Source organism: Streptococcus sp. 27098_8_148, from assembly GCF_041432105.1.
Classification (GTDB): Bacteria; Bacillota; Bacilli; order Lactobacillales; family Streptococcaceae; genus Streptococcus; species Streptococcus parasanguinis_AE.
Genome location: NZ_JAPVYY010000005.1, coordinates 115,343 through 173,013, shown reverse-complemented (window position 1 = coordinate 173,013; position 57,671 = coordinate 115,343). Strand labels below are relative to the sequence as shown.

At 43.3% G+C, this 57,671-nt stretch carries 54 protein-coding genes (2 of these 54 running past the window's edge); 4 read left to right on the top strand and 50 right to left on the bottom strand.

Annotated elements, in window-relative coordinates:
- Positions 1-169 carry the 3' portion of a 16S rRNA (guanine(527)-N(7))-methyltransferase RsmG gene (gene rsmG / locus O3646_RS06100; RefSeq protein ID WP_371610677.1) on the top strand. The gene continues 545 nt to the left of window position 1, outside the view, so 169 of the gene's 714 nt are visible here — the last part of the coding sequence; its start codon lies off the left edge, out of view; it ends in the stop codon at positions 167-169.
- A 215-nt stretch (positions 170-384) separates the two neighbouring features.
- Here the strand turns inward: rsmG and O3646_RS06095 are convergent, their stop codons facing one another.
- The 33 genes from O3646_RS06095 to O3646_RS05935 form a co-directional block, all read right to left on the bottom strand.
- Positions 385-1,287: a carbohydrate kinase family protein gene (locus O3646_RS06095; RefSeq protein ID WP_195529420.1), complete on the bottom strand. Its 903-nt coding sequence runs from the start codon at positions 1,285-1,287 to the stop codon at positions 385-387.
- An 83-nt stretch (positions 1,288-1,370) separates the two neighbouring features.
- Positions 1,371-2,123, bottom strand: coding sequence for an SDR family oxidoreductase (locus O3646_RS06090; protein ID WP_070505212.1), 753 nt, complete (start codon positions 2,121-2,123; stop codon positions 1,371-1,373).
- 4 nt (positions 2,124-2,127) lie between these two features.
- Positions 2,128-2,958: an energy-coupling factor transporter transmembrane protein EcfT gene (locus O3646_RS06085; RefSeq protein WP_371610676.1), complete on the bottom strand. Its 831-nt coding sequence runs from the start codon at positions 2,956-2,958 to the stop codon at positions 2,128-2,130.
- Positions 2,930-4,633 (bottom strand): ABC transporter ATP-binding protein, encoded by a 1,704-nt coding sequence (locus tag O3646_RS06080; protein WP_371610675.1) that lies wholly within the window; start codon positions 4,631-4,633, stop codon positions 2,930-2,932. Before O3646_RS06080 ends, O3646_RS06085 begins: the two co-directional genes overlap by 29 nt.
- Complete coding sequence (locus O3646_RS06075; RefSeq protein WP_371610674.1) at positions 4,634-5,407, bottom strand: nucleoside phosphorylase; 774 nt, start codon at positions 5,405-5,407, stop codon at positions 4,634-4,636.
- A 157-nt stretch (positions 5,408-5,564) separates the two neighbouring features.
- Positions 5,565-6,470 (bottom strand): DUF4299 family protein, encoded by a 906-nt coding sequence (locus tag O3646_RS06070; RefSeq protein ID WP_045759783.1) that lies wholly within the window; start codon positions 6,468-6,470, stop codon positions 5,565-5,567.
- 99 nt (positions 6,471-6,569) lie between these two features.
- Positions 6,570-7,553, bottom strand: coding sequence for a rhodanese-related sulfurtransferase (locus O3646_RS06065; RefSeq protein WP_045759784.1), 984 nt, complete (start codon positions 7,551-7,553; stop codon positions 6,570-6,572).
- 150 nt (positions 7,554-7,703) lie between these two features.
- On the bottom strand, positions 7,704-8,195 hold the full coding sequence (locus O3646_RS06060; protein ID WP_371610673.1) for a DUF6773 family protein: 492 nt from the start codon (positions 8,193-8,195) through the stop codon (positions 7,704-7,706).
- A 10-nt stretch (positions 8,196-8,205) separates the two neighbouring features.
- Positions 8,206-8,688: a DUF6773 family protein gene (locus O3646_RS06055; protein WP_049492393.1), complete on the bottom strand. Its 483-nt coding sequence runs from the start codon at positions 8,686-8,688 to the stop codon at positions 8,206-8,208.
- 28 nt (positions 8,689-8,716) lie between these two features.
- Positions 8,717-8,911, bottom strand: a complete 195-nt coding sequence (locus tag O3646_RS06050) for a helix-turn-helix transcriptional regulator (protein WP_003005328.1) — start codon at positions 8,909-8,911, stop codon at positions 8,717-8,719.
- A gap of 294 nt (positions 8,912-9,205) precedes the next feature.
- The gene (locus O3646_RS06045) at positions 9,206-9,757 is read right to left on the bottom strand and encodes an ECF-type riboflavin transporter substrate-binding protein (protein WP_003008479.1); all 552 of its coding nucleotides are present in this window, start codon (positions 9,755-9,757) and stop codon (positions 9,206-9,208) included.
- A gap of 14 nt (positions 9,758-9,771) precedes the next feature.
- Positions 9,772-10,620 (bottom strand): S-adenosyl-l-methionine hydroxide adenosyltransferase family protein, encoded by an 849-nt coding sequence (locus O3646_RS06040; RefSeq protein ID WP_371610672.1) that lies wholly within the window; start codon positions 10,618-10,620, stop codon positions 9,772-9,774.
- Positions 10,610-11,206, bottom strand: a complete 597-nt coding sequence (locus O3646_RS06035) for an MptD family putative ECF transporter S component (RefSeq protein WP_342983251.1) — start codon at positions 11,204-11,206, stop codon at positions 10,610-10,612. Before O3646_RS06035 ends, O3646_RS06040 begins: the two co-directional genes overlap by 11 nt.
- 12 nt (positions 11,207-11,218) lie before the next feature.
- Positions 11,219-11,911 carry a methionine ABC transporter permease gene (locus tag O3646_RS06030; RefSeq protein WP_003008487.1) on the bottom strand — a complete coding sequence of 231 codons (693 nt, stop codon included), beginning with the start codon at positions 11,909-11,911 and terminating at the stop codon, positions 11,219-11,221.
- A complete protein-coding gene (locus tag O3646_RS06025) occupies positions 11,908-12,975 on the bottom strand; it encodes a methionine ABC transporter ATP-binding protein (RefSeq protein ID WP_070662629.1) in 1,068 nt (355 codons plus the stop codon). The genes O3646_RS06030 and O3646_RS06025 overlap by 4 nt, the downstream gene beginning before the upstream one ends.
- The gene (locus O3646_RS06020; protein ID WP_368397790.1) at positions 12,968-14,341 is read right to left on the bottom strand and encodes a M20/M25/M40 family metallo-hydrolase; all 1,374 of its coding nucleotides are present in this window, start codon (positions 14,339-14,341) and stop codon (positions 12,968-12,970) included. The genes O3646_RS06025 and O3646_RS06020 overlap by 8 nt, the downstream gene beginning before the upstream one ends.
- 72 nt (positions 14,342-14,413) lie before the next feature.
- Positions 14,414-15,277, bottom strand: coding sequence for a MetQ/NlpA family ABC transporter substrate-binding protein (locus tag O3646_RS06015; protein ID WP_049492388.1), 864 nt, complete (start codon positions 15,275-15,277; stop codon positions 14,414-14,416).
- 24 nt (positions 15,278-15,301) lie between these two features.
- Positions 15,302-16,129: an amino acid ABC transporter substrate-binding protein gene (locus tag O3646_RS06010; RefSeq protein ID WP_118095487.1), complete on the bottom strand. Its 828-nt coding sequence runs from the start codon at positions 16,127-16,129 to the stop codon at positions 15,302-15,304.
- A gap of 120 nt (positions 16,130-16,249) precedes the next feature.
- Positions 16,250-17,395: an amidohydrolase gene (locus O3646_RS06005; protein ID WP_368397789.1), complete on the bottom strand. Its 1,146-nt coding sequence runs from the start codon at positions 17,393-17,395 to the stop codon at positions 16,250-16,252.
- 145 nt (positions 17,396-17,540) lie between these two features.
- Entirely contained in the window at positions 17,541-18,629 is a 1,089-nt protein-coding gene (locus O3646_RS06000) for a DUF4352 domain-containing protein (RefSeq protein ID WP_368397788.1), read from the bottom strand.
- A 143-nt stretch (positions 18,630-18,772) separates the two neighbouring features.
- Positions 18,773-19,684, bottom strand: a complete 912-nt coding sequence (locus O3646_RS05995; RefSeq protein ID WP_070449882.1) for a DMT family transporter — start codon at positions 19,682-19,684, stop codon at positions 18,773-18,775.
- 94 nt (positions 19,685-19,778) lie between these two features.
- Entirely contained in the window at positions 19,779-20,822 is a 1,044-nt protein-coding gene (locus O3646_RS05990; RefSeq protein WP_070449886.1) for a 2,3-butanediol dehydrogenase, read from the bottom strand.
- A 137-nt stretch (positions 20,823-20,959) separates the two neighbouring features.
- On the bottom strand, positions 20,960-21,343 hold the full coding sequence (locus O3646_RS05985) for a hypothetical protein (protein ID WP_070505222.1): 384 nt from the start codon (positions 21,341-21,343) through the stop codon (positions 20,960-20,962).
- 99 nt (positions 21,344-21,442) lie between these two features.
- On the bottom strand, positions 21,443-22,885 hold the full coding sequence (gene gatB / locus O3646_RS05980) for an Asp-tRNA(Asn)/Glu-tRNA(Gln) amidotransferase subunit GatB (protein WP_003005611.1): 1,443 nt from the start codon (positions 22,883-22,885) through the stop codon (positions 21,443-21,445).
- The gene (gene gatA / locus O3646_RS05975) at positions 22,885-24,351 is read right to left on the bottom strand and encodes an Asp-tRNA(Asn)/Glu-tRNA(Gln) amidotransferase subunit GatA (RefSeq protein ID WP_031572932.1); all 1,467 of its coding nucleotides are present in this window, start codon (positions 24,349-24,351) and stop codon (positions 22,885-22,887) included. Before gatA ends, gatB begins: the two co-directional genes overlap by 1 nt.
- The gene (gatC, locus tag O3646_RS05970) at positions 24,351-24,653 is read right to left on the bottom strand and encodes an Asp-tRNA(Asn)/Glu-tRNA(Gln) amidotransferase subunit GatC (RefSeq protein WP_002884769.1); all 303 of its coding nucleotides are present in this window, start codon (positions 24,651-24,653) and stop codon (positions 24,351-24,353) included. The genes gatA and gatC overlap by 1 nt, the downstream gene beginning before the upstream one ends.
- A gap of 119 nt (positions 24,654-24,772) precedes the next feature.
- Positions 24,773-26,266, bottom strand: coding sequence for a glycosyltransferase (locus tag O3646_RS05965; RefSeq protein ID WP_371610671.1), 1,494 nt, complete (start codon positions 26,264-26,266; stop codon positions 24,773-24,775).
- Positions 26,263-27,546: an accessory Sec system glycosyltransferase GtfB gene (locus O3646_RS05960; protein ID WP_371610670.1), complete on the bottom strand. Its 1,284-nt coding sequence runs from the start codon at positions 27,544-27,546 to the stop codon at positions 26,263-26,265. Before O3646_RS05960 ends, O3646_RS05965 begins: the two co-directional genes overlap by 4 nt.
- Positions 27,547-27,572: 26 nt before the next feature.
- Complete coding sequence (locus O3646_RS05955; RefSeq protein WP_371610669.1) at positions 27,573-28,460, bottom strand: glycosyltransferase family 2 protein; 888 nt, start codon at positions 28,458-28,460, stop codon at positions 27,573-27,575.
- Positions 28,447-29,670 (bottom strand): glycosyltransferase, encoded by a 1,224-nt coding sequence (locus O3646_RS05950; RefSeq protein ID WP_049484005.1) that lies wholly within the window; start codon positions 29,668-29,670, stop codon positions 28,447-28,449. Before O3646_RS05950 ends, O3646_RS05955 begins: the two co-directional genes overlap by 14 nt.
- Before the next feature lie 113 nt (positions 29,671-29,783).
- Complete coding sequence (locus O3646_RS05945) at positions 29,784-30,362, bottom strand: cysteine hydrolase family protein (protein ID WP_049484006.1); 579 nt, start codon at positions 30,360-30,362, stop codon at positions 29,784-29,786.
- Positions 30,362-31,150, bottom strand: a complete 789-nt coding sequence (codY, locus tag O3646_RS05940; RefSeq protein ID WP_024054997.1) for a GTP-sensing pleiotropic transcriptional regulator CodY — start codon at positions 31,148-31,150, stop codon at positions 30,362-30,364. Before codY ends, O3646_RS05945 begins: the two co-directional genes overlap by 1 nt.
- A gap of 188 nt (positions 31,151-31,338) precedes the next feature.
- Positions 31,339-32,553 (bottom strand): pyridoxal phosphate-dependent aminotransferase, encoded by a 1,215-nt coding sequence (locus tag O3646_RS05935; RefSeq protein ID WP_021153766.1) that lies wholly within the window; start codon positions 32,551-32,553, stop codon positions 31,339-31,341.
- Between the two features lie 208 nt (positions 32,554-32,761).
- On the opposite strand from O3646_RS05935, the gene O3646_RS05930 reads away from it, so the two are divergent.
- Positions 32,762-33,214 (top strand): universal stress protein, encoded by a 453-nt coding sequence (locus O3646_RS05930; RefSeq protein WP_003008541.1) that lies wholly within the window; start codon positions 32,762-32,764, stop codon positions 33,212-33,214.
- Between the two features lie 36 nt (positions 33,215-33,250).
- Here the strand turns inward: O3646_RS05930 and O3646_RS05925 are convergent, their stop codons facing one another.
- Positions 33,251-34,651: a Cof-type HAD-IIB family hydrolase gene (locus O3646_RS05925; protein ID WP_049473128.1), complete on the bottom strand. Its 1,401-nt coding sequence runs from the start codon at positions 34,649-34,651 to the stop codon at positions 33,251-33,253.
- Between the two features lie 62 nt (positions 34,652-34,713).
- Here O3646_RS05925 and O3646_RS05920 point away from each other — a divergent pair, with 62 nt between their 5' ends.
- Positions 34,714-35,676, top strand: coding sequence for an asparaginase (locus O3646_RS05920; protein WP_003005093.1), 963 nt, complete (start codon positions 34,714-34,716; stop codon positions 35,674-35,676).
- Positions 35,677-36,179: 503 nt separating this feature from the next.
- Here the strand turns inward: O3646_RS05920 and recG are convergent.
- From recG to manA, 8 genes are all read right to left on the bottom strand, one after another.
- Entirely contained in the window at positions 36,180-38,195 is a 2,016-nt protein-coding gene (gene recG, locus O3646_RS05915; protein WP_371610668.1) for an ATP-dependent DNA helicase RecG, read from the bottom strand.
- A gap of 60 nt (positions 38,196-38,255) precedes the next feature.
- A complete protein-coding gene (gene alr, locus O3646_RS05910; RefSeq protein ID WP_003005005.1) occupies positions 38,256-39,368 on the bottom strand; it encodes an alanine racemase in 1,113 nt (370 codons plus the stop codon).
- Positions 39,355-39,720 (bottom strand): holo-ACP synthase, encoded by a 366-nt coding sequence (gene acpS / locus O3646_RS05905; RefSeq protein WP_003005615.1) that lies wholly within the window; start codon positions 39,718-39,720, stop codon positions 39,355-39,357. The genes alr and acpS overlap by 14 nt, the downstream gene beginning before the upstream one ends.
- An 86-nt stretch (positions 39,721-39,806) precedes the next feature.
- Positions 39,807-40,835, bottom strand: coding sequence for a 3-deoxy-7-phosphoheptulonate synthase (locus tag O3646_RS05900; protein WP_201087512.1), 1,029 nt, complete (start codon positions 40,833-40,835; stop codon positions 39,807-39,809).
- Positions 40,836-40,887: 52 nt separating this feature from the next.
- Positions 40,888-43,407, bottom strand: coding sequence for a preprotein translocase subunit SecA (secA, locus tag O3646_RS05895; protein WP_021153773.1), 2,520 nt, complete (start codon positions 43,405-43,407; stop codon positions 40,888-40,890).
- 174 nt (positions 43,408-43,581) lie between these two features.
- Positions 43,582-45,426 carry an APC family permease gene (locus tag O3646_RS05890; protein ID WP_129823964.1) on the bottom strand — a complete coding sequence of 615 codons (1,845 nt, stop codon included), beginning with the start codon at positions 45,424-45,426 and terminating at the stop codon, positions 43,582-43,584.
- A 375-nt stretch (positions 45,427-45,801) separates the two neighbouring features.
- Entirely contained in the window at positions 45,802-46,542 is a 741-nt protein-coding gene (locus O3646_RS05885) for a MerR family transcriptional regulator (RefSeq protein WP_129823963.1), read from the bottom strand.
- Between the two features lie 123 nt (positions 46,543-46,665).
- Positions 46,666-47,610 carry a mannose-6-phosphate isomerase, class I gene (manA, locus tag O3646_RS05880; RefSeq protein ID WP_003005297.1) on the bottom strand — a complete coding sequence of 315 codons (945 nt, stop codon included), beginning with the start codon at positions 47,608-47,610 and terminating at the stop codon, positions 46,666-46,668.
- A gap of 115 nt (positions 47,611-47,725) precedes the next feature.
- Between manA and queG the strand changes: the two genes are divergently transcribed.
- Entirely contained in the window at positions 47,726-48,865 is a 1,140-nt protein-coding gene (queG, locus tag O3646_RS05875; protein WP_070665525.1) for a tRNA epoxyqueuosine(34) reductase QueG, read from the top strand.
- A 298-nt stretch (positions 48,866-49,163) separates the two neighbouring features.
- Here queG and O3646_RS05870 read toward each other — a convergent pair whose 3' ends face one another.
- The 8 genes from O3646_RS05870 to O3646_RS05835 all read right to left on the bottom strand — a co-directional run.
- Positions 49,164-49,790, bottom strand: coding sequence for a GNAT family N-acetyltransferase (locus O3646_RS05870; protein ID WP_049487923.1), 627 nt, complete (start codon positions 49,788-49,790; stop codon positions 49,164-49,166).
- Positions 49,791-49,873: 83 nt separating this feature from the next.
- On the bottom strand, positions 49,874-50,389 hold the full coding sequence (locus O3646_RS05865) for a phosphatase PAP2 family protein (protein WP_371610667.1): 516 nt from the start codon (positions 50,387-50,389) through the stop codon (positions 49,874-49,876).
- Positions 50,390-50,998: 609 nt separating this feature from the next.
- Positions 50,999-52,759, bottom strand: a complete 1,761-nt coding sequence (locus O3646_RS05860) for an ABC transporter ATP-binding protein (RefSeq protein WP_371610666.1) — start codon at positions 52,757-52,759, stop codon at positions 50,999-51,001.
- Complete coding sequence (locus O3646_RS05855; RefSeq protein ID WP_371610665.1) at positions 52,752-54,554, bottom strand: ABC transporter ATP-binding protein; 1,803 nt, start codon at positions 54,552-54,554, stop codon at positions 52,752-52,754. The genes O3646_RS05860 and O3646_RS05855 overlap by 8 nt, the downstream gene beginning before the upstream one ends.
- Positions 54,551-54,997: a MarR family winged helix-turn-helix transcriptional regulator gene (locus tag O3646_RS05850; protein WP_021153785.1), complete on the bottom strand. Its 447-nt coding sequence runs from the start codon at positions 54,995-54,997 to the stop codon at positions 54,551-54,553. Before O3646_RS05850 ends, O3646_RS05855 begins: the two co-directional genes overlap by 4 nt.
- Before the next feature lie 135 nt (positions 54,998-55,132).
- Positions 55,133-55,543: a peptide deformylase gene (locus O3646_RS05845; RefSeq protein ID WP_049507051.1), complete on the bottom strand. Its 411-nt coding sequence runs from the start codon at positions 55,541-55,543 to the stop codon at positions 55,133-55,135.
- Positions 55,544-55,790: 247 nt separating this feature from the next.
- The gene (gene scrK / locus O3646_RS05840; RefSeq protein WP_003016958.1) at positions 55,791-56,690 is read right to left on the bottom strand and encodes a fructokinase ScrK; all 900 of its coding nucleotides are present in this window, start codon (positions 56,688-56,690) and stop codon (positions 55,791-55,793) included.
- A 159-nt stretch (positions 56,691-56,849) separates the two neighbouring features.
- Positions 56,850-57,671, bottom strand: the 3' end of a protein-coding gene (locus O3646_RS05835) for a sucrose-specific PTS transporter subunit IIBC (RefSeq protein WP_003008594.1). It continues 1,098 nt past the right edge of the window; only the last 822 of its 1,920 coding nucleotides appear in the window; its start codon lies off the right edge, out of view; the stop codon is at positions 56,850-56,852.

Below are 57,671 nucleotides of genomic sequence, written 5' to 3'. Positions count from 1 at the left end.
AGAAGAAGCCAAAAATGCCCTCAACCTGCTATTTAGTAAGGTTGAAGATAATCTACAGTATGAATTGCCAAATGGCGATCCACGCTATATCACTGTTGTCGAAAAGAAAAAAGAAACCCCTAATAAATATCCAAGAAAAGCGGGTATGCCCAATAAGCGTCCATTGTAGTAAGATACAAAGGGCTACGCGGATAAAGTCAAATAAGAGGCTGGGACAAAAGTCCTAGCCTCTCAATTATTTTTGGATTGCCAAGCAAGACGCAGTGGTTGAGTGGGCTCTACTACGCTGATTTCATCAGCTTTTACAGCCCTACTCAACTGTGAGGAGGTGGGACGATGAAATCGAATTCTAACGAATTACCGATTTCTGTCCCACTCTCTTTTTTATTTTTGTTTCAATTCTGTTCGCAGGGCTTCTTGTTGCTCTTTTGTCAGATGAACCCCCTTACTTGCAACAATCTGGCTAGAGACTTTGTTGGCAAATCTTAAGGCTTGCGCGATGTCTAAGCCTTCTAGACGAGCGGATATAAAGGCTCCTACATGGCTATCTCCAGCGCCTACGGTATCGACGACTTCTGTTGGAAAACCATCTGCCTCATACCAGTTGCCATCATAGGCAACCGCTCCTTTTTCACCCAAGGTGACAATGACTAATTGCCCCGTTCTTTGATACAAGTGTTCGATGGCTGGCTGGATCTCTCTACACCCTGAAAAAGCCAGTGCTTCAGCCTCATTAACATGGAGAATCGGATGCAGATCATAAATGGCTTCCAGTCGATCCTTTGGAATCAAGAGTCCGCGTGGCCCAGGTGCGAAAATCACCTGGCCTTCTAGTTGCGAAACAGACTGCACCAATGCAAGACCGGTTGGCTCCTCAACTTCAAGGCCACACAAGTAGATATAATCAAATCGATCTGTCTCGATGTCTTTTAGCCACTCTGCTTGGAAGCTATACTCCACTCCGTGGTCCGATAAGAAGGTCCTTTCACCATCAGACTCTACAAAGCAGTAACAGCAACCATTGGCCCCTTCTAATGAGATGCTAGAGGAAATCCCTAATTGTTTCAGCTCTCTCCGAATAAAATCACCATATATTCCAGAACCGACTGGCGAGACAAACTGATAGGGTTGCGACAAAAAATGAAGGATATTAACGACATTAAAGGCACAACCTCCCACAGACCATTGCTGGTGATCAATATGAGCATCTCCTTCACGACTTGGCAAACGATCCAAGTAAATCATCACATCACAAACTGTAGAACCAATAACTAAGGCAGCTGTCATCTTTTTCTCCTTACTTTGCCTTCTATTATACCAGAGGAAACATAAAAAACAACCAACCCCTTGTGGTTTGGTTGCTTCTCTTTTTAATCACGATAAACGGGTTGAGGGCCAAAGGTTTGGGAAACCGGCATGATTTCAATCCGATTGACATTGACATGCTTGGGCTGTTGGATCAACCAAGCTACTGTGTTGGCAATGTCTTCCGGCTGAATGGCATGGGCATCTCGATAGAGGGCTTCTACCCGTTTTTCGTCTCCTTTAAAGCGAACAGAAGAGAACTCTGTCCCTTCGCAAAGACCAGGTTCAATATTGCTGACACGAATCTTCTTGCCAGCTAGATCCGCCCGAAGATTGAGGGAGAATTGCTTGACAAAAGCCTTGGATGCCCCGTAAACATTGGCCCCTGGATAAGGCACAGTTCCTGCTGTAGAGCCCAAATTGATAATATAGCCATCATTTCGTTCCACCATCTGGGGCAAGATTTTCCTTGTCAGATAGGTCAAACCAACAATATTGGTCTGAATCATGGTCAGCCAGTCTGCGACCTCTGCTTCATAAGCTGGGGCGAGGCCTAGAGCCAAGCCAGCATTATTGACCAAAACATCCACTTTCTCCCAATCTTTTGGCAAACTGGCAAGTGCATGATCTACCTGAGAAAGATCCGTCACATCCATTTGCAGGGGATAAAAGGCTTCTCCCAACTCTTCTTGAAGGGCCTGTAATTTATCGATGCGTCTAGCTGACCCGATCACACGGTATCCATCTGCTACTAAGCGACGGCAGATTGCTTGACCAAAACCAGCTGAAGCTCCTGTTACTAAAATCGTTTCTGACATGTCATTACCTCCATGGATTGTAAAAACGTCCCTGATTGACAAAGATCAGGACAATACTCAAGACCAGAACAGCTAAAGCTGATAGAATCATCCCATAATCTTTCATTTCCATGGCTTGATGAGAATACCAGGTCCGCTTTTTATTTTTACCAAAGCGACGTAATTCCATAGCCGTAGAAATGCTGTCAATCCGCTCAAGTGAGCTAAAGATTAAGGGAGAGATGATTTGCAAATTGCCTTTGATCCGCTTGATCAGCTTGGCCTTTTTGGACAACTCCACCCCTCTGGCTTCCTGAGACAATTTAATCGTTTGATATTCTTCTTGTACGTCAGGAATGTAACGCAGAGTCAAGCTGACAGAATAGGCAATCTTGTAGGATACGCCAATTTGGTTGAGGCTTGAAGCAAACTGACTAGGATGGGTCGTCATCAAAAAAATCAAGGCTAGAGGTATGGTACAGACATACTTAAGAACTAGATTAAAAAGATAAAAGAGTTCCTGCAAGGTGATACTATAGGAGCCCCACCCCTTCATCAGTACTGTCTTTGCCCCGTAAATCTCTACACCATACTGGGGGGCAAAGAGATAGACCATGACAACATTTAACAGTGCAAAAACAAAAGCAAATGCAAGTACAAATGAAATATCTCGAAATCGAATACGAGCTGTAGAGAATAAAAGCAAGGCGCCCACACCAATTCCTAGAAGGAGTCGAGTATCATAACTCAACATGGCCGCAAGAGATACAAAAAGAAGAAAGAGTAACTTACTCGCACCTGAAAGGCGATGAAGAAAACTCGTCCCCTCATGGTAGCCGACTAATCGATGCTTCATGACCTACTCCTTTCTGTTGCATATAAAACTGCGTTAGCGCCAAGGGATCCATTCCTAATCGATTGGCTAAGGCAAAAATCGAAGTCTCTTTGAGATTAGCCTCTTGTAAAATATCCGGATGAGTGAACAGCTCTGCAGGTGAGAGATCTGCTAGAATTTGCCCGTCTGATACTACAAGGGCACGATCAGAATAATCCAACATCAGTTGCATATCATGGGTAATCATGACAATGGTATGGCCTTTTTCTTGCAAGCTATCTAGAAATTCCATGATGTCAGTGTAATTGCGTTGGTCCTGACCTGCTGTCGGCTCGTCCAAGACCAAAATTTCTGGTCCTAAAACTAGTATCGAGGCGATGGTCACTCGTTTCTTTTGCCCATATGAGAGGGCAGAAATCGGCCATTTACGAAACTCATAGAGGCCACAAGTTTTCAGTGCTTGATAGACACGCTCTTTGATGTCTTCTTCAGCGACACCCCGCAAGCGCAAACCTAGAGCAACTTCGTCAAAAATCATATTGGTCGAAATCATTTGATTGGGGTTTTGCAGGACATAGCCGACTCGCTCTGCCCGCTCCTTGACACTCTCCTGCTTGATATCTTCACCTCTAGAGGTGTATTGTCCTTCTGTTGCAATGAAGCCACAGATAGCTTTCGCAAGAGTTGATTTCCCTGCCCCATTCTTCCCGACAATCGCTAAGCGCTGCCCCTTAGGTATACTGAGGGAAATATTTTTTAAGATCGGATGATTTTCTTGATAGGCAAAGGAAATCTGCTCCAACTTCAATAGTTCTTCCGTCTCACCAGTTTTAGTAAAGGTCGCTTCTGGAATGGAACGATTCACACCAGTAAGCTCGATATCTTCTAGACGATCCAGATGCTCCAATTGATTGATATCCTGACCAAGCTGGCGAAGAGTTGTTAAATAGAGGGGTTCTCGAATCCCATTTTCAGCAAGCAGTGTCGTCCTCAACAACTCATCTGGGCTCCCATTAAAGAGAACTTGACCTTGATTGATCAAGATAACCCGATCGACAGGACGGTAGAGTACATCCTCTAAACGGTGTTCGATAATAATGGTGGTCGTCCCCTGTTCTTCATGAATCTGATCGATCAGATCAATAATATCCTGACCCGACTTGGGATCTAGATTAGCCAGTGGTTCATCAAAAAGGAGGATCGGACTTTCGTCAATCAGAACACCTGCTAAGCTCACCCGCTGTTTTTGACCACCTGACAAATCTTGTGGCCGATGATCCAAGAGCTTCATCAAATCTAAGCGTTCTGCCCAACTCTGCACACGCTCTTTCATCGTTCCCAGCTCTACCATGTCATTTTCAAGAGCAAAAGCCAAGTCTTCTGCGACACTCAAACCGATAAACTGGCCATCTGTATCTTGCAAAACCGTACTGACCAAATGAGATTTCTCATAAATACTGAGATCAAAGGCTTCTTTCCCCTGAATGAGGAATTGCCCACTACTGGTTCCCTTATAGATATTGGGGATAATCCCATTTAAGCACTGGCCAATGGTTGACTTTCCAGAACCAGATGGCCCAACAATCAGAACCTTTTCCCCCTTATAAATGGTTAAGTTGAGATTTTTCAAGGTTGGTTCAGACTGTGCCTTGTATTGGAAGGAAAAATCCTTCAGTTCAATCATTGCTTCTTTCATTTAGTTTGCCTTTTCCCAAAAGAGCGCAAATTGGATGGCTAATTCTGCGATTCGATCCTTGCCATCTAAATCCTCATGACTAGATAAGGTTCGGATATCCCATTTTTCTTCCGAGAGGTGGTCTGCTGCATAGAAGAAATGGCAGAGCTCAAAGTCCCTATAAGCTGCTAAGGCTGCCACTGCCGAACACTCCATATCCACACAGATGGCTCCCGCTTCCTTTCGTCTCTTCATCTTATCGATGGTTTCCCTGTACGGTGCATCTGTCGTCCACACTTTTCCTGACTGATAGGAAACCTTGTGGCTGTCCAGAAAGGCTTGGAAGAGAGGAAGGGTTTTCTTGTTTACTTCCACTTCATCACTAGCTGGAAGATAATGGTAACTGGTCCCCTCGTCGCGAAGAGCAGCTGTTGGAATGATGATGGAAGTCGCTTCGATATCACGGTCTAAAACTCCACAGGTCCCAAAAAGAACGAGTTTTTCCATCCCAAATTGAATCAGGTCCTCTATAATCCCCACACAGGAAGCAGCCCCAACTGGTGCATTAAAGGCAGCAATTTGTTGGTCTCCAATAGTGATCCCATAGACCAGGACTTCAAAGTTGGCCATGGAGGTTCTTGCAATGACCTCATGATCGTAATTCTCAAGGAGGCGCGCAAAAGTTACTCTTGAAAAGCAAGAGATGACTACTTTGGGAAATCCTTCAATTGGTTGGTGTAAGTCTTGTGGATTGATAATCGCCTGTCGATTAGCATCAAATTCTTCTAACAGCATTTCGTGCACCTCTTTCATTCTACTTCTAGGCCCCTATTATACCACAATTAGCCTAGTCATTGGTTTTTGATCAAAGGAAGGGCATAAAAAAAGAACTGCTCCCAGACGTTAGATTTTTCGGATCAAACGTCGGAAGGACAGTTCACTGCGATATTTTTTACTTGTTTTCCAATTGCGCTAATTCTAGCAAGCGTTCTTTGGACAATTTTTTGATTTCAATTTGACTAGCATCTAGCAGCTGGTATTCATCTGGCTCTAGCGCTTCTATAAGTTTCTTCAGAGCAAGAGAGCCAATTGGATGGTAATTTTCTGGCTTATCCGGATCTCCATCGATCGCAACCAATAGAACTTGCCAATCACTGATACCCGCTAAGCCCACAATTTCTACATATTCTGCAGGAACATGTGGCACGCTTGGCAAGACCGTATCCGTATCTTCTGTCAAGCTATAGCTGGCTAAGAAGGCTCCTGTCTCCTCCTGTTGATAAAAACGGACTTGACTGAAATATGCTACACTATATTGAATCTTCTTGATAAAGGCAGAGTAAGCTTCTAGTGGATGGACATGGTTCAAGACTTCCTGCACTGTATCCCGATCCAAATAGACTGGATGAGCGAAGCCTTGTACTTCAAACTCTTTTAGATCTTTTTCTTTCGTCAAATTACCCAGCGTTTCTAGGATAACGACTTCATAATCAAAATGGAAAATAGAATCTGGAGTATAGCTCACGCCGTCACTAGCCACAATCTCCGTTCCTAATACTTCTCCTAGGCGACTGATCCATCGAAGGGCCAACTGCCAATCTTCTTCTATCGCAAAAGAGGGCACCTGAATCTGATAAGACTCTTCCTCATCAAAATAGCGTAACTGCAGAGGAAGACCGCTCTTACCAAATACGATACAGTTCAAGCCTTCAAAATCATTTAAGGGACGATGAAGGGTGGCAGGATCATAGTTGTAGGTTGTTAACCCCTCCACTAATTTAAGAACTTCCTGTGCTGCGAGTACTTTCTGATAGCCAAATAAGCTCTTTTTATTTTTGATTGAAAACACGATACTCATTTGTTTTCTCCTTTGTGAAATCGCTTACCTAAAGTATAGCACAATTTTCAACCAATTTCCATATAAAAACAGCCTGAGCTTTCAGACTGTTTGTTTCTATTATGCTGGTGCTCCATCAAGCGTTTCACCGATAAGGGCCAAACGCTCACGAACTTCTGCTTGTGACAAGTTGTGTTCTTCAACATAACGATTGCGAGGGTGAACCCGGCACTCATGCGAACATCCGCGAAGGTACTTATCTTCGTTTTCTTCTGAAGTCAAGATCCGACGGTTACAGAAAGGATTTCCACAGTTGACATAGCGTTCGCATGGTGTTCCATCAAACCAATCTTTTCCAACTACACTTGGATCGACATGGTTGACATCGACTGCAATCCGCTCGTCAAAGACGTACATTTTCCCATCCCACAGTTCGCCTTGAACTTCAGGGTCTTTCCCATAAGTGGCGATTCCACCATGCAATTGACCAACATCTTTGTAGCCTTCACGCACCATCCAACCCGAGAATTTCTCACAACGGACTCCACCAGTACAGTAGACGACAACACGCTTGTCCATGAATTTTTCCTTGTTATCACGGACCCATTGTGGCAATTCACGGAAATTGCGGATGTCAGGACGAATAGCGCCACGGAAGTGTCCAAGGTCGTACTCGTAGTCGTTTCGAGTATCAAGAACAACGGTATCCTCGTCGAGAAGAGCTTCTTTAAACTCTTTTGGAGACAAGTAAGCACCTGTCGTTTCAAGAGGATTGATGTCATTATCGAAATTATCATCCTCTAAACCAAGGTGGACAATCTCTTTCTTATAACGTACAAACATCTTCTTGAAAGCTTGCTCTTCTTCCTCGTCAATTTTGAACCAGAGGTCTTCCATACCTGGAAGGCTGTGAACGTAGTCCATGTATTTTTGTGTTGTTTCGTAGTCACCAGAAACAGTTCCATTGATTCCTTCGTCAGCGACTAGGATACGTCCTTTGAGGCCGATTGATTTACAGAAGGCCAAGTGGTCGGCTGCAAATTGTTCTGCATTTTCAATGGGGGTATAGAGGTAGTAGAGTAAAACACGAATAGGTTTTGCCATAAGATTCTCTTTTCTAAGATTAAATTATCAGAATTTTTCATTCAACTATACCAGTATACTCCCCCAAGAAAGCGAATGCAATTTATTTGACCGAAAAATAAAAGCCTGGGGTTCCAGACTTTTTTACGACAAAAATAAGGTTTCAACTAATTACTCTTCTTTTTCCAACTGATCCAGATAGGCTTCATAGCGTTTTTTCTCAACTTTTGCTAGGAGCATCAAAAGGAAATTCATCCCCCATACAATCGGAAGATTCAGGAGAAATGTGATCGGAAGCACCAGCAAGAATTTTGAATGGAAGGGATTTGAGTGATAGACAGCCTGGTTTAATTGAAAATTTTGAGCCCAGATGAACAAGGAAAGAATAGAGGTTACTGCTACAATTCCCGTCACATTTAGATAGCTATAACTGATAAATTTCACACCCAATCGTTGACAACGAACAGAGTAATACAATCCTGAGACGATGAGTAAGGCTACCACCATGATTGGACTGAGCCCCACCTTAGATGTAAAAATGGATCCCACACTAAAAACAGTTAAGGCAAGGAAAAGAAAACCGGCTGTCTCAGCACCAGCCTTATTAGCTAAGCCTTCTTCTCGTTCATCTATGATTTGTTTGTTCAGCAATTGTAATCTCATTGCTTTCTCCTTATTCTTCATCCTCTAACTCTGCCTCGATCTTCTCTTGTTTTTTCCGATTGATAAGAGCAAGTGGTTTTTCAAGCAGATCTGTCAGGATGGCAAAAACGATGATTTCTAATAAAATTTTGATCAGATACTTGGGACTCAAGATAAAGCTCGTTGCCTCTCGCTTTCCAATCACATCCATGGCTATCATCAGCACAGCAAAGACTAGACCTGACCCAAGGCGACTCAACCAGCTATCTTTTTCTAACACATCTCGGATATCAATCCCTGAACTGATCCTTCTTAGCAGAGCATAAGCCCCCATGGCAATCAGAAGGAACATCTCGGGGAGATAAGCGACTAGGTCTAAGTCCAGGATACTGGACTTCACAAAGGCAGATAGGGCAATAAAGCAGGTCATGCCAAGGACAAGTTCTCCTGCGATTTTTCCATCAAGTAGCATAGTCCGTTCATCTTTTACAATTGGTTCTTTCTTTTGTTTCATATTCTTCCTCTTTCTATTATTAAAACTGTTACTCCCAGAACAGTTGATCCAGCGTCTTATCCAAGGTCTTACAGATGGCAAGGCAGAGACTGAGGGTTGGGTTATACTTTCCCGCCTCAATCAGACCGATGGTCTGGCGCGTCACTCCAATGGCATCTGCAAGATCCCCCTGGGTCATATCATGCTCGACCCGGGCCATTTTTAATTTGAGATTTTTCGCCACAGGCTTTTCCTTTCTTATTTTTATAGCTCTATTATACACTATATTTTCTATTTTGCAATATATATCTTGCATTTTGTAAAAAATATTTTTGATAAAACAAAAAAGAGGCTGAGACAAAAGTCCTAGCCTCTCAATTATTTTTGGATTGTCGAGCAAGACGCAGTGGTTAAGTGGGCTCTACTACGCTGATTTCATCAGCTTTTACAGCCCTACTCAACTGTGCGGAGGTGGGACGACGAAATCGAATTCTAACGAATTACCGATTTCTGTCCCACTCTCTTATCTTCTGTACATTTAATCTTTGGTCAAACTTCCATCTTTTGTTTGAGTCCGTGCATAAGCAATCAAGAGAAGAGAACCTGCAACAGCTACTGTTAAAGCATTAAATGAACCGGCAACAACACCTTGTAGGAAGACTTTATTGGCACTTTCCTTGTAGATCAAGACATCTCCAACCGGAGCAATCAAGCCCCAGATCACAAGGTTGGATACGATTTGAACGACGTTAAAGACAATTAATTCTTTCTTTGTCACTTCCCCTTTGAATTCACCGATTTGTTTGCGGAAGAAACCAACAAAAAGGCCAAACAAACCACTTGAAATGATCCAAGTCCACCAAAGACCACCTGACATAGCATCCTTAATGGCATGACCAATCAAGCCGATTAAGAAGCCGACAATTGGGCCAAAGACTACACTAAAGAGAGCTTGAAGGGCATATTGCAACTGAATGCTCGTATTCGGTGCAGGTGCAGGGATTTGCAACATAGCAATCACGACAAAGAGGGCTGCTCCAACCCCAATAGCTACAACATCTTTAATTGAAAATAATGATTTCTGTTTCATTCTGATATCTCCTGTTAATTTTCCATTTTTCTAATCTCGATATGCCAAGAAGCCCCAACTCCTACATTATAGGCCTTGGCAAAGGATCCCTGGTTGATGGCAAGACCAACACGATAAAGGGAATTGATATAAAGGATTGGCTGTCCAATTCGCACATCGGCGAAAGACTTACCGTAGGTTACTTGGTTTTGGTAAACCAGCATGTCATTGTTATAGATGGTTACTTCAAAACGTTCCCCAAATTCGGGTGCCAAATGATTGAACTCTTCCCGAGTAATGGAAGTCCAAAGAGAACCAAAGCGCACATCTAGGATATCAACTGCACCTTTAACAAGATTATCCTCAAGAACCGTCTCAACCACTGGGATTTCCACAATATGTTCGACACTGAGTTCTGGTCCGACGTCTTCAAAACTAATATGGCCACTGGCCAACTTAGCTCCTGTATAGGCGTAGACATCACGCCCATGGAAGGTATAAGAAAACTCTGTATTGGCCCGGCGGTTCTTCACTTCTGAAATCTCACGGATAGCAACAATCCCTACATGTTTCTTGATAAAAGAGAGAGTTCCATTATCCGGAGTGACAATGTATTGATTTTTCGCCGTTTTAGCTACGACACTCTTTCGTTTGGAACCGACACCAGGATCGACCACCGAAACAAAGGTTGTCCCTTCTGGCCAGTAATCTACTGTCTGAAAGAGACGGTAACTCCCTTCAAAGATATTGTAGGGGGTAATATCATGAGTTAAGTGGTGAATTTTAATGGTTGGTGATTCTTCTAAAGCAACCCCAATCATAGCGGATACTGCTCCATCCACCAAACCAAAGTCTGACTGAAGAACTAGTAAATTATTGTGCATCTTTATCTCCTTTTTTGGCCAATAATGGAAGAAGGATGTTCGATAGCCCCCATCCTAATCCAGCACCCAGTATGACCGTGAGGACAAACCAAGTGATGGTCGCTAGATCTGGTGATACCATCACCCGATTGACATAGTCTATCGATTTACCACGATCCAGTAACGACATGCGGTAACTGGCTGGATAGAACCACATCATAAGAATGGGCCCTGTTGTCGCAAAGGCAAAAATAACAAAAGACAAGGCATTTCGTAAATTCGAGCGAAAACGACCACTTGAGGCGACCATCTCCGCAAAACTTCCGGCGATCAAGGCTGGAATAAAGGCCCCTGCGCCGTGACGTGAAAAGAGGAAGAAGGATCCGATCACGCAGCCAACTATAAAGATAGATCCAACTCCTTTTATTTTTTCTAGATAATAGCGGTAGATCGTCCCGCCAAACAAGGCTGAAAAGGCAGGAGCATAAAACATATTTCCTTGATGATCGACCAGATTTCCAACTAAGACCCCCAGTCCAATCGCAAGAAAATAGAGGAAAGTGAAGGCTCCAACTTGTTTTATTTGATTCACGTTTATTCTATTCATTGGATACTGATCCTAACGGTGGCTAATTTTCTTCGAAAGGAAGTCCCCGATAAATTGGACCAGAACGATCAGAATCAGGATCAATAAGGTCGCCACAAAGATGACATCATTGTTAAACATATTTTTCCCGTAGTTGATGGCCAAGGTTCCTAATCCTCCAGCACCAACGGCACCCGCCATGGCGGTTTCTCCGATCAAGGAAATGATGGTCACTGTTGTCACACGGATCAAATCAGGAAGCCCTTCACGCAGGTAGACTCCGACAATATCCCAGAAGGTTGCCCCACTGGCTTGCGCTGCTTCAATCACGCCTCCATCCAACTCGGACAAGACCACTTGGACTTGGCGGGCAAAGAATGGAAAGACAGCCAAGGATAGCGGAACAAGGGCTGCTGTAGGACCGATGGTATTTTTCAAGAGCAAGTAGGTCAAGGGATTAATAAAGGCCAACAAGATAATGAAAGGAATGGCGCGGAACAAGGAAGTAATCTTATCCAAAATTTGGAAAACGATTCTATTTTCGATGACACCACCTGGACGGGTCAAGACTAACAAAAGTCCTGTCACCAAACCTAAAAATCCACCAATAATGAAGGAAATAACGGTCATGTAAAGAGTCAAGTAAATAGCGGTTCCCCATCCATACTGGCCAGACCACCCTAATTTATAGACATTTGGTAAATATGTTTGAATTAACTGGATCATGCTTTTCTCCCATCTTTCACAATAGTCACGGAAACTCCTGCATTTTCTAACTCAGCTTTGGCCGTTTCCAGATTTTGAGTCTCACCTGATAAGATGACCACCAATTCTCCGACAGGAGTGTGATCAAGGATCTCGATGTTCCCAAATAAAATGTTGGCAGATACTTGGTACTGCTTGTAAATATCATTGATGATGGCTGTATCTGTCACAGAACCTGCATACTTAAGATGCGCTAAAATCGAATCATCAGGCAAGTTCTTCACAATCGCTTGTTGATTGATTTTCACCATGGCTTCATCGATTCCTGTTGCAACCGTGATAAAGTCTTGCGTCAAAGCATTTTTCGGATTCGAGAAGATATCTAACACAGACCCTTCTTCAATCAGTTCGCCATTTTGCATGACAGCTACCCGGTTGGCAATATCTTTGACAATTTGCATCTCATGGGTGATCAAGACAATGGTTAAGCCAAGTTTTTTGTTTAACTCTTGCAACAAAGCTAGAATTTGTTTGGTCGTCTTTGGATCCAAGGCTGAAGTTGACTCATCTGAGATCAAAATTTTTGGATCGTTGGCAAGGGCACGCGCAATCGCTACCCGCTGCTTTTGCCCACCAGACAATTGTGCTGGGTAATTCTCTGCACGGTCAGCTAGACCAACCAATTCCAACAATTTCGCCACTTTCTCATTCTTTTGTTCTTTGTTCAATTTAGAATGTTTAAGAGCAAAGGCTACATTTTCTGCGACAGTCATTTGAGCCATCAAGTTGAAGTGTTGGAAGATCATCCCGATATCCCGACGTTTCTCCCGAAGGGCAGCCGGTTTTAGGGTCACCTGATCTTGATAAATCACATCTCCATCCACAGTGATGGTTCCGGCGCTAGGCACTTGCAAGAGATTGATCACCCGAACCAAGGTCGATTTCCCGGCTCCGGAATACCCTACAATCCCATAGATATCGCCTTCATTAATATGAATGGTCACATCTTTGACGGCTTGGATCTGACGTTTCTTTTGCTGGAAGGTCACATCAATGTGGTCCAGCTGAATCATTGCTTTACTCATAACTTGCTATTAACTCCTTTATCAATTCAATATGGGTGTAATAATCGGCGATTTTCACATTTTCGTCGCCCCCATGATCACGGCTATTGGCATTGCCAATTCCAAAGGCTGCCATCGGCACCTGCAAAGCCTCAAAGACCGTGTGCATTGGCCCTGTTCCCGCTGTTGTTGGAAGAACAGAAACTCCTTCTCTATAGAAATCTTTGGCCAGCCGTATGACATTTAAAATCGATGGGGCACTCATATCACTTCGGTAACTCATTTCACCGAGAGTATAGACCAATTCGACCTGATCATAGCCATTTTTCTTCAATTGCTGCTTGATCTTTTCTAAGACATCCTTGGGATCCAGTCCAGGAACCAAACGCACCTCCATCTTGGCACGTGCCTCTGCCGGAAGAATCGTTTTAACACCTTGTCCTTGGTAACCAGAGCCAAAACCTTCAATATTCAGGGCTGGTTCAAAATAGAAACGGCGTAGGAATTCTTTTCGGTCTTCCTTCAAGATTGGAAGGCTTAGACCATAGGTTTCCGCTACATCTTCTGGTCCTTTGTTGGCATATTGCTCGATCAAAGCTAGCTCGCGTTCATTGGGTTCTTGGATCTGATCGTAAATCCCATCCACCAAGATTCGGCCTTCTTTGTCACGAAGACTGGCGATAGCATTTAACAAATACCAAGAAGCAGAGTCCACCACGCCACCATAGCTGGAATGGATATCCACTTCTGCACTCTTCACCACCATATCAAAAGTGACGATCCCCTTGCTACCACCGGAAATTTCCAACTGACCCTGATTATTTCGTGTGCCTTGTTCCCAGACTAGGAGGTCTGCCCCACGCAAGTGTTTCTTGTGTTTGGCCAAGTATTTATCCAAGTCAGTCGATGCAGACTCCTCTGCCCCTTCGATGATAAAGGTGATATTGACTGGCAAATCGCCACTTTCACGAATGTATTTTCGAAGAGCTGTGAGACGAGCTGTGATATGCCCCTTGTCATCATCAACCCCTCGACCGTACATGGTTCCATAATGAACAGATAAGGTGAAGGGATCTCCCGTCCAAGGTTGATCTCCATCAGCTGGTACCGTATCATAGTGGTTATAAAAAATGATGGTTTTGGCTTCAGGATTTGGCGAGAAAAATTTGGCAATCACAAAAGGTGCTGTATAGCTATCATCCACTTCGACTTTGGCTCCTGCAGCTGTAAAAATTTCTCCCAAATAGTTGGCTACTTCCTTGAGACCAACTTGTTGGGCAAAGATGGATTTTTTTGAAATCAAGGTTCGCAACACTTCAAAATAATGTTGTGCGACCTCATCATTTTCAAATTTACGGATTTGTTCCGCTTCTGTTGCAAAAGGCATGCATTCCTCCTAATACACGATAAGAGGTAGAGAATTGCTTCTCCACCTCCTTCATACACTTGAGATCAAATCTTAGAAGACTGGTTGGTCCATTCCTTCTGAAGATTCTTCGATCACTTTCTTCACATTGTCTTTGTGATAGGCTTTGATGATTTCTTTGATTGCTTTTGCTTTATCAGATTTTTCCCAATCTTTCTTAGCAGCGATCACGTTGTACCATTGTTTTGAGTTGTTGTCTTTCTTTTCAACATAGATAGCTTTTTTGAAATCAACGCCTGCTTCACGAACGAAGGTATTGTTGATGACTGCAGCATCTACTGATGGAAGAGCAGATGGTGTTTGTGAAGCATCCAATTCAGAAATCTTCAAATCTTTTGAATTTTCTTTGATGTTTGACACGTTTGCCAATTGTCCATCCTTAGTATCCAATTTAATCAAACCTGCTGATTGCAAGACATACAAGGCACGGCTTTCATTTGTTGGGTCATTTGGTACAGCGATTGTTCCACCTTTAGGAATTTCTTTAATTGAAGTGTATTTGTTTTTACCGTTTTCTGTACCAGAGTAAAGACGGATTGGAGCGATGTACGTATCTGCTACTGCAACAAGGGCATTGTCGTTTTTAGAGTTCCAGTTATCAAGGAAGTTGTAGTGTTGGAAAGCATTGATATCCACGCTACCATCTTTTACAGCCACGTTTGGTTGTGAGTAGTCTGTAAATTGAGTGAATTCCAATTTGATTCCTGTTTTAGCGTCATCCAAGTTCTTTTGAACTTGATCCCAACGAGCTTTTTCAGTATCGCTCAAAGTCATGACACCTACTTTTACAGTTGTTTCACCATCTTTGCTAGATGATTTTGAAGAACCACATGCTGCAAGAGCAAATGTTGCAATAGCTGCAAGAGCTGTTAAACCAAGAATTTTTTTCAATTTCATTTTGAAGTCTCCTTTAATTATATATTATTCTTTAATATCTTTTGCTTCTGGTAGATAAACTCCACCAAAGTATTTTTTAGACAGTTTTTCAAGGGTTCCATTGTCATAGAGTTCCTTGATACGTTTGTTGACAAATTTTTGAAGGTCTTTATCTTCTTTTGCAATAATTGGATACACATAAGGTTGTTGGTCGCTTGGAAGCTCGATAACCTTCAAGTTGTCATAGCCTTGATCACGAATGATAGTATCTACTGAGATCCGTTCGAAGATCTTGTAATCTGTACGACCATCCGCTAAATTAGCCATGATGGTTTGAATGGTTCCATCTGTGTATTGTAAGTCAGTTGGATTATCTGAATGTTTTTTATTGAAATCTTCTAATTGTTTAGCAGTAGATGTTCCTTGAACAACTTCTGTTTTCTTGCCACCAATGTCATCCAACGATTTAATAGAAGAATCTTTTGGTACGACCAACACTAATGGATTGCGAGCATATGGATTTGGATAGAGGTATTTTTCTTCCCGCTCTTTTGAGTAACTAATGTTGTTGGCACCGATTTGGAAACGGTCACTATCTAAGCCAGCAAAGACGGAAGACCACTCTGTTTTGTTAAAGTTTACTTCATATTTGTCTGAGCCTTTGAAGATTTCACGCAAAACTTCGATTTCATAACCGGTTAGCTTGCCGTCTTTTTCTTCGTAAGAGAATGGTTTGGTTGTTCCAACAGTCCCAACTTCAATGGTTTTCTTACCACTGGCTGATTTACCAGATGAACATGCTACTAAAGCACTGGTTGCAAGGACTGCAACTAATCCTAAAGCAGAATACTTAATCACTTTTTTTAGATTCATAGGATCTCCTTATTCGTTTCAGGCACATAAAACGCCATTTTAAAAGTATTTTTTAATTTTATCAAAAAAGCATTTACTTGCCTAATATATATTTTTTATGGAGGTGATAGTTTTTCTTTATCACACTTCTTTGGCCTTAAAATATCGCAATAAAGCTTGCGCATTTTCAACATAATAGGGAACCGATACCTCAAAGGCTGCATCATCGATGGTCATGTGATCATGATGGAGGTCTGGCGCATCCGGCTCTCCATTTGAACCGATAAAGGCAAAGACTCCAGGAATTCGTTCTTGATAAAAGGCGAAGTCTTCTCCAGCTGTAGATGGATTTGCTGGAAGCACCTCAGCCAAGTCTTGTGAAGCTTCCCAAACGACTTTGGTCAATTCCTCATCATTAAAGGTAACAGGCGGGGTCACTCCCCACTCAAAAGCCACATCCACTTCCAAGCTTTTTGCTATATGGCGAATGATCGAAATGAAATGTTCCTTCAACTCTCTTTGCACACTCGGATTAAAGGAGCGAATCGTTCCTTCAAAATAACCTGATTTAGGGAGTACATTCCAGGTTGAGCCTACATCCAAGTGAGTAATAGACAAAACAGCTGTTTCAAAAGGAGAAACGGTCCGTGAAATTAATAATTGTACATTCTGAACCATGGTTGTGACGGCTGTTACCGTATCAACTCCTAAATCCGGTCTTGCAGCATGGCTACTAACCCCTGTTACAGTGACCTTAAATTTCTCTACCCCTGCCATCATAGCTCCAGCATTCAAAGCAAGTTGTCCTGCTTTTAGCTGAGGCATATTATGAAAACCAATAATTCCTTGAACATCCTCCAACAGTCCTGTTGCTAAAACGTCAGAAGCACCTTCTGAAATTTCTTCTGCCGGTTGAAAGATCAAGCGTATTGTTCCTTCCAGCTGGTCTTCTTTTTCCTTGAGAAGAGCTGCTGCTCCTAGAAGACTGGTTTGATGAAAATCGTGACCACAAGCATGCATGACACCTGGATGTTGACTTTGGTAGGGAAGATTCGTTTGTTCCAAAATTGGAAGGGCATCGATATCTGCACGTAGCGCCACCACTGGTTGGCCGGACCCAATTTCTGCAATCAGACCAGTTTTTAACCCACTCTCTAAAATACGAATCCCCAACTTTTCCAAACGTTCCCTTAGAAAGGCGGTTGTCTGGTATTCTTGACCAGACAATTCAGGGTGTTGGTGGATATAGTGGCGAATCTCTGCTAACTCTTCATAAGAAAAAGACACAAGCCTTCATCTCCTTTCAAACTTAAAATTATTCTATCACTAATAGGTGTTTCCGTCTAATTCCTGTTTCTTGGGTTTTGATATAGTTTTAAACTATAGATAAAAACACTCCTAGATTCACGTTCTAGGAGTGCCAACTTCCGCATTAAGAAAGATTTCCCTCGAATTTTTCCATAAAGCTATCACTATTATAGGCTTTTTCCACTTCCCATTTGCCATCTTTTTTAACAAAGGTCAACTGGTAGTCGTACCGATCCGGCGTCGTCAAGGGACGATCCGCAAGAGAAGCCATCATTTCCTCTCTATAGGCTTTGTTTTGAGCCTGATTGGCCTCAATGATACTCGAATAATCTTTCCGATGTTCTTGATAGAAGGTCTGCATGTGGTTTAAAATCGTCTTTTCCATGCTGACCGTCTCAGGATTTAGACTAATGATCACCTTGTCCGGGAGATATTGTTTAACCTTATAGGTTAATTTCGCACGCTTAGCATTTTCTTTTTCATAAGCATCGATAAACTGGGTCACTTCTTCTTCAGGGAATTGGTAATCATGTAGTTTACGAGTAAAATCAGCCGCAAATTTCGCACGGAAATCACTGCGTTCCTTTTTCAAATCAGTTCCCAAAACAAAAGCGTCATCCTTTTTGACCTTTCGTTGGCCACTGAAGTAAACTTGATTGATGTATTCATCTGCTAGAATAGTGGAAGCTTCCACCTTGTCCTCATACTGAGAAGAATTCACCGCAAATTTTAGAGGTTTGGATTTTTTATCAGAGCTATAGGTTTTTCGTTCATACTGCACTTCGTACTTCTTGCCTTTTTCGACTGGAAAAACGATATAGCCGGTTAATTTTTTATCCTGGGCCAACTGATCACTCTTGAGCAGTTGGAAGGCTTCACTGTGGTCATAAATTCCTGACTGCAATTTGACCTTGTTATTATCCGCATCGTAAATAGTGATATCTGAATCTGACACGTTGATAGATTCTTTGGCAACATTCTTAAATTCCAATTGAAGGGCCAAATAAGTGCCGTCTTCTGAGTCATTGAGGACAGGTGGCTTGATGTATTGCCCTCCTTTTAGACTCACCTCGACTTGACCGTCAGATGCGGAAGTTTTCGCTGCTTTTTCTGTCTTTGCTTGCTGCGAATTGGTCTTTTGAGCACCAGTCCCACAAGCCGCTAAACTAAAGGTCGCCACAGCAAATAGGGTCCATTTAAAAATCTTTTTCATCCTTATCTCCTTAAAAAAGTTTTGTTCTATTTTAACATCTTTTTCTATCTATGTATACGCTATATAGTGATAACTCTTCCCTATCATAAAAAGGCCAAGACCTTCGTCTCAACCTTTTAACTAAAATATGATAGGTCTTGGTTTTACAAGATTCCTTTTTCTTTTTGAATCATGAAATCCTTGAGGGAAATCAAGAGAACTGCAAGGAGGATCATGGCCATCCCAATCACATCAACCATAAAAAAATGCTCCTTCATAATGACAAAGGCAAAGAAAACTGCCGAAACAGGCTCAAAGGACGCCAGCAAGCTTCCTTTAACGGCTCCTACCAAAGAGGTTCCTTTCAGAAAGGCTGTATAGGCAAAAATCGTCCCAATCACCACCAAGCCAAAAAGGGCCATCCAGGTATCGAGTCTGTAGTTTCCAGAAGAAGAGAGAAGACCACTAAAAGGGAGCATTAGGATTCCTGGAATAGTCATCCCAACTCCAATCACCAGCATGCTTCCCCATTTTTGAATTAAGTTCAGAGGTAGAATGATGTAAAGGGCATAGGCAAATGCTGACACCACTCCCCAAGCCAAACCTTTGGGATTGATGGCCAATTGATTGAGTTGACCATGGGTTGCTATTAAGAATGTGCCACCAATCGCTAGAAGCATCGAAAACACTTCTGCTAGTGTAGGGGCCACCTTATCAATGATACAGGTATAGGCTAAAATTCCCACTGGACAGAGATACTGTAACACCGTAGCAGTCCCAGCATTGGTTTCAGCAATCGCCTCTAAATAGGTCAACTGAGTCAATAACAATCCTAAAAAGGCAAAAATAAGAAGGGGAAGGTAGGAAGATTTATCTTTGGCAAAGGCCAAAAACTTCTCCTTATCTGCAACGTAGGAAAGAAGAATAAGGACAATTCCAGAAAAAAGCAAACGGAGATTTGTTAACTCAATAGCCGAAAATCCATGAACCATTAAATATTGCCCGCTAACTCCGGATAGTCCCCAAGCGATCCCGGCGATCAAGGTCATGAGTGTTCCTTTCATCGTCTTTGACATAGTCCCCTCCTAAATCTGTTCCTTACTTTTATTGTATCATAAAAGGCCGAAACGAAACGTTTCAGCCTCATATATTTCATATAAATTTATTCGCTTATTCAGGTTGAACCAAAATCTTGATTTGAGATTTATCTTGTGTTAATTCAATAAATCCTTCTTCAACGATATTTTCCAATTTAATTTTCTTGGTAACCAATTTTTCAGCAGAGAAGTAGCCTTGTTCCATCAATTCCAATACTTTAGGGAAAATATGACGGTAGGCAATAATTCCTTTGAGAGATTTTTCTTGGATAGCGAATTCATTTGGATTGATGCTAGCTTCACGTTCCCAGATAGATACGACCATACATTCCCCAGCTTTATGAACAGCTGCAAGGGCTTGACCTAAAACAACTGGAACTCCAGTCACTTCATAAGAAACATCTGCTCCACCACCTGTCAAGCGATGGATGGCTTCGACGATTGTTTCTCCTTCTTCTGGGCGAACAACGATTGCTCCCAATTCTTCCGCTTTCGCTTGGCGTTCAGGAGATAATTCAACCGCATAGATTTTTGATGCTCCTGCTGCACGAAGGGCTTCAACAATCAAAAGACCGATTGGACCCAAGCCAAAGATAACGGCTGTATCCCCAGTTTTCAATGCAGATTGACGAACGGCATAAACAGCCACAGCTGCAGGTTCTGTAAGCGCAGCTTGTTCATAGCTCAAGCCATCTGGAATCACATGGACAATGTCACCGTCAAGGACACAATATTTGGCAAAACCACCATCTGCAGCAAGGCCGACAAAGTTCAAGTTTGGATCAAGGTTATAGTCACCGATTAGGTTATGTTTTGCCAAAATTGGTTCAATCGTCACGCGATCCCCAACTTTGACACGAGTCACATCACTTCCGACTTCTACAATTTCACCAGAGAATTCATGTCCCAAAGTAACCGGTGCTTTTTGACCAGAATACACATGTTCTTCAGTTGGGATGAAGATCGGTCCATCCAAATATTCATGCAAGTCCGTCCCACAGATCCCTGTGAACTTAACTGCCACTTTTACTTGATGTGGTTGTACTTCAGGTACTTCCACTTCTTCGATACGAACGTCTTTTGCTGCATGCCAGCGAGCTGCTTTCATAGTAGCCATAGGATAATCTCCTTTATATTTCCATGATTTGCATTTTCCTTTTCAGGAAACTCAACAAATCCATTGTAAGCCTTTTCACAAACTTTGTCAAGAAAAAACTGAAGATGAAAAAAGAGCCGCCCTTCGACTGCTCCTTCTTATTTCTTCTTGATCCGAGAAGATTCCAATCTCCACCCAACAATCCAACCAAGGACAAGGAGATAATTTTCAAGCGCACCAATCCCATTGACCGGCAGATGATAGTGAAAATAACTGAAAAGATGATTGGTCCCAATTCCAAACCCACCAATGATCAAGGCCACTAGTACCGTCCGAAGATAAAACCAATCGTATTTGAGATTGACGGCAATCAAGATCACAAGGACTGCCATATTCCAAATCCCAATCTCCCGTTGCCAACCGACAGAAATACCATATCCCGAATGACTTCCCATATAGGATGGAAAGAATAGTTGGAAGATAATCGCTCCAGACATAGCGATAATGACTAGGATAAATAAAACTCTTAAAAATTTGTTCATGTGACTCCTCCTAATGATAGTTGATATGTAATGGTCTTTCCTATTCTAACACAATTTTATGGATAGTAAAAACCAACCTTTCGGCTGGTTCTTTATCTATTACTCTTCTTTCAACTTAGCCAATTCTTGGGCAAGTAACTTGAGGGCTACTTGTGGGTTAGCTTGGCCTTTGGTTGCTTTCATGAGGAAGCCTGTGAAGGCCTTGTCCGCATTCCGTTTCCCTGACTTGAAGTCGGCTACGGCTGCTTCATTGTCTGCGAAGACTTGGTGGATGATTGGAATCAAGACTTCAGGGTCTGAAATCTGTACCAATCCGGCTTTTTCGACGTATTCACGCGCACCGCCACCGTTTTTCGCCAAGTGAACGAAGACTTTCTTGGCAATCTTAGATGAAATCGTTCCATCTTCGATAATGGCAATCATTTCGACCAAATTTTCCGGCGTCAATTGGATTTCTTCAAGGGTCTTGCCTTCTGCATTCAAGAATTGTGCGACTTCACCTTGGAGCCAGTTAGAGACTTGTTTGGCATCACCACCAAGGGCTACCGCTGCTTCAAAGAAATCAGAAGTAACTTTCGTCGCTGTCAATTGGTTGGCATCATAGTCAGACAAACCAAGCTCTGCCACATAGCGAGCACGACGGTCTTTTGGAAACTCTGGCAACTCCGTACGCATTTCCTCGATCCACTCATCTGAGATTTCAAACAAGGGAAGGTCTGGTTCTGGGAAGTAACGGTAATCCGCTGCTCCTTCTTTGACACGCATAAGAATCGTGCTCTTGTTAGCTTCATCATAACGACGTGTTTCTTGGCGAATGACACCACCTGAACGCAAGATTTTCGCTTGACGCTCAACTTCGTATTCAAGACCTTTACGGACGTTTGAGAAAGAGTTCAAGTTTTTCAACTCAGTCTTGGTACCAAATTCCTCTTGACCGTATGGGCGAAGGGAAATGTTGGCATCGACCCGCATCGATCCTTCTTCCATCTTGACATCTGAAATACCTGTGTATTGGATGACTTCTTTCAAAGCTGTCAAATAAGCGTAGGCTTCTTCTGGAGAACGCATATCTGCTTCAGAAACGATTTCGATCAAGGGCACCCCTTGACGGTTAAGGTCTACATAAGAGAAGCCATCTGTTCCGTGGGTGTTCTTACCGGCATCTTCTTCCAAGTGGGCCCGTTCAATTCCGATTTTCTTAGTTGAGCCGTCTTCCAATTGTACTTCAATCCAACCGTTGTAACCGATTGGTTCGTCAAATTGTGAAATTTGGTAGGCCTTTGGATTATCAGGGTAGAAATAGTTCTTACGGTCAAAGTGCATATGCTGATGGATATCCATATTCAAGGCCAAAGCAGCCTTGATCCCAGCATCCACAACACCCTTGTTCAAGACAGGAAGCACCCCTGGGAAAGACCAGTCAATCACATTGGTGTTGGCATTTTGCTCGTTCCCAAAGTGGGCAGAGGTTGGTGAGAAAATTTTTGAGTTTGTATTCAATTCAACGTGGACTTCAAGTCCGATGACTGTTTCAAAATTCATTAATTGTCACCTCCGAAAATAAGGGGTTGTTGCTTGTGGTAATCCGTCGTAGCTTCAAAGGCAGCTGCAGCTTGGTAGATAGTTTCTTCAGAATACTTAGGACCAATCAACTGCAAACCAACTGGAAGACCTTGCGCAAAACCTGCAGGAATCGAAATTCCTGGAAGACCTGCCAAGTTGACTGGAATGGTCAAGAGGTCAGCCAAGTACATGGCAACCGGATCATGGTTGAGCGAATCCAAATCAAAGGCTACACTTGGAGCTGTTGGACCAAGGATAAGGTCGTAATCCGCAAAGACTTTTTCGAAGTCTTGGATAATGAGGGTACGGACTTGGCCAGCTTTCTTGTAGTAAGCATCGTAGTAACCAGATGACAAACTAAAGGTACCAAGCATGATCCGGCGTTTAACCTCATCACCAAAGCCTTGGCTACGAGTGTTCACGTAGATATCATCCAAGTTTTTAGCATCTTCCGCACGGAAACCATAGCGAATCCCATCGAAACGTTGCAAGTTTGAAGAAGCTTCAGATGAAGCGATGATGTAGTATACGGCAACTCCGTATTTAGAATGAGGCAAGCTGACTTCTTCGACAGTTGCTCCCAATTTTTCAAAGTGTTTGGCCGCTTTAAGGATAGTTTCTTTGACTTCTGGGTCAATCCCTTCCCCAAGGTATTCCTTCGGAAGGGCAATCTTCATGCCTTTAATGTCTTGACCAATCTTAGAAGTATAGTCTGCTACGCGCACTGGCGCTGAAGTTGAATCTTTATCATCTTCACTGGCAATAACATTAAGCAAGAGGGCATTTTCCTTAACCGTTGGTGCAAACGGCCCAATTTGGTCGAGTGAGCTACCAAAAGCAATGAGACCAAAACGGGAAACTGTTCCATAAGTTGGTTTGAGACCAACAATCCCATTAAAAGCAGCCGGTTGACGGATAGAACCACCTGTATCTGAACCAAGGGACAAACGGACTTGACCTGAAGCGACAGAAGCTGCTGAACCACTAGAAGATCCACCAGGCACCTTGCTGTGGTCCCATGCATTCTTGGTTGGTCCATAGTAAGAAGTTTCACCAGATCCACCCATGGCAAATTCATCCATGTTGGTCTTTCCGATGACAATCATATCTTTGGCTTTGGCATTGGCAACCGCTGTCGCATCAAAGATTGGCTCGTAGTTATAGAGCATTTTTGAAGCCGCAGTTGTCAAGATACCATCTGTTGAGATATTGTCTTTGACAGCGAGTGGAATCCCTGACAGGAGGTTGTCTGCATCGATTCCTTTTTCATCAATGGCCTTGGCTTGTGCAAGAGCTGCTTCTTCGGCCACCGTTACAAAGGCATTAACCGCTTCTTCACGCGCCTTGATATCATCAAGCGTAGCTTGTGTCAATTCGGTTGCCGAAATTTCCTTAGAAACAAGGAGGTCGTGCAACTCTTCAATGGTTTTATGGTTGAATGACATTAGGCATCTCCTCCATCTTCTAGGATAGCTGGTACCTTGATGTAATAGTTATCTTTTTCAGGTACATTTTTAAACAAGCGGTCACGGTCCGTCCCTTTTTCAGCAACATCCGGACGCAATACGGTCTTACGATCCGCCATAGTCGTTGTTGGGGCAACACCTGTTGTGTCCACTTCTTCCAACAATTCCACCATGTCGACAATTTTAGACAAGGTTGTCGCAAATTCAGCTGTCTCTTCTGGAGAGAATTTCAATTTTGAAAGATTGGCAACGTGGGTTACCTCTTCTTGCGTAATTTTCATCTTGCTTCCTTTCGTGAAATGATGATTTTTCAATACCCTCTATTTTACCATAATTTAGCCCAATTTGCTTGCCTTAGAAAAAATCTGTAGGACTTTTTTGTCACTACAGATTCTTCTTTTTATATTTCTTTTCCGCCGAATTGCCCCATCTCCATTAGAGTCTCTTTCCAGACTTCCTGGACGTTAGAAGCGAGGTAAGAGGAGGCTAAGTCATAAGAAGCCTGATGAAATGGAGCGAGGTCCCTTTCAAAGAGCTGGACCAGCTTGTCTGCCAACTCTTTCACCAACTCTTCTTCTGGCACTGTCTCGCTATAAGGTACCAAAAAGCCATTTTCACCCTCTTTTATAAAAGTTGGATTACCATAACGGGCATCAAAGCCCAGCAAGGCCAAACCTGCTCCAGCCGCCTCCATCAAAGTCAAACCAAAGGTCTCCCACTGAGAAGTGGTGAGGTAGGCTTGGTAGCAAGGATAGATCTGCTGAAGATCCGCATGACCGCGTAGGTGAATATAATCTTGTGCTGCAAGCTCCTGAATCAGGTGGCGCAAGTTGTCCGCTTCTCCACCCTTCCCATAAATATCAAACTGAAGGGCTGGGAGTTTTTCATGAGCTTGGGCCACTACTCGAATAGCCAAATCGATGCGTTTTCTTGGATCCAAACGGGAAGCTGTGAGCACACTAAAGGGAGGTCGATCTCCTTGTGATTCTGTCAATTCTTCTAGATGCCCAACCGGAATGCTATAGATTGGAATTCCTTGGCATCCTTGTTTAGCAAGTGTCTGCTCCAAGACTTCTTTTTGAAGATCCGTTGCCGTGATGAAATAATCGAAGCGTTTAGCATACTTGAACACATAATAATATTCATAATTGAGATGGCCATTTTCAAATTCATGCTCCGAATGAAACACCATGGCGAGCTTTGAAGAAGCAGGTTTCTCCAACAAAGGGCGAGCAAAATCCATGCGCGAAGCCCGGTCAAGCAGAATCAGATCTTCTTCTTTTAGCGACAGCTGCGACAAAAAACGTCTCATCACTTCTGTATGGTTGGTCAAAATCTCAGACCCCAGTTTATAGAGCCAGCTTCCACCGAACCTCGATTCTTCAAAAGCGATAGTCCCATCTTGATGGTGATAGATCCGTCTGACAACACTACCATACTGAAAATACTCTGTGACAAGTTTACAAGCTCCATAATACTCTCGCTTGATCCTATTTCCAGCCAAAAGATAGTCTACATAGCGGACACAGTTTGGATGATAGGGATCCAAATGAAAGCTCAAGGCGTTTCCATCCGCAAATTGGTAGCGAATGACTCTTTCCGTTTTTTCAACAACATCCAGACGAGTCAGTTGAAACTCCATTTGCAAGGCCCCTACCGACTTTTGAGGGACCGTAGTCTGTTGATCCGTAAAAGTTAAATGGGCAAAAAGCAGTTCCTCATCCCGGTGCCCCAATGAGAGGTAATAGGCCAATTTTTCTGGAGTGGGCCAAGTGGTAAAGACAAACTTCGCTGCCACTCCTAGTCTCCGGAGCATCTTTGCCCGAGAGGCTTGTGCAACATCAACCCCATTAGGTTCGAATCCCACTAATAGATTAAAGGTATAAATGGTCATGCGGTTCCTCCCTCTAATCGCTTAAACAGCTCTTCCAAAGCTTCTTTTTCAGGCAATTTCAAGATTCGTGCCTGCTCTCTTACCAATTCTTTGTGGGTCTCTGGATGCTGGAGCAAGGTATCTAGTTGCTGTTTCATTTCTTCGACTGTATCTGTGATTGTGCTCAAGTTTTTATAGGCTTCCTGATGAACCGTGCTCTTCAAACCAAATAAGACTTGCCCATTTTCAAGAGCATGAAGACTACTACTCCACACTTCTTCTCCCTGGTTGCAATCCAGATAAATAGAGCAGCTGGATAACAAGTCCTCATATTTGTCCAGCGAAATCCCTGGATAGAGGCGCACATTGGAGCGAGTCGCTAAGTCTGTTAATTTCGGCCCCATAGCCGTCAAAGCAGCAATGTGAAAGGTGACTTGTGGGAATTGATGGACCAGGCTAGATAGGCCTTCGACCTCTTGAGAAGCCGTCATAACCATGGCTTCTGGTTGAAAACTTTCCTGCTCCACATCTACCAGCCCTGACAAGACTGTGATTCCGTCTATTTTCTCACTCAACAGACCATCTTCTACCAACAAAATCTGACTGACTTGTTCTTTGATCTCGTCTAGATCATGCGCGTCACTGGCACAGTAGGCGAGTCTTTCCTTTGGTTTCTCTTTCACAACATCTAGCAATGCCTTGTCCATCAAAAGAACGGCTTCATCTTCCGGCAAGACTTGTTCTAGGACAGCTCTTTGCAGCTCTTTCTTATTGGCATACAGGCGATCCCGTCCCTTAGGAGTTTGAAGCAAAAAGGTTCCTTGTGAGACAAAGTGAAGCAAGACTTCTTCTTGTTGACGGTTCAAATAGATGTCTAAATAGGATTGGCCAGCTTCCGTCAGGAGACTCTGTTTGCTTCTCCAGCCATAGCGGTTGTAGACATCAATGGATACGATCTCTTCTCCCTGACCAAACCATTCCACTCTGTCAACTGTTCGAGACAAGATATCCTCTCGCAAAACCACGTTGGCACGACGTTCCTCACCATCAAAAAGATAGGTCGTGATCCCTAGTGTCCAACATTCCCATAATTCTGGAACTGCTAGATCATTGAAAAATAAAGTTTTTCCAATTTTTGATACTGGGTCTTTTTGGGTAAAAAAGGTCGCAAGACTCTCTGTCTGTTGGTCCAAATCTGTTTCCAGATTGGTCACAAATACCCGGTAGGGCTGGCCAAGTTTGTCCAAGTATTTTTGCAAACGATCCAGCTCTCTGGTCTGCTCTGATGCAATAATGAACATGCTGATCCTTTCTCATCAATAAGGGGTTAGTCCATCGTTTCAATAAAACGGAGGTTGGTCACCACGCGCTCATAGGTTTCTGTCCCTTGCAAGCCTGCTTCCTCTAATTTTTCAAGGGCCCGTTTCAAGCGCGTTTTGTAGATATAGCGATGCCAAGTCAAATCATAGCCCAACATCCCCAGTAGAGCCAACTTCTCCTGCTTAGCTTCCATCTCATCGACGACTCGCTTTTCTGTCCAAACCTGGGACAGAGTATCTGCACGGCCCACGCGATACCAATAAATACATTTCTCCGTATGAACTACCCGATGGGCTTTTAAGAAGAGCTTGTACATCAGGAAGTTGTCTTCGACATTTTTTCCAACTGGAAAACGAAGTCCTTCAAATAAGTTACGCTTATAGAGCTTCATCATAGCACACGCCCAGGCCATATCTCTGGTCTCCTGAATGGCATCGTGGTCCATAATTGTTCGCCCCTCATAAAGGGTCTCTGAATAATCATCGTCCGTTACTTTGATCAAGTATTTGCTACTACTGTCATCATAGAGGTTATAGTTGGCTACGGAAACATCCGCATTATACTTTTGAAGTTGGCGATAGAGCACTTCTACATAGTCTTCCGTCACCCAGTCATCTGGATCAATAAAGGTAATGTAACCACCAGTCGCTAGCTCAATCCCTGTATTCCGAGCAGCAGATAAGCCCCCATTTTCTTGGCGAACGTAGCGGATGCGCGCATCCTTCCTAAAAAATTCTTTACAGATCTCTTCTGACTGGTCTGGCGAACCATCATTGACCAGGATAATTTCCAAATGAGGGTAGGTCTGATGGATAACCGTTTCCAAACATTGTCTCAAATAAGCCTCTACATTATAGATGGGAATGATGATACTCACTACTTCATTTGTTTCCATGCTTCTTCTCGTTTCTCTTTAAATAATCGCGAATGGCTGCCACCATCTCCTGCACCTGATCATCCCTAAACACCCGATTCTCACCATTCTGCACATGATTGGTTCCCTCAAAAGAAAAAATAGGGACGCCTTGTTGGCTGAGTGTTTGCGTGATTTGATCGACCTCATCATAGGGATTGATATCCAGATACAAATCCAATTTTTCTATAACCTTCCGACTAGTCAAAGGATCAAAGGAAGGGTATAAAAAGAGGTTGGGGTAGCGTTCCAATTGCACCAAGTTAAAACCAAAATGACTATGGGCAAGAACATGAATCGCGACATCTGGCAACTCTTTTAACAACGTCTCCAACTCGTGGATATCTGCTGTATGAGTATAAATAGCCGCATGATAAGGAAAAGTTCCCACTAGATCTTGATAAGTTTGCTTCAAAATCGGTTTTCGAAGCAAAATTTCCTCCCAAGATAGGGCATAATAAAACCACCATAATTCACGAAAACGATTGAAGCGTTTGGAGGTCCATGGTTTATTATGAGAGGTGTAATGAATGACCGCAGGAATCCCTTGGAAGGCCTCATACCAATCCAAGTCCCCATAGAGGTACTGATCCTTATCAGACCCCACTTGTAAATTATAGGTCCAAGGTAATGGAAACCACGCATTTTTGAAATACAGATTCAAAATTCCCTGATCTCCATAGACCTGTTGATGATACTTACGAGTAAGATCAAAAAGTGCCTCTGTCACTTGGTGCTCTTGCCACCAAGTCTTATCAATCACCAAAAGTCCCGCATTAAAGCCATCTGTCGTCGTTGGCTTATCGACCACTGCACCCAGTCCATAATCTTTTAGATCAACCTCAAACAAAGGCGATAAATCCTGTGTAAAGATCATGTCACAATCCAGATAGAGGATCCGCTCTTCCTCCACCATCTCTGGAATAGCGTAACGGAAATAGGTCGCATAGTGAATATGGTCACTTGGAAGCGAGAAGGATTGGAATTGCTCGGGAGACATCCGACAATTAATCACTTCTGAATCCAACTGGCGCAAGCGCTGATTCATGATAGCAAACCACTCCGTTGGTAGATCTTCATTTAAGACATAAATTTTCAACTGGTCTTGATGGGCACACAGTGACTTCATAGCGGTTTCCAATTTTTCCATATAAGATAGATTGGCTGAAAACACGACAGCTTTTTTACTCATAACTCCCCCTTATTTTCTTCCATTAGAATACCATTTTCAAGAGAGGAAGACAATTTCTAGGCCCCAAAAAAGAGGCCTAAACAAATGTCTATGACCTCTTTTACAATGTTTTCTTATTTAGTTTCTAATACAGCTAGTGCGTCGTCTACCAAGCTTGCCCCTAAGACATGCTTAAAATGATTCAAGGCAAACTGGTGATTTTCAGGAGTGAGCGACGCCACTGCAGGTTCTACGACTTCGATCTGGTAGCCGAGATTGTAGGCATCAACCGCTGTATGAAGGACACAGATATCAGTCAAGACACCTGTCAAAATAACGGTATCTACATGGCGTTCCCGCAGGCGGATATCTAGGTCCGTTCCTGAAAAAGCAGAATAATGACGTTTATCCATCCAAAAGACGCGTGGATCCGCTTTATGCTCCTGATAAAAATCTGCCAAAGGGCCGTACAAATCACGTCCACTGGTCCCAATGATATTATGAGGTGGGAAGAGCTTGCTTTCAGGATGAAATGGATCCTCTACGTCATGCGCATCAATGGCAAAAAAGACATAGGCTCCTTGGTCAAAGGCCAATTGGGTCACCTGAGCAATGGTCTCAGAAATGGCTTGTGCAGGAGCACCTGCCGTAAGCTTACCATCATCTGCTACGAAATCGACAGTGTAGTCAATTGAAATCAAGGCTTTAGTCATTAGTAATCTCTTTTCTTAATTTCCTCAAAGATATCTGGAATCAACACCTTGAGATAGGTTCCCTTCATTCCAAGAGAACGGCTTTCAATAATACCAGCTGACTCCAATTTCCGGAGTGCATTGACAATCACAGAGCGAGTAATGCCAATCCGATCCGCGATGATAGAAGCAGTCAACTGTCCCTCATTTCCTTTCAATTCACTAAGGATGGCAGAAACAGCCCGCAACTCCGAGTAAGACAAGGTATTGACAGCCATATTCACCGCTGTCCGACGACGAATATTCTTCTCGTCTTCCTCGCGTTGGTAGTTCAACATTTGAATTCCTACCACGGTACTCGCAATCTCAACCAAGATCAAATCATCATCCGCAAACTGTTTATCATTGCGCCAAATGATCAAGGAACCCAACCGAATCCCAGAAACATGAATAGGCGCAATGGTGGTCAAGCCATCAGGAAATTCAGACTTGGTTTCGACCGGAAAGATACTCAAATCATGGTCCACATCTAAATTAGCTTCTGTATCGTAGACTAAACTAGCTGCCTTGGCATAATCTTCTGGTAATTTTTTATTTTGAAAGAAAGCTTCTACCCGGTCATTGTTGGTCTTGTAACGCATGAAATAACCAAGAAGGGTTCCCTTGCTATTAATGATACAGGCATTACAGTGGATAATATCCGCTAATTGCTGGGCAATATCATTATAAGGCATCTCGAACTGCAACTGTTCATCAGTCCGTTTCAAGATGGATGTAATTTTACGTGTCTTTTCTAATAAGTTTGCCATAATAAACCTCGCATATAGTCAGCTCAAGTATATCATATAAGTGTGGGAATTTCAAACAAATTATCTGAAAATTATTTATTTTTTCTACAATTATGCGCAATTCAGAAAAATGTCGTTTCGATGACATGGATTTTATAAAATGAATCAAAAAAAAGATTGAAGACTTTCCTCTTCAATCCTTTATCTAATTAACGTTTGTATTGCTTCAAGAAACGAGTCATTTTTTCTTGAATTTGAGCTAACTCATCGACACGTGGAAGGTAAACGATCCGGAAGTGATCTGGATCTTTCCAGTTAAAGCCACGGCCATGAACCAAGAGAATTTTTTCTTGCTTCAAGAACTCTAAAACAAATTGCTCGTCATCATCCACGCGGTACATGTCCCGATCAATCTTAGGGAAGATATAGAGACCAGCCTTTGGCTTAACAGCTGAGAGGCCTGGAATATCATTGATGGCTTTGTAGATAAAGTTCCGTTGTTCATAAATTCGACCACCTGGAAGTAAAAGTTCATCCACGGATTGGTAGCCTCCAAGAGAGGTTTGCACAACATGTTGAGACAAGACATTTGAACAAAGACGCATATTGGACAACATGTTCAAGCCTTCGATATAGCCCTTCACGTGATGCTTTGGTCCGGACAGAACCATCCAACCAACACGGAAACCGGCAATCCGGTGAGATTTTGACAAGCCATTCATACTCACACAGAAGAGATCAGGCGCTAAACTTGCGATAGCCGTGTGTTTTTCACCATCCATGACCAAGCGATCGTAAATTTCATCCGCAAAGATGATCAAGTTATTTTGACGAGCGATCTCTACAATCTCAAGCAGGATCTCATCTGGATAGAGGGCACCTGTTGGGTTATTCGGGTTGATGACAACGATAGCCTTAGTGTTTGAGGTGATTTTCGACTTGATATCTTCAATATCTGGATACCAGTTTGCTTCTTCATCACAAAGATAGTGAACCGCATTCCCACCAGCTAGGCTGACGGCTGCTGTCCAAAGAGGATAGTCCGGCATGGGAACCAAGACCTCATCCCCGTTGTCGAGCAGTCCTTGCATGGACATGACGATCAGCTCACTCACTCCATTTCCAAGGTAAATATCATCAATATCCACATTTGGAATTTTTTTCAACTGGCAGTACTGCATGATGGCTTTGCGGGCTGAAAAGATCCCTTTTGAGTCTGAATAGCCTTCACTATCACGCGCATTCATGATCAAATCATGGATAACTTCATCTGGAGCTGTAAAGCCAAATTCAGCAGGATTCCCTGTATTCAAACGTAGAATTTTTTCTCCATTTGCTCGCATGCGCATCGCTTCTTCCAAGACTGGACCACGAATATCGTAAGCGACATGTTCGAGTTTGCTTGATTTATTATATTCCTTCATATTCTGCCTCGATTCACGAAATTATCTCTATTATACCACTAGTTCAAATAGAGTACAAACCGAGGACTTTAAAAATTCTGCAAAAATATAGCAGAAAAGCGAGACTTTACCTTTACATTCTAGCTCAAAAGAGATAAAATATAAGTGTATAAAGAATAGGATTCCCTTCTATTCTATCCATGTTTTCAAGCTATAAGGAGGTAGGATTATGTCTCAAAAATACGAAAACATTATGGTCGCTGTCGACGGTTCTCATGAAGCAGAATTAGCCTTTGAAAAAGGGGTTAACGTTTCTCTTCGCAACGGCTCTAAATTGACTATTGCCCACGTCATCGATACTCGTGCCCTTCAAAGCGTCTCAACTTTTGATGCTGAGGTCTACGAAGAATTGCAAGAAGAAGCTAACGAATTGCTCAAGGGCTACAAGGAACGTGCTGAAAAAGTCGGCGTTCAAAATGTTGTGACTGTTGTAGAAATGGGAAATCCAAAAGTCCTCTTAGCCAATGATATCCCAAGTAAGGAAGGGGTTGACCTTATTATGGTCGGGGCTACCGGACTCAATGCCTTCGAACGGTTAATGGTCGGATCCTCCTCAGAATATATCCTTCGCCACGCCAAAGTAGACTTACTAGTGGTACGTGATAAGGATAAAACCATGTAAGAAAGAAAAAGTTTGGAACAAAGGTTCCAAACTTTTTTAGTTGTCTTTTTTTGCTTCTTTTTGTTTTGCATGTTTTTCGTAGGCCTTGAGCTGGCGATCGAGTTCTTTTTTGATAGCTGGTTCCGGGGCGTATTTTTCTTCCCAATCATCTGGCTTCAGAATTTTGTGGGTTACTGGATCAAAGTGCGCCTTTCCATCTGGGAAAATCTTGCCCATATTGGCCCGGTGAACAATCTCAAAGACCTCTTCAGGATCAACTCCCATTAGTACAAAGCTACCATAAGTCAGATAGAGGGTATCAATTAAGGCATCAACCTGCCCTACCATGGAGATCTCAGCTGGATGCTTGCTCCGAACCTTATCTGCAGCCTTATCCAAGGCTTCGTGAAGAGCTGCTACCGAGCGGTCAAATTCTTCCTCACTTGTGCTAGCTGCTCGGACAAATTCAACCAACTCCTCTTGCTTGAACATGGTTCGATAAAGGGCGTCTTGAGGCTGCCAAACAACTGGTTTCTCCTGGGTTTCCCCATCCATCACACCATGGAAGGTTTTGACCTTATTGAAGTGATCATCCTTAGAAAGAAAGAGTTCTTTCTCTGAGAGAATACCAAAGTGTTGCAGGGCCTTTTGGATGCCATCCTTGCCATTACTAGTCGTGGTATGCTTGGCAATTGCCTTGACACTGGTCGTCCCATTTCCCATCGCAATAGACAAGCCAACACCTGACAGCATCTCTAAGTCATTATCAGAATCTCCAAAAGCCATCACTTCATCGATGTCAAAGCCAAATTCCTGACCAACGATGCGGATCCCTTCTAACTTGGAAATCCCTGGGTTGAGGACATCTGCTGCAAAAGGACTAGACCGTGTGAATTTCAGATCCGGAAACTCTTTTTCAATTTTTGCAGTCTCCTCTGGACTCGATAAGATCAACACTTGGTAGATTGGTTCTTGCGCTAGTGCATAGAGGGTATCCTGATCTTGTGGGACGACCTTGCTGACCACTTTGTTAAATCCACGACTGACTGTACGGGCCATTTTGCGGGGCACAAAGCGACTGGACCAGGTTGAAATAGGACTCATCCCAAAACTCATGATCCGAGAACCGAATACCCCATCCTTGGTACCGAGAGCAATTTCCTTGCGGTGTTCTCGAGCATAGTCAATTAGTTGGTGCAGACTCTTTTTATCGATTGGACTGGTAAATAGCACGCGGTCCTTGGTCAAAATATACTGACCATTATAGGTCACGGCAAAATCAAAGCCATAGCGTTCCATAAACGGTTTGACAAAGGCCGGTCCCCGCCCTGTCGCAAGGCCTACATAGATCCCTTCTTCCTTTAAAGACTGAATAGCTTTTTCTGTTGATTTGAGGACCGCTCGACTATCATTCACCAAGGTTCCATCGATATCAAAAAAGACTGCTTTTATTTCCATGTCTACTGTTTCTTTCTTTTTATGATAAAATAAATTATATCACATATTCCAAGGAGCTTCACATGTTTAAGAAAATTTTAGCACTACATACCGGAGGGACCATTTCGATGGCGGCAGATGACTCTGGGGCAGTGATTACCAATGAAGTCAATCCCATGACCCAAGTCACTTCACCAATTGAAGGGATTGCAGTCACCTCGGAGGACTTCTTCAACCTTCCCAGCCCTCAAATGACACCCCGTCACATGTTAGCTCTATATCAAAAAATCAAAGAGGAAGCTCACAACTACGACGGCATCGTTATTACCCACGGGACAGATACGCTGGAAGAAACGGCTTATTTCTTGGATACCATGGAGTTACCAGAGATTGCTGTGGTCATTACAGGAGCTATGCGAAGCTCCAATGAGCTCGGAAGCGATGGTGTCTATAATTTTCTGACAGCCCTTCGAGTAGCTGCCGATCCAAAAGCACGCGATAAAGGGGTCTTAGTCGTCATGAACGATGAAATTCATGCGGCTAAGTACGTCACCAAAACTCATACCACCAATGTCAGTACCTTTCAGACACCAACCCACGGTCCACTGGGTTTGGTCATGAAAAAGGAAATCCTCTTCTTTAAAACAGCCGAGCCAAGGGTGCGCTTTGATCTCGATACCATCGATGGGTTCGTTCCGATCATTGCTACCTACGCAGGGATGAAATCCGATCTGCTGGACATGCTGGATCTTTCAAAGCTGGATGGTCTCATTATCGAAGCCTTTGGAGCTGGAAACATCCCTAAAGAAACGGCACATAAACTCCAAGAGTTTATAGATGCAGGCCTTCCAATCGCTTTAGTATCCCGTTGCTTCAATGGAATCGCTGAACCCGTCTACGCATATGAAGGAGGAGGCGTCCAACTCCATCAAGCAGGTGTCTTTTTCATCAAAGAATTAAATGCCCCCAAAGCGCGCATCAAACTCCTCATCGCCCTCAATGCCGGCCTAAAAGGACAAGAACTCAAAGACTATATCGAAGGGTAAAATAAGATACAAAGGGCGTAGCGGATACAGTCAAAATAGGGAATACGACGAAGAATCCAAAAGATTCTAGGAGGATTCATCTTTTTGATACAATCCGCAGCCCGTGTTCAATTAATAAGATACAAAGCCCGTAAAATGCCAAGTGAAAATAGGGAGTAGGACAGAAGTGATACTTTGTCGGACGCTTCGTCGTCCTACCCCCACAAGGCTGATTAGGATTCTTCCGAGCTGATAGGCGAGAGAAGAGTCCAATCAGCTACTGTGTCTTGAAGTTAGTACTCGTATAGTTGGCGTTTTTTCACACAGCATTTAGGGCGTGTTCAATTCGTGTAACGGCAAGCACTATGGTGCCTTGCCTAAACGACTCACTAACTCCTCAGGTGGATAGTATCGATCCACCTTCGTCCTGTCGCATTTCATCAAGATACAAAGCCCGTAAAATGCCATCTTAAAGGGAGTAGAGTGGAATCCAAAGAATTTCCACTCTACTCCCTTTTTATATTTTAGTCTAAATGTTCTTTCTTTTCTAAATAAAGCGAGAGCAAATGCCAATCGGGGTGTTCGCGCCAATCTGGCGTGGCTACGATCTTGCTGGCAACTTTCCGCGCTTCTTCCAGAATGGGATAATCTTCTACCAAATCCGCCACTTGAAATTCTGGGATCCCAGATTGACGGGTTCCAAAGATTTCACCTGAACCCCGCATTTTCAAATCTTCTTCCGCCAGCACAAACCCATTGGTTGTCTCTGTCATGATTTTCATGCGCTGCTTGCCACTATCTGTCTTAGGATTGGCTACTAGAATAGCATAGGATTGCTTGTTTCCCCGACCAACCCGGCCTCGTAGCTGGTGAAGTTGGCTAAGACCAAACCGATCTGCATCCATAATGACCATAACGGTTGCATTGGGTACGTTGACTCCTACTTCAATAACGGTCGTAGACACCAAAACATCGACTTGGTGCTCTTTAAAGGCCTGCATGATGGCATCTTTTTCTTCACTTTTCATCTTCCCGTGAAGCAGAGAAACGCGTGCTCGCTGCCCAAAGAAGGTCTCTAGCTCTTCTTGGAGGGCAAGGGCATTTTTCAAATCTAGCGCCTCTGACTCCTCAATCAAGGGAGAAATAAAGTAGGCTTGAGAACCTTTGCCAAGTTCTTTGACTAACCAGTCGAGGACCACTTCTAACTGCTCATGCTTGACCCAACGTGTGATGATTTCCTTGCGTCCCGCAGGCATCTGATCAATGATGGACACATCCATATCTCCAAAAGCCGTGATGGCCAAGGTCCGGGGAATAGGGGTAGCCGTCATCATCAGGACGTCTGGATTTTGTCCTTTTTCTCGAAGAATACGGCGCTGGGAAACCCCAAAGCGGTGTTGCTCATCAATAATGACCAAGCCTAGATTTTGGTAGTGAACTCCCTCTTGAATCAAGGCATGTGTCCCCACATTCAATTGGGCTTTTCCTGAGGCGATCTCTTCTAAGACTTCTCGTTTCTCAGCCGCCTTTAATCCTCCTGTTAGAAGGGCAATTGGCAAATCTGGAAAAAGATTTTGCAAGCTTTCCTTGTGTTGCTCTGCCAAAATCTCCGTTGGAACCATCAAGGCAGCTTGCTTACCAGCGCTTAAGGCTGCATACATAGCAAGACCGGCCACAACTGTCTTCCCGCTTCCCACATCCCCTTGTAAGAGGCGGTTCATATGATAAGGAGAGGCCATATCTGTCAAGATTTCATTCAAGCTGTTTTCTTGAGCTTGCGTTAGCTCAAAGGGAAGCTGTTTTTTTCGTTCTGCTAATTTTTCCGGATCCCAAGCCAAGGAAATCCCTTGGCTGGCATCGTGATTTTCTTCTTTTAGCACTTGGAGTTGCAGCTGGAAAAAGAGGAGCTCTTCAAATTTTACCCGGCGAAGAGCTTGCTTGTACTCTGCCAGATCCTTAGGAAAATGCATAGCTTGCACTGCTTGGGAACGAGACATAAGTTGATAACGATCTCGTAAGATGTGGGGTACATTCTCTTCTAAAAGCTGGTCCAAGCCCTGGTCGAACGCTATTTTGATCAATTTCACCAGGCTGTTTTGGCTCACTCCTTGCGTCACTCGATAGACCGGCTGCAAATCATCTTCCACTTGAGCCAGGAGTTTCATCCCTGTCAAACTGCCTTTGGCCTTGTCCCATTTTCCAAAAATCGCCACTGTCTGCTGAACCTCAATTTTGTCTGCTAGATAGGGTTGGTTGAAAAAATTAACCGCAATGACCTGGTCTCCCTGTTTGATCGAAAAACGCAAGCGATTTCGTTTGTAGCCATAATATTGGACATTGGCTGGTGTTGCTACCACCCCAGAGATGACGGCTTTTTCCCCATCTTCCAACTCTAAAACATTGCGCGTTTTGAAGTCTTCATAGCGAAAAGGGAAATACAAGAGCAGATCTTCTAAGGTTTCAATCCCTAACTTTTTAAATTTTTCCGCCGATTTTGGACCGACTCCAGGCAGTACGGATAAGGGTTGATGTAGATTCATTTCTCCTCCTTTCTTTTATAAAAAAGCAGGTTCATCCGGGAAAATCCCACCTGCTTCTTCTTATTCTTCACCTGTATAGTCACGAGGAATCCGATCACTCAAAAGACAGACCACTTCATAATTAATGGTCCCACGGTAATCTGCAACCTCTGTTGCCGTGATTTCTTTCTCGCCCTCTCGTCCAATCAGGGTAACCTTGGTCCCCAGAGGCAATTCTTCTGGAAGGCGAACAGTAATCTGGTCCATCGAAACGCGACCAACAATGGGACAAAACTCACCCTTGATCAGTACATGGAAATTTTGCATCTCTCGGATCCAGCCATCCGCATAGCCGATAGGAATCGTCCCGATCCATTGGGGTTCTTCTGTCGTATAGGTTGCTCCGTAGCCAATATCTTGACCAGCTTCTAACTGTTTCACATGAACTAACTCACTCACCAAACTCAAGGCTGGCTTAATTTCATAAGGCAAGGCTAGCACAGAACCGCTGGGATTCAAGCCATACATGACATCTCCCAAGCGCACAGCTGTGAAAATCGTATCCGCATGCCACAAAGAGGTGGCTGAATTACTCGCATGGACAATGGGAGGAAGGGTTTCAAGAGCAGCCAATACTTCTTTGAAAAACTGGTATTGCGCTTGGAATTTTCGATCATCTGCCTCATCTGCTGTCGCAAAATGAGTAAAGATTCCTTCAATTTCAGCTCCAGCTGCTATGAGAAGGCGTTCAGCTTCTTTGATCTCTTCGATCGTTCGGAATCCAATCCGCCCCATTCCAGAATCCACCTTGATATGGACCTTCAATCCTGAAAGATCTGCTTCTTGTCCAAGCAATTGAACCAACCAAGCAAGACTCGCCACCGTTAAGCGGATGTCATGCTCTTTGGCTAGATTCACTGTTTCACTCGGCACAACTCCCAAAATCAAAAGAGGGTGTTGCAAACCTTCTTCACGAATTTCAAGGGCTTCATCCATATTGGAAACACAAAAACCATCTACCTGAGGTGCCAATTTTTTGGTCACCGCAACGACCCCATGACCATAGGCATTGGCCTTGACGACTGCATATTTCAAGGCTTGACTCGGAATATGGTCACTGACTTGTTGCACATTAAAGGCAATGGCATCCAAATCGACTCTTGCAACAGTTGGTCTATGTTTACTTGCTTTCATTTTCTTCCTCCAAAATGACACTGGTCGACACTAGGTCTCCCTTATGACTGATCGAAATCCATACCTTCCCAGAAAAAGGAGACTTGGAAAAATAGGGTGCTCCGTGGGCATCATTTAAAATTTCTAAATCTTGAAAACCAACCGGTCCAATCCCTGTTCCCATTGCCTTTGAAAAGGCTTCTTTGGCGGACCATCGGCCCGTTAAATATTCCATTTTCCGTTTTCCAGACAATTCCTCAAAGCGCTCTCGCTCAGCCTCGGTTAAGACTTTTTCAGCGAATCGAGTATTCTTCTGATAGGCTTTTTCAATCGCAGCGATCGATTCGATATCGATGCCATGTCCTTTGATCATCTTGTTTTATCCTTATTTATCGTTTCAGTATCGTTTTACTGACAAAAGAGAAGAGGCTAAAGAATCACTCCTTCCGCCCCTGCCTTTTACTTATTCATCGTTGCAATTTCTTTGACCAAGGCCTGTGTTTTTTCCCAACCCAGGCAAGGGTCTGTGATGGATTGACCATAAACCACTGGTTCATTTTGACGGCCATCTTCTAGATAGGATTCAATCATGAAACCACGAACTAAAGTTGCCAAATCCTTGTTCCAAGCACGGTTCATCATGGTTTCTCTCACGATGCGTACTTGCTCTTCGAATTGTTTGCCAGAGTTATTATGGTTGGTATCCACCAGGATGAAGGGATGTTGCAAGCCCATTTCGCTATAGCGTTTTGCTGCCGCTAGCAAATCTTCATAATGGTAGTTTGGAATATTCTTACCACTTGCATCCAAGCCTCCACGAAGGATCGCATGAGCTAAAGGATTTCCTGATGTTTCCACTGCTTGGGCATTGAACAAAAAGTTTTGGGGATGTTGGGCTGCATAAATCGCATTAAACATGACAGAAAGATTTCCAGAGGTTGGATTCTTCATGCCTGTCGGAGCAGAGATCCCACTAGATACAAAGCGGTGCTCCTGGTCTTCAACCGAACGCGCTCCAATGGCATGATAAGAAATCAAATCCTCAACATACGGAAGACTTGCTGGATAAAGCAACTCATCCGCAGTTGTCAAACCAGTCTCGGTAATCACACGGTAGTGGAGATGCCGGACCGCTTTCAAACCATCCACAAAGCTTGGTGCTGCATGTGTATCTGGTTGGTGCATCAAGCCTTTATAGCCATCCCCATTGGTCCGAGGTTTAGCCGTATAGACCCGCATCACAATGAAAATCTGATCTTTAACTTGCTCTTGCAAGTCTGCCAAACGACGGGCATAGTCCATCACAGCTTCTTCATTATCAGAAGAGCAAGGCCCGATCACAAGAAGGATCCGTTGGTCTTCTCCTTTGATAATAGCTTCCAATTCTCGATCACGCGCTTCTTTGCGCTCCAAGGCTGAACCTTCCAAGCGGTAAAGCGAAGTGATCTCTTGCTCATCAATCTTATTGCTCTTCGTAATGAATACCATACGGCCTCCTTATGCTAGCTAGACCCATCCTCTTTCTATTTCAGAGGAGCTCTTAAAATTTACGTCCGTGACAGTTTTTAAATTTCTTGCCTGAACCACAAGGGCACAAATCGTTGCGTTTCACTTGTGACAAGTCAATATCTGCTGGAATATCTTGTTGTTGCGCTGCAATGTTGCGAGTCGCAGTTGTTGAAATACTGTGTTCCGTACGTGGACGTTCTTGTTCGTGAATTTGGGCTTTCATCATGAGACGAGTCACATCAAATTCAATCGATCCGATCATATCGTTAAACATACGGAAACTTTCTGATTGGTATTCTACCACTGGGTTGTTTTGCGCATACCCACGGAGTCCAACCGCATTTCGCAATTGATCCAAAGCATCGATATGGTCCGTCCACTTGCTGTCCACCACGCGAAGGATCAAGACTTTTTGGAATTCTTGCACAGACTCTTCGTCACGCAATTTCGCTACTTGGCTAGCATAGATTTCTTCTGCACGTGCATACAAGTAATCGATGACTTCCTTGTCAGATTTTCCTTCAATATCGCTTGCAGAAATCGTATCTTCCGGAACCAAATTGTATTTGGCAAAGTTCAGAATCGCTTCAACGCGTTCTTCCTTACTTGAGTGGCTGGCTCCTTCAACAATCCGTTTGATGGTCCGTTTGATCATGGCCTTGATTTCAGGCGCCAAATCACGGTTAGCTGTGATGACATCATAGCGTTCAGCGTAGATAATTTCCCGTTGTTCCCGCATCACGTCATCGTATTGAAGGACTTGTTTACGGGTATCGTAGTTGTTTCCTTCAACCCGTTTTTGTGCACCCTCTACTTGACGTGTGAACATATTTGAACGGATCACCGATTCTTCTTCGCTCAACTTGAAGCGATCAAGCACTGCTTTGATCCGTTCAGAACCGAAACGGCGCATCAATTCATCTTCAAGAGACAAGTAGAATTGAGATTCACCTGGATCCCCTTGACGTCCTGAACGTCCACGAAGCTGGTTATCGATCCGACGACTTTCGTGACGTTCTGTCCCGATGACACACAGTCCACCGAGTTCGCGAACACCTTCACCAAGCTTGATATCGGTACCACGTCCGGCCATGTTGGTCGCGATGGTAACAGCACCACGTTGACCAGCGTTCATGATGATTTGCGCTTCTTTGTAGTGGTTTTTCGCATTCAAAACTTCGTGAGGGACACCTGCTTGAACCAACAATTGAGAAAGGTAATCACTGGTTTCAACGGCAACAGTACCTACTAGGACTGGTTGACCTTTTTCATGACGAGACTTGACATCTTCCACAACAGCCTTGAATTTTGATTTCAAGCTTGGGTAGAGAAGGTCTGGATGGTCAATACGGGCAATCGGACGGTTGGTTGGAATTGGAATCACGCGAATGTTATAAATTTCACGGAATTCTTCTTCTTCAGTTTTCCCTGTCCCTGTCATCCCTGACAACTTCTTGTACATACGGAAGAGGTTTTGGTAAGTAATCGATGCAGATGTTTTGGTTTCTTCTTGAACTGGAACACCTTCTTTGGCTTCGATCGCTTGGTGAAGTCCATCAGAATAGCGACGTCCTTCCATGGTCCGACCAGTAAATTGGTCGACGATCAAGATTTCTTGATCTTCGCTGACCACATAGTCGATATCCAAAATCATGATGTAGTTGGCACGAAGGGCATTGTCGATAAAGTGAGTCAAAGCTACGTTTTCAATATCGTACAAGTTTTCAAGATTAAAGTAGCTTTCTGCCTTATCGATTCCTGAATCAGACAAACCGATGGTTTTAGATGGGACATCGATAATGTAATCGTCCTCTGTCAAGGTCTTCACATAAGCATCCGCCATGTGATAGAGCTGGCTCGTATCAGAAGCTGTTTGACCAGAAACGATCAATGGAGTACGCGCTTCGTCAATCAAGATGGAGTCTACCTCATCGACCAAGGCATAGTTCAATGGACGTTGAACCATGTTTTCTGCACGCACAACCATGTTGTCACGCAAGTAGTCAAAACCAATCTCCGAGTTGGTTGAGTATGTGATATCACAGAGGTAAGCTTCTTTTTTCTCAGCTGGAGATTTTGCCGCAAGGTTGATCCCTACTGAAAGGCCAAGCCATGAGTAAAGTTCTCCCATCTCTGTTGCATCCCGCTCGGTCAAGTATTCATTGACGGTAACAACGTGCACCCCTTTGCCAGACAAGGCATTCAAGTATACCGGCATGGTTGCTGTCAAGGTTTTTCCTTCCCCTGTACGCATCTCTGGAACGTCACCATGGTGAAGGACGATTCCCCCCATGACCTGAACCTTGTATGGGAACAAACCAAGAACCCGTTTTGCAGCTTCACGAACAACTGCAAAAGCCTCGTACAAGAGATCATCCAAAGACTCACCATCTTGGTAGCGTTGCTTAAACTCAACTGTTTTCGCTTTTAATTCGTCATCCGTCAAAGCTGCCATTTGGTCTTCATAAGAAAAGACCTTGTCAGCCATTTTTTCAAGGCGTTTGATTTCGCCTCGATCATTTTCAATAATTGTTTTTAATAAATTTGCCATTTTTTTCCTTACTTTGAATTTTTCAAAATCTAAAATGTTCTTTTTATTCTAGCATTTTTTAAACATTTTTTCAAGATCAAGGCTGTATCTTACAAGACTTTCGAGTGGTTTTTTTCGTGTAAGAAAATCCAAAAAGATGCCTGCTCAAGCAGACATCTTTTCTATATACGGTGTTTATTCAGACAAATGGTAAGAATAGCTTGCCACAACCACTTCTTCATGCCAACGAAGTGCATACTTCAATTTCAAACTCATTTGGTTGTGGAGAATATTTTGCCAATGTTTTTTAGGAATAAATTGAGGGACTAAGACTGTAACGGTGTTGCCTTTTTCCTTGGCCTCCTCAGCTACTTTTGAGACAAATTCAACTGTTGGCTGGATAATATCCCGGTAACTCGTCATGACATTTTCAAAGCGAATATGAGGGAAATAACGCTTAAATTCTTCTGCTACCTCAGCATCTTTGACCTTGGTTTCTTCCGTTGAGACGTGCATAGCTATAACATCGTTTCCTAGGCTATTTGCATAACTCATAGCTCCCACACTTACCTGAGTGACATTCCCAACAAGGACAATCACGGTATTGCCCGCATAACTTGTCTTTTCAATCTTACCTCCCAAGCGCAATTGAGCCGCAACTTTATCATAGTGATTACGGATACTCAAGAACATCCAAAGCAAGAGACCAATAATAGGGAAGAAGGGCCAGATCTCACGCAAACGGAATAATAAGAGGATCAAGACAATCCCATAACAGATGGCTGCCCCCAGGATATTGGCAAGCGAATACTTAAGAAATCCTTTTTGATATTGGCGTTTCCAGTGGATCACCATCCCTGTTTGAGAAAGGGCAAAAGGAATGAAGACCCCGATGGTATAAAGCGGAATCAAGCTTTCTGTTTGCCCATCAAAGATCAAGAGCAAAACGATGGCACCAATCGCCAAGGTCAAAATCCCATTAGAATAGCCCAGACGATCCCCTTTTTCCATATACATGTGTGGCATGTATTTATTTTTAGCCATGTTAAAGGCCAACATTGGAAAGGCTGAGAAACCGGTATTAGCCGCAACTGCCAAGATCAAGGCTGTTGATAATTGGAAGACGTAAAAGAAGGCTTGTCCGACTGGGGAATTCCCTAAGATGGCTTGGGCCATTTGGGCTAGAGTCGTTACCCCTTTTGCCGGAACGACACCCACCCAGTAATTGAGGAAGGTAATCCCTGCAAACATGATCCCCAAAATCAAAGCCATGATGGTCAAGGTAGAGGCTGCATTCTTTGCTTTTGGTTTCTTAAAGAAAGGAACCGAATTGGAGATGGCTTCAACCCCTGTTAGTGAAGCCGATCCACTCGTAAAGGCCCGCAATAAGAGAATGACACTAACCCCTGAAATGGTTTGACCCACATGAGCAGTTGCGTTATAGGCCAAGTGACCCGTCAAGATTTGGATCACACCATAGCCGATCAAGGCAATGGTACTGACAATGAACAGATAGACCGGAATCATCAACGATGTCGCTGATTCGCGCAATCCCCTCAGGTTCATCAGCATCAAGAGCAAGACCAATAAAATGGAAATGTGAAGATTATAAGGATGAAGAGATGGAATCGCTGACGTGATGGCATCTGCACCGGAAGAAACAGATACTGCCACTGTCAGCATGTAGTCGACTAAGAGACTACCACCAGCAATCAAACCCGCTTTGGGAGACAAGTTCTCCGTAGTCACCATGTAGGCCCCTCCCCCTTGAGGGTAGGCATGAATGACCTGGCGATAAGAAATCGTTAAACTGGCTAGGAGAACCAGGACCACAATCCCAATCGGAATGGACCACCAAATGGCTCCCGCTGAAACGGTCATCAAGACCAGGATAACTTGCTCTGGACCGTAGGCGATAGAAGAAAGCGCGTCACTAGAGAGCATGGCCAAGGCCTGCATTTTCCCAAGCAATCCGCCTTCACCTTCTGCACCAGATTTCAACGGACGGCCAATAAACCATTTTTTCAATGTTGAAAACATAAAAAACTCCTTGAAAAAAGATCATGAGGCCGGGAATTCCCTGCCTCTTTTTCATAAAACAGGGGTTATTCTACTCCTTTTTTTCAAGACTGTCAACTAAAATTGTGAAATTTTCATAAAGCTTTCATTGTGTCCATTCATCCAAGCTCTCTTAGATCAGCCAGCTTCTTTTCAAATTGATCCAAGCAAAAAACGAGGCTGGGACAAAAATCCTAGCCTCTCAATTAATTTTGGATTGTCGAGCAAGACGCAGTGGTTGAGTGGGCTCTACTACGCTGATTTCATCAGCTTATACAGCTCTACTCAACTGTGCGGAGGTGGGACGACGAAATCGAATTCTAACGAATGACCGATTTCTGTCCCACTCTCACTTTTTTATTTTGCTTGATTTTCGATATAAAAGGCAATGACATCCGAAGTGTACTGGGCTGTGCCAGCTCCAAACTTGTCGATGTTTTCCTTGAATTCTGGATTATAGACATAGCCTTTGCCGATATGGCCAAAAACCTCTATAGAGCAGTCAAATCCATACGTTCGAATCGCGTCTAAAAGTTTGGCTGCTTCTTCTTGGTTTTCCGACGCTGTTACCGGCAAACCAGCTTGGAGGTTTTTCGCCAAGACTTGGAAGACTTGATTAAAGGCTCTTGTCGCCTCCTCTTCTCGACCTTTTTGACGTTCAAGCGCTTGATCCATGACTTCTTGACCGTACTTCTCTACCGCCTCTTGCTGGTATTTTTGAGTATCTTGGTAGCTAAATCCAGTAAATTTTTCCTCAATGGTCATTTTTCTTTCTCCTTTTTGTTCTTGAATGGTTTTTTGCAAGGTAGAAATCAAGGTATCCAGACGTTGTCTTTCTTGTGTCAAATAGTCCAACTGCCTGGTCAAATGGGGCAATAAGTTAGATTTTTCTTCGGCTAAGAGTTCTGCTATTTGGTCTAAGGAAAATCCTAGATACTTGTAGTAGAGAATCACCTGTAATCGTTCTAAATCTTCTTGACTGTATGTCCGATAGCCATTTTCAGATTTCACAGGGACGAGAAGTCCTATCTTGTCATAGTGGTGCAAGGTCTTGACAGAGACACCTGACAGCTCTGCAGCTTCTTTGATATGGTACATGATTTCCTCCTTACAAGGATAGTATAATCTCTCCCCTTAGGTCAGAGTCAAGGCTTAACATAAAAAAGTTTTCAGATAAAAAAGGCTTGAGTTGTTTCACAGCTTTTAACTCAAACCCTTTTTTTATGGATGACTCACGATCAATTCTAAACCTTGCCCTTCCAAAGTCCAGGATTCAACATCGCTCGGTAAGATAAAGTGGCTTCCCTTTTGAATAGGATAATCCTTTCCATCTACCGTCAATTTCCCTTCTCCGGCTAAGACGCTCAACAAGCTGTAATCAGCGGTCTTTTCAAAATCAGCTTTTCCAGTCAGTTCCCACTTATAAACGGTGAAGAAATCACTGGCAACCAAGGTGGTCATACGAAGATCATCGATCACAACTGTATCTGGATGGCTATTGGCAGGCTCACCGATGTTTAACACATCAATTGATTTTTCCAAGTGAAGTTCCCGCAAGTTTCCTTGAGCATCCTTACGGTCAAAATCATAAACCCGGTAGGTGGTGTCACTCGACTGTTGGGTTTCAAGAATCAAAATTCCAGATCCAATGGCGTGCATGGTCCCACTTGGCACATAGAAGAAATCTCCAGCCTTGACAGGAACTTTTGTCAGCAAGGCATCCCAGTTCTTGTCCTCAATTTGCTGGCGGAGTTCTTCTTTTGACTTGGCATTGTGTCCATAGATAATCTCAGATCCTTCATCGGCCGCAATCACGTACCAACACTCAGTTTTTCCAAGTTCCCCTTCATGCTCCATTGCATAGGTATCATCTGGGTGCACCTGTACACTGAGCCAATCGTTGGCATCCAAAATCTTTGTTAATAAAGGAAAGACAGGCTCTTTACGATTACCGAATAATTCCCGGTGTTCTTGATAAAGCTGATCCAATCCCATTCCTTCGTATGGACCATTGGCTACTTTAGAAACTCCATGTGGATGGGCTGAAATCGCCCAAAATTCACCGACATGGTCGCTCGGAATTTCGTAACCAAATTCTTCTTTCAGACGAGTTCCTCCCCAAATTTTTTCCTGCATGACTGAATGTAAAAATAATGGTTGTCCCATAATATCCTCCTCGCATTTCATGTTTCTATTATACAAAAAAAAGAAAGTTTTTGAAAGCCCTTTCCATCATTTTCCTCTCTCGCCAGAAACTTCATTTTTGTGTATAATGAAAGGGATGACACTAAAAGAAAACATTATCCAACTGGCGCATTCTATTGGGATTTCAAAAATTGGCTTTACAACCGCTGATGACTTCGCTTATTTGGAAAAATCGCTCCGCTTGGCCGTTGAGGAAGGACGGAATTCTGGATTCGAGCATAAGAATATTGAAGAGCGCATCCAACCCAAATTAAGTCTCTCCTCCGCTAAGACCATCATCTCAATCGCTGTCGCCTACCCCCACAAACTCAAGCAGCAACCTCAAAAAACAGCCTATAAAAGAGGAAAATTCACGCCCAACAGCTGGGGATTAGACTACCATTATGTCCTTCAAGACAAGCTCAACCGCTTAGCTGCTGGGATTGAAGAAATGACGCAAGATTTTGAATACAAGGGCATGGTCGATACTGGAGCACTGGTTGATACGGCTGTCGCCCAACGAGCTGGTATTGGCTTTATCGGAAAAAATGGCTTGGTCATTTCAAAAGAATACGGTTCTTACATGTTTCTGGGCGAATTGATTACCAACCTCGAAATCGAACCGGATCAGCCAGTCGACTATGGTTGTGGAGACTGTCGACGTTGTTTAGATGCATGCCCAACCTCCTGTTTAATCGGAGATGGCTCTATGAATGCCAAGCGTTGTTTGTCCTTCCAAACCCAAGACAAGGGCATGATGGACCTAGAATTTCGCAAGAAAATTAAAACGGTCATCTATGGATGTGACATCTGTCAGATTTGCTGCCCTTATAACAAAGGGCTAGATAATCCCTTAGCAACAGAAATCGATCCTGATCTGGCTCATCCAGAGTTGATTCCTTTTATCGAGCTGTCCAACGGACAATTTAAGGAAAAATTCGGACATGTTGCTGGAAGTTGGCGAGGCAAGAACATCCTCCAGCGCAATGCCATCATTGCATTAGCCAATGCCAATGACCGTTCGGCCATCCCTAAGCTCCTGAACATCATCGAAACTTCACAAAATCAGATTCATATTGCAACGGCTATCTGGTCCTTAGGGCAACTGCTTCGTGAAGTCACGCCGGACCTTGTTGAGCTCTTACGGAATATCAAACATCCGACCGATGCTATCATAGAAGAACGAACTGCTTTCTTTGAAAAATTCGGCATTCAAGCAGATTCACAGCTACAATGAAAAAACACTAAGGTTGTCACCTTAGTGTGAAGGCGTATACAAATTGCTATTTTATACAAATCTATTAACTTCTGTAAAAATAAAAAAATTTATTCGTTAGAATTATTCAATCATCAACTGAAACTTTCCGACGTGAGAAAAGCTCTTGAAACTTAATAGTTTCAAGAGCTCGGGAGTTTTGAGACCTTAGGCTCAAAACTAAGTCATGGAACTTCTTCGAAGTTCGCTGACGTCCGTAGTCACCTAAGGAAAGTTTCTAAAATGACTTTGTCATCAATCTGACACTAAGGTTGTATCCTTAGTGTTTTTTTAGTTCTTTCAAGAAATACCAACTACCCATCTCTACTTGGTTAAAGCAAATCTCACTTGAATAGACTTCCTTGTAACCATTTTTCGTGTAAAAATAGACATTTCCTTTGGTATTGGTATAAAAGGCTAGTTTTTTTCCTTGGATCTCTTCCAAGAAAGGCTCAATTCCTTCTATCATAAAGCGACTGCCATAGCCCTGCCGTTGGTGTTTAGGGGCGACTGCAAGAAGCATCAAATACCAATCAAAATCTACATTTTGCTCCAATTCCTTATCCGTGTCCTCCATAAATTTAAAGTAGGACAACATATTCTTCAAGGAAATAAACTTGAGCAAACCGAATCCCCCATTTAAGAGATAGGCCCGAAAAGGGATCGGTTCCTTTTGCAACAAGGCAACTGCATAAATTTCATCATTTTTTTCTGCCACAAGGCAAATATGGTGCTTAAGAAAAACCTTTACCAGGATGCGCATCATTGCCTCAACAAAGGATGGGTATTGCTTGGGATCCCGAACCAAATCCTTGATAACTTTTAAAAATAGATAGTCCTCAAAGGCTGTACTGGCTACTCGAACCACCTGATCCAGATCTGCTTTTTCTGCTTTTCTGTACTTCATCTTCTCTCCTATTCTAAGTCCACTTTCCAGTATACACTATGATACGCTGTTAGACAAAGGTCAATTTTCAGCAATTTGTTCATTCAAGCCAGCAAAAAGAGTCCTCCCCAGACGAGTCCCAGCCCCCAAGCGACGAGGACATCCTTGGGATAATGAACCCCTCCAAGAACTCGGACAAGGGCTAATAGAAGAGATAGGAGCATCGAGCACATTCCTAGCGGAAGCGACAACTGGCAGACACACATCGAGATAATGGTCGCCGAAAAAACATGTCGGCTAGGAAAGGAATGTCCGGATGAATTCTTTTCTAATAAGGGTTGAATCTCCCATTTCTCATAAGGTCTCGGAACATTGACCCAATGACGAAAGAGGCTAAACAAGACAAAACCCGAAGCAGGGATCCAGATAAAAGGCCAGATGCCTCCCATTGAAGTTTTCTTAAAAAACAGCCAACAAAAGACCAGGCCGTAGATGCCTGGCATCACGAACGTCAAGATTCGATTCGTCCTTTGAAGGACCTGCACACGATGTGGTTTTCTCGTAAAAGGCAGGGTTAGCCAACGATAAAATTTCGGATAATCTTGAAGATTGGGCTTCATGTCGGCACTCCTGTCTTTCATCTTATTTTATACTACTAGTATACGCGATCCTAAGAAATACTGTCAAGCCAGGCTTATTTTTTTTCCTTTCTTTCTTCTTTTTCACATGATTTAGCACTAAAATCTGATGATTTATCATTTTTCTGTCTCCAAGAAACCTCTTTTCCATTACTATTATCGATAAAGAAATGAGGCTGGGACAAAAGTCCTAGCCTCTCAATTATTTTTGGATTGTCGAGCAAGACGCAGTGGTTGAGTGGGCTCTACTACGCTGATTTCATCAGCTTTTACACCCCTACTCAACTGTGCGGAGGTGGGACAACGAAATCGAATTCTAACGAATTACCGATTTCTGTCCCACTCTCATTTTTTCACTTTGTATGTTACGCCCTTTGTATCTTGTTGGAATTGCGACAGGACGAAGGTGGATCGATATTATCCACCTGAGGAGTTAGTGAGTCGTGTCGGCAAGGCACCATTGTGCTTTCCATTACACGAATTGAACACGCCCTAAATGCTGTGTGAAAAAGATAAATTCTCTTGTGAGCATGGCTCACTGCAAGAATTTCCTATTTTCACTTTGCATTTTACGGGCTTTGTATCTTGTTGTTACGCTACTTCTTCTGTGAATTGGCTATTGTAGAGATCAGCATAGAAGCCATTTTGGGTCATGAGTTCTTGGTGATTACCCTGCTCGATAATATTTCCATCTTTCATCACGAGAATCAGATCCGCATTACGAATAGTGGACAAGCGATGGGCAATGACAAAGGAGGTCCGGCCTTCCATGAGTTTGTCCATAGCTTTTTGAATCAACTCTTCTGTACGGGTATCGACAGATGAGGTTGCTTCATCCAAGATAAGAAGCGGAGCATCCTTCAAGAGGGCACGCGCAATGGTCAAGAGTTGCTTTTGACCCACGGACAAGGTCACTGAATCATCTAATACAGTATCATAGCCATTCGGCAAGGTCCGAATAAAGTGATGGACCCCAACCGCTCGGGTTGCTGCTTCCACCGCTTCGTCTGAAATATCCGTTTGATTGAAGACCAGGTTTTCTCGAATGGTCCCCTCAAATAGCCAGGTATCTTGCAAGACCATCGAAAAGGCATCATGAACTTCTTCTCGGCTCATGGCCTTAGTATCCACACCATCGATGGTAATTTTACCAGCTTGAATGTCGTAAAAACGCATCAAGAGATTGACCATGGTCGTCTTACCTGCACCTGTCGGACCAACAATGGCCACCTTCTGTCCTGGCTTAGCTTCAGCTGTAAAGTCATGGATAATAGTCTTATCTGGTGAATAACCAAAGCGAACATGTTCAAAGGTAACATGACCTTTTGGCACTTCCAATTGGCGTGTTTTTTGGGATTCATCTTCCATTTCTTCTTCGTCTAAGAATTCAAAGACACGCCCCATAGCAGCACTAGCTGATTGCAATTGGGTAATGCCTTGAGCCATTTGACTAATTGGTTGGGTAAAGATGCGGACATAGGTCATAAAGGCAACAATGGTCCCGATGGTAATGTCTCCATTAATGGTGAGGACAGCCCCAACGATACAGACCATGACATAGCCGAAATTCCCTACAAACTGCATCAAGGGCATCATAATCCCAGAGAAGAATTGGGATTTCCACATGCTTTGATACAAATCTTGGTTGATGGCATCAAAATGATCTTTGGCTTGATGACGGCCATTGTAGGAAATAACAACATTATGTCCACTATAGATTTCTTCAACATAGCCTGAAACTTTGGCAAGATTATCTTGTTGCTGTTTAAACAAAGGCTGACTCTTGACCATAATGATGCTAGAAAGAGCAAAGCCACCAAAAACAGAAAGGATGGCGGTCAAAGCTAAATGCCAGTCCGTCTTAAACATCATAAAGATGGAGCCGATCAATAAGACGACAGAGGAGACCATTTGAACCAAACTTTGGTTAAAGGATTGAGTCATCAAATCCACGTCATTGGTCACACGAGACAAGGTATCTCCTTGTTCATGGCTATCAAAATATTGGAGAGGTACACGATTGATCTTTTCAGCGATGGCATTGCGCAAGCGTTCTGCGAAGCGCTGAATCATCGTTGAGATAATGAAACTACTGCTGTAGGACACCAGTGCTCCAACTCCATAAAGGATAGCCAAGGTTAGGGCAATCGAAGTGATTTTGTCAATATCAATGGCGCCTCCCATCCCTTTTGTGATGGTATCCGTGATTTCTTTTAATTTATCCGGTCCAATAACCGTGATAATACTCGATACGATCGAAAAGAGGATAGCAACTAGGAAAAATAGGTGGAAGCCCTTCAAATAGGGAGAAAGTTGTCTCCAAAGGGACGATTCTTGTTTTGTTTTATGCATGTTCCAACTCCTCCTTAGACAATTGTGAATAGGCAATTTCTTGATAGACTTCATTGGTCGCAAGCAATTCTTTGTGGGTGCCTTGACCGACGACCTTCCCTTGATCCAAAACCAAAATCAAATCTGCATCCATAATGGTCGAAATGCGTTGGGCAACGATCAATTTGGTCGTATCTGCCAGCTCTTCTTTCAGAGCTTGGCGCAAGATACGATCCGTTTTGTAATCTAGGGCTGAGAAGGAATCATCAAAGATGAGGATCTCGGGCTTGCGTGCCAGGGCACGCGCAATGGCCAAACGTTGACGTTGACCTCCAGAGAAGTTGCTTCCTCCTTGCGCTACTTCTGTATCCAAGCCCTTCTCTTTTGTGGCAACAAACTCTTTGGCTTGGGCCAATTCAAGAGCTTTCCAGATGGCTTCATCCTCTAATTTTCCTTGGCTACTTTCTCCAAATTCCATATTGGAGCGAATCGTGCCACTAAAGAGCACTGCTTTTTGGGGAATGTAGCCGACTTTATTGTTCAATTCTTGGTGGCTATAGTCCTTGACATTGACGCCATCCACTAAGATCTTTCCTTCTGTCGCATCGTAAAAACGTGGAATTAAATTGACCAGAGTGGATTTACCAGAACCAGTTGATCCAATGAAGGCAACAGTTTGTCCTTTCTGAGCTGAGAAGGTCACATGTTCAATCACCGCACGGGAAGTCCGTCCATAGCGGAAGGAAACATCTTGAAATTCTACTGTACCTGCTTGGCCTGTTGTTTCTTTTGACTCACTTGGGAAGGCTACAGACGGTTCAAGAGCCAAGACCTGATTAATCCGTTTTGCGGATACTAGTGCACGAGGAAGAATAATCAAGATGGCCACCATCATCATAAAGCCAACGACAACCTGCATAGCGTAAGAAGAAAAGGTGATCATATCTGAGAAGACCTTGGTCCGATCCGCTAATGCAGGACTGGTGAAGATCTTTGTAGGATCTTTTGGCATGGCGATATCATTGATCAAGTGCGCCCCAATCCAGTAGATAGCAAGGGTCAACCCACTTGATACCACTGTCATGACAGGGTTCATCAAAGACATCAAACGATAAACAAAGAGATTTAGACGGGTTAAGCCCTTGTTTTCAGCCTGGAATTTCTCATTTTGATAAGCTTCTGCATTGTAGGCGCGAACCACTCGCACCCCAGTCAAACTCTCCCGTGTCGTCGCATTCAAAGCATCGGTCAAACCTTGAACCTTTTGCTGGCGCGGAAAGGCAATAAGAACCAGAACAGAGAGAAGAATCAAGACCATCAAGACCGCAATCCCAACAGACGTTGTCCAGGCACTGCTCTTCCCCCAAATCTTGGTCAGAGCCCAAATCGCCATAATGGGACCACGCGTCACAACTTGCATCCCCATGACAATCATGATTTGTAACTGGGTCAAATCATTGGTTGTACGAGTCAAGAGAGAGGGAACGGAGAATTTCTTGATCTCGGCATCAGAGTAATCCATCACTTGATGGAAAATCTCTCCTCGAAGTCGCGTCGTAAAGCTGGCAGCGACTCGTGAAGCCAAAAAGCCCACAAAAACTGCCATCAAAAAGCTTCCAAAAGAGAAGAGCAACATCTTGCTTCCCGGATCCATAATATCAGAAACCTTGGTCCCATCCTTGGCTAAGAGGGTCGTGATATCGGATAAGTATTCAGGAGTCTTTAAATCCATCCAAACAGCCAGACAGATAAAGACCGTACTAAGGGCAATCATGCCCCATTCTTTGGCAGTTAACCGCCGAAATATATTGATCATTCCTCGCTCCTTTTTTTCATATTCTCATAAAATTGATGCATGACCCTGAAAAAGATGGCCAATTCTTCTTCTGATACACCAGCCATCATATCCTGGTCCACTTCTTCAAAGAATTGTTTCATGTCATTCAATTTATCTTTTACACTGTCTGTTAGGTAGACATACTTGGCCCGTTTATCGGTTGGACTAGGCTCTAGATAAATAAAGCCATTTTTCTCCATGCGCTTGATCAGGTTACTCGTCACGGATTTTGAGATATGAAGTTCCTGCTCAACATCCCGAATCAAGGTCACTTTCCCCTCCTTTTCACGATGAGATAAAAAGCCCAATACCTGACCTTGGGGTCCTGCGCTAAATTCAAGCCCTCTCTTCTTGGCCTCTCTTTCTACCATGAGGTGAATGAGATGACCGATTTTTTTAAATTCTAGTAAAGGTTTGTCCATCATTTCCTCCAAATAGTTCTCTTAAGAACTTTAAAGTTACTATGAGAACTATTTTAACACAAAAAAGATCCCTGTCAAGAAAAAAGTTTCCATAAGAACTAAAAAAAGGAGCCGAATCGACTCCATCCTTCATCTTTAGATAATAATGCCTTCTAGATGATCCATTTCATGCTGACAGATCTGGGCCGAAAAGCCTGACAAATGAATTGTTTTTGCTTTCCAATTCATATCTCGATAGGCCACTGAAATCTCCTCATAACGAGTGGTCGGCCGACTCCCCACCAAGGACAAGCATCCTTCCTCTGTTTGGTAAGGCTTTTTCTTTTCAAGGAGAACCGGATTAAACAGGACCAAATTTTCACTTCCCATTCGGATGATAATCGCTCGCTTTTTCACCCCGATCATATTGGCTGCTAAACCGACACACTCAAGGAGATGAGCATTTAAGGTGTCCTGCAAATCCAAAGCCAAGGTGCGATCCTCAGGTGTCGCTTCTTCTGACTTTTGACCCAAGAATAAGACATCTTTTACAATATTCTTTTTCATTCCTTCCTCACTTCTTGATAGATAGACGAAAGAAGAGAGTGGGACAGAAATCGGTAATTCGTTAGAATTGGATTTCATCGTCCCACCTCCGCACAGTTGAGTAGGGCTGTAAAAGCTGATGAAATCGGCGTAGTAGAGCCCACTCAACCACTGCGTCTTGCTCGACAATCCAAAAATAATTGAGAGGCTAGGACTTTTGTCCCAGCCTCCTCGCTCTTGTTTCTAACCTCTAAGAGACAATTGCTGCTTATTTTTTAAGCTTTTCGCTCACTTCTTTTGCAAGGACAAAGTTCCCCAAGGTCGCTGAACCATTGCCGGCAACTGCAGGTGTCACAATATAATCTCTCACATCAGGTACAGGGAGGTAACCGTTCAAGAGGGCAGTAAATTTCGTGCGAACACGATCTAACATATGTTGTTGAGCCATGACTCCTCCTCCAAAGACAATGACGTCTGGGCGGAAGGTAACTGTCGCATTCACTGCTGCTTGTGCGATGTAGTAGGCTTGAATATCCCATACATTGCTGTTGAGTTCAATGTTTTCCCCACGAATACCCGTACGAGCTTCGAGACTAGGACCAGCCGCAAAACCTTCCAAACAGCCATTGTGGAAAGGACAAACACCCTTGAATTCTTTTTCCACATCCATTGGGTGTTGGGCCACATAGTAGTGTCCCATTTCTGGGTGCCCAGCTCCCCCGATAAACTCACCACGTTGGATGACACCAGCTCCGATTCCTGTTCCGATTGTATAGTAAACCAAGTTTTCGATATGACCACCCGCATTGTTGCGTGCGACCACTTCTCCATAGGCAGAACTATTCACATCTGTTGTGAAATAGATAGGTACATTCAAGGCACGACGGAAGGCCCCAACGATATCTACATTGGCCCAATTTGGTTTTGGAGTCGTTGTGATGAAACCATAAGTGTTTGAATTTGGATCGATATCAATTGGTCCAAATGAACCAATCGCAAGCCCAACTAGATCCTCAAATTTTGAGAAAAATTCAATACACTTATCAATCGTCTCAATTGGCTTGGTTGTTGGAAATTGTACTTTTTCCACAACATTATAGTTTTCATCACCAACCGCACAAACAAATTTTGTACCGCCAGCTTCCAAACTTCCATATAATTTTGTCATGTTGGCTCCTTTTTTATTATGAAAAATATCCTGTATTTATTATAGCATATTTTGTAGTCAATCTTTTTCTCTTCTCTAAAGAAAAAACACACTTTTTTTGAGAAATAAAATTCAAGGACTGGAGATGATAGACCAGTCCTTGAAAACTTATTGTTTCGATTAAGCTTTGACTTCGATGATCGCATCACCCTTCGCAACAGATCCAGTTGCAACAGGTGTGACAGAAGCATAGTCAGCTGTGTTAGTGACGATCACCATAGTTGTGTCTTCAAGACCAGCTGCGGCAATTTTCGCTGCATCAAATGTACCAAGGACATCACCAGCTTTCACTTTATCACCTTGAGCTACTTTTTGATCAAATCCTTCACCGTTCATTGATACGGTATCAATCCCAACGTGGATCAAGATTTCAGCACCATTAGCGGTCTTCAAACCGTAAGCGTGACCAGTTGCAAAAGCAATGGTTACTTCAGCATCAGCTGGTGCATAGACAACGCCTTCAGTTGGTTTGATGGCAATTCCTTGTCCCATCGCTCCACTTGAGAAGACAGGATCATTCACATCAGACAAAGCAACAGCTTGACCAACGATCGGAGAGATAATGGTTTCGTCTTGAAGAGATGCTGGAAGAGCTCCAGTTGTTTCTTCTTCAATAATAGCTTCTGCTTCTTTGTCCTCTGCAGGAACTGATGAAGCTTCATCTTCATAACCAAACATATAAGTCAAACCGAAACTTAGGGCAGTTGTAAATACAACCATAAATACATATTTCAATAATTGACCGTTTAGATAGAGAAGCGTTCCTGGAATAATTGTAATACCAAATCCTGTACCAGCAAGATTTAACATAGATGCAATCCAACCACCTACTGCACCTGCTCCCAAAGCAATAACGAATGGTTTCACATAACGCAAGTTTACACCAAAGATTGCAGGCTCAGTAATACCTAACAAGGCAGAGATAGTTGCAGGAAATGCTAG

Coding starts and splice junctions, on each gene's coding strand:
- O3646_RS06095 (WP_195529420.1), bottom strand. CDS start 1,287: ATGACAGCTGCCTTAGTTATTGGTTCTACAGTTTGTGATGTGATGATT.
- O3646_RS06090 (WP_070505212.1), bottom strand. CDS start 2,123: ATGTCAGAAACGATTTTAGTAACAGGAGCTTCAGCTGGTTTTGGTCAA.
- O3646_RS06085 (WP_371610676.1), bottom strand. CDS start 2,958: ATGAAGCATCGATTAGTCGGCTACCATGAGGGGACGAGTTTTCTTCAT.
- O3646_RS06080 (WP_371610675.1), bottom strand. CDS start 4,633: ATGAAAGAAGCAATGATTGAACTGAAGGATTTTTCCTTCCAATACAAG.
- O3646_RS06075 (WP_371610674.1), bottom strand. CDS start 5,407: ATGCTGTTAGAAGAATTTGATGCTAATCGACAGGCGATTATCAATCCA.
- O3646_RS06070 (WP_045759783.1), bottom strand. CDS start 6,470: ATGAGTATCGTGTTTTCAATCAAAAATAAAAAGAGCTTATTTGGCTAT.
- O3646_RS06065 (WP_045759784.1), bottom strand. CDS start 7,553: ATGGCAAAACCTATTCGTGTTTTACTCTACTACCTCTATACCCCCATT.
- O3646_RS06060 (WP_371610673.1), bottom strand. CDS start 8,195: ATGAGATTACAATTGCTGAACAAACAAATCATAGATGAACGAGAAGAA.
- O3646_RS06055 (WP_049492393.1), bottom strand. CDS start 8,688: ATGAAACAAAAGAAAGAACCAATTGTAAAAGATGAACGGACTATGCTA.
- O3646_RS06045 (WP_003008479.1), bottom strand. CDS start 9,757: ATGAAACAGAAATCATTATTTTCAATTAAAGATGTTGTAGCTATTGGG.
- O3646_RS06040 (WP_371610672.1), bottom strand. CDS start 10,620: ATGCACAATAATTTACTAGTTCTTCAGTCAGACTTTGGTTTGGTGGAT.
- O3646_RS06035 (WP_342983251.1), bottom strand. CDS start 11,206: ATGAATAGAATAAACGTGAATCAAATAAAACAAGTTGGAGCCTTCACT.
- O3646_RS06030 (WP_003008487.1), bottom strand. CDS start 11,911: ATGATCCAGTTAATTCAAACATATTTACCAAATGTCTATAAATTAGGG.
- O3646_RS06025 (WP_070662629.1), bottom strand. CDS start 12,975: ATGAGTAAAGCAATGATTCAGCTGGACCACATTGATGTGACCTTCCAG.
- O3646_RS06020 (WP_368397790.1), bottom strand. CDS start 14,341: ATGCCTTTTGCAACAGAAGCGGAACAAATCCGTAAATTTGAAAATGAT.
- O3646_RS06015 (WP_049492388.1), bottom strand. CDS start 15,277: ATGAAATTGAAAAAAATTCTTGGTTTAACAGCTCTTGCAGCTATTGCA.
- O3646_RS06010 (WP_118095487.1), bottom strand. CDS start 16,129: ATGAATCTAAAAAAAGTGATTAAGTATTCTGCTTTAGGATTAGTTGCA.
- O3646_RS06000 (WP_368397788.1), bottom strand. CDS start 18,629: ATGAAAAAGATTTTTAAATGGACCCTATTTGCTGTGGCGACCTTTAGT.
- O3646_RS05995 (WP_070449882.1), bottom strand. CDS start 19,684: ATGTCAAAGACGATGAAAGGAACACTCATGACCTTGATCGCCGGGATC.
- O3646_RS05990 (WP_070449886.1), bottom strand. CDS start 20,822: ATGGCTACTATGAAAGCAGCTCGCTGGCATGCAGCAAAAGACGTTCGT.
- O3646_RS05985 (WP_070505222.1), bottom strand. CDS start 21,343: ATGAACAAATTTTTAAGAGTTTTATTTATCCTAGTCATTATCGCTATG.
- gatB (WP_003005611.1), bottom strand. CDS start 22,885: ATGAATTTTGAAACAGTCATCGGACTTGAAGTCCACGTTGAATTGAAT.
- gatA (WP_031572932.1), bottom strand. CDS start 24,351: ATGTCATTCAACCATAAAACCATTGAAGAGTTGCACGACCTCCTTGTT.
- gatC (WP_002884769.1), bottom strand. CDS start 24,653: ATGAAAATTACGCAAGAAGAGGTAACCCACGTTGCCAATCTTTCAAAA.
- O3646_RS05965 (WP_371610671.1), bottom strand. CDS start 26,266: ATGACCATTTATACCTTTAATCTATTAGTGGGATTCGAACCTAATGGG.
- O3646_RS05960 (WP_371610670.1), bottom strand. CDS start 27,546: ATGTTCATTATTGCATCAGAGCAGACCAGAGAGCTGGATCGTTTGCAA.
- O3646_RS05955 (WP_371610669.1), bottom strand. CDS start 28,460: ATGGAAACAAATGAAGTAGTGAGTATCATCATTCCCATCTATAATGTA.
- O3646_RS05950 (WP_049484005.1), bottom strand. CDS start 29,670: ATGAGTAAAAAAGCTGTCGTGTTTTCAGCCAATCTATCTTATATGGAA.
- O3646_RS05945 (WP_049484006.1), bottom strand. CDS start 30,362: ATGACTAAAGCCTTGATTTCAATTGACTACACTGTCGATTTCGTAGCA.
- codY (WP_024054997.1), bottom strand. CDS start 31,150: ATGGCAAACTTATTAGAAAAGACACGTAAAATTACATCCATCTTGAAA.
- O3646_RS05935 (WP_021153766.1), bottom strand. CDS start 32,553: ATGAAGGAATATAATAAATCAAGCAAACTCGAACATGTCGCTTACGAT.
- O3646_RS05930 (WP_003008541.1), top strand. CDS start 32,762: ATGTCTCAAAAATACGAAAACATTATGGTCGCTGTCGACGGTTCTCAT.
- O3646_RS05925 (WP_049473128.1), bottom strand. CDS start 34,651: ATGGAAATAAAAGCAGTCTTTTTTGATATCGATGGAACCTTGGTGAAT.
- O3646_RS05920 (WP_003005093.1), top strand. CDS start 34,714: ATGTTTAAGAAAATTTTAGCACTACATACCGGAGGGACCATTTCGATG.
- recG (WP_371610668.1), bottom strand. CDS start 38,195: ATGAATCTACATCAACCCTTATCCGTACTGCCTGGAGTCGGTCCAAAA.
- alr (WP_003005005.1), bottom strand. CDS start 39,368: ATGAAAGCAAGTAAACATAGACCAACTGTTGCAAGAGTCGATTTGGAT.
- acpS (WP_003005615.1), bottom strand. CDS start 39,720: ATGATCAAAGGACATGGCATCGATATCGAATCGATCGCTGCGATTGAA.
- O3646_RS05900 (WP_201087512.1), bottom strand. CDS start 40,835: ATGGTATTCATTACGAAGAGCAATAAGATTGATGAGCAAGAGATCACT.
- secA (WP_021153773.1), bottom strand. CDS start 43,407: ATGGCAAATTTATTAAAAACAATTATTGAAAATGATCGAGGCGAAATC.
- O3646_RS05890 (WP_129823964.1), bottom strand. CDS start 45,426: ATGTTTTCAACATTGAAAAAATGGTTTATTGGCCGTCCGTTGAAATCT.
- O3646_RS05885 (WP_129823963.1), bottom strand. CDS start 46,542: ATGTACCATATCAAAGAAGCTGCAGAGCTGTCAGGTGTCTCTGTCAAG.
- manA (WP_003005297.1), bottom strand. CDS start 47,610: ATGGGACAACCATTATTTTTACATTCAGTCATGCAGGAAAAAATTTGG.
- queG (WP_070665525.1), top strand. CDS start 47,726: ATGACACTAAAAGAAAACATTATCCAACTGGCGCATTCTATTGGGATT.
- O3646_RS05870 (WP_049487923.1), bottom strand. CDS start 49,790: ATGAAGTACAGAAAAGCAGAAAAAGCAGATCTGGATCAGGTGGTTCGA.
- O3646_RS05865 (WP_371610667.1), bottom strand. CDS start 50,389: ATGAAGCCCAATCTTCAAGATTATCCGAAATTTTATCGTTGGCTAACC.
- O3646_RS05860 (WP_371610666.1), bottom strand. CDS start 52,759: ATGCATAAAACAAAACAAGAATCGTCCCTTTGGAGACAACTTTCTCCC.
- O3646_RS05855 (WP_371610665.1), bottom strand. CDS start 54,554: ATGATCAATATATTTCGGCGGTTAACTGCCAAAGAATGGGGCATGATT.
- O3646_RS05850 (WP_021153785.1), bottom strand. CDS start 54,997: ATGGACAAACCTTTACTAGAATTTAAAAAAATCGGTCATCTCATTCAC.
- O3646_RS05845 (WP_049507051.1), bottom strand. CDS start 55,543: ATGAAAAAGAATATTGTAAAAGATGTCTTATTCTTGGGTCAAAAGTCA.
- scrK (WP_003016958.1), bottom strand. CDS start 56,690: ATGACAAAATTATATGGAAGTTTGGAAGCTGGCGGTACAAAATTTGTT.